The organism is Saprospiraceae bacterium (genome assembly GCA_016712145.1).
Taxonomy (GTDB): Bacteria; Bacteroidota; Bacteroidia; order Chitinophagales; family Saprospiraceae; genus Vicinibacter.
In genome coordinates this window covers 461,372-519,042 of record JADJRO010000001.1, presented here as the reverse complement: position 1 = coordinate 519,042, position 57,671 = coordinate 461,372, and the positions used below count along the sequence as shown (strand labels likewise).

37 protein-coding genes and 2 pseudogenes (2 of these 39 running past the window's edge) are annotated in these 57,671 nt (G+C 36.0%); 17 read left to right on the top strand and 22 right to left on the bottom strand.

Annotation, left to right across the window (positions count from 1 at the left end; translation table 11 throughout):
• The 3 genes from IPK91_02170 to IPK91_02160 form a co-directional block, all read left to right on the top strand.
• Positions 1 to 12,280 carry the 3' portion of an HYR domain-containing protein gene (locus tag IPK91_02170; protein ID MBK8296097.1) on the top strand. Its footprint begins 1,286 nt before the window's first position, so the window shows 12,280 of its 13,566 coding nt (coding positions 1,287-13,566); the start codon falls outside the window, past its left edge; its stop codon occupies positions 12,278 to 12,280.
• A gap of 85 nt (positions 12,281 to 12,365) precedes the next feature.
• Positions 12,366 to 12,707, top strand: coding sequence for a hypothetical protein (locus tag IPK91_02165; protein MBK8296096.1), 342 nt, complete (start codon positions 12,366 to 12,368; stop codon positions 12,705 to 12,707).
• Entirely contained in the window at positions 12,704 to 12,883 is a 180-nt protein-coding gene (locus IPK91_02160; protein MBK8296095.1) for a hypothetical protein, read from the top strand. Before IPK91_02165 ends, IPK91_02160 begins: the two co-directional genes overlap by 4 nt.
• Here IPK91_02160 and IPK91_02155 read toward each other — a convergent pair.
• Positions 12,873 to 14,159, bottom strand: coding sequence for an NAD(P)/FAD-dependent oxidoreductase (locus IPK91_02155; GenBank protein ID MBK8296094.1), 1,287 nt, complete (start codon positions 14,157 to 14,159; stop codon positions 12,873 to 12,875). The genes IPK91_02160 and IPK91_02155 overlap by 11 nt on opposite strands.
• A 67-nt stretch (positions 14,160 to 14,226) precedes the next feature.
• On the opposite strand from IPK91_02155, the gene pepT reads away from it, so the two are divergent.
• Positions 14,227 to 15,474 (top strand): peptidase T, encoded by a 1,248-nt coding sequence (pepT, locus tag IPK91_02150; protein ID MBK8296093.1) that lies wholly within the window; start codon positions 14,227 to 14,229, stop codon positions 15,472 to 15,474.
• Positions 15,467 to 16,120, top strand: a complete 654-nt coding sequence (locus IPK91_02145; protein MBK8296092.1) for an LON peptidase substrate-binding domain-containing protein — start codon at positions 15,467 to 15,469, stop codon at positions 16,118 to 16,120. The genes pepT and IPK91_02145 overlap by 8 nt, the downstream gene beginning before the upstream one ends.
• A 63-nt stretch (positions 16,121 to 16,183) precedes the next feature.
• Here IPK91_02145 and IPK91_02140 read toward each other — a convergent pair whose 3' ends face one another.
• The 6 genes from IPK91_02140 to holA all read right to left on the bottom strand — a co-directional run bounded on the left by IPK91_02140 (position 16,184) and on the right by holA (position 26,255).
• The gene (locus tag IPK91_02140; protein MBK8296091.1) at positions 16,184 to 17,251 is read right to left on the bottom strand and encodes a PorV/PorQ family protein; all 1,068 of its coding nucleotides are present in this window, start codon (positions 17,249 to 17,251) and stop codon (positions 16,184 to 16,186) included.
• Between the two features lie 93 nt (positions 17,252 to 17,344).
• Positions 17,345 to 19,708 carry a penicillin-binding protein 1C gene (pbpC, locus tag IPK91_02135; protein ID MBK8296090.1) on the bottom strand — a complete coding sequence of 788 codons (2,364 nt, stop codon included), beginning with the start codon at positions 19,706 to 19,708 and terminating at the stop codon, positions 17,345 to 17,347.
• 6 nt (positions 19,709 to 19,714) lie between these two features.
• Positions 19,715 to 22,933, bottom strand: a complete 3,219-nt coding sequence (locus IPK91_02130) for a hypothetical protein (protein MBK8296089.1) — start codon at positions 22,931 to 22,933, stop codon at positions 19,715 to 19,717.
• A gap of 169 nt (positions 22,934 to 23,102) precedes the next feature.
• Entirely contained in the window at positions 23,103 to 24,143 is a 1,041-nt protein-coding gene (locus IPK91_02125) for a hypothetical protein (GenBank protein MBK8296088.1), read from the bottom strand.
• Between the two features lie 123 nt (positions 24,144 to 24,266).
• A complete protein-coding gene (locus IPK91_02120; GenBank protein MBK8296087.1) occupies positions 24,267 to 25,247 on the bottom strand; it encodes a hypothetical protein in 981 nt (326 codons plus the stop codon).
• 3 nt (positions 25,248 to 25,250) lie between these two features.
• Positions 25,251 to 26,255, bottom strand: a complete 1,005-nt coding sequence (holA, locus tag IPK91_02115) for a DNA polymerase III subunit delta (protein ID MBK8296086.1) — start codon at positions 26,253 to 26,255, stop codon at positions 25,251 to 25,253.
• 122 nt (positions 26,256 to 26,377) lie between these two features.
• Between holA and surE the strand changes: the two genes are divergently transcribed.
• Genes surE through IPK91_02095 form a run of 4 tightly spaced genes read left to right on the top strand, consistent with a single transcriptional unit; the run spans position 26,378 to position 29,270 of the window.
• A complete protein-coding gene (surE, locus tag IPK91_02110; protein MBK8296085.1) occupies positions 26,378 to 27,151 on the top strand; it encodes a 5'/3'-nucleotidase SurE in 774 nt (257 codons plus the stop codon).
• Between the two features lie 43 nt (positions 27,152 to 27,194).
• The gene (locus IPK91_02105) at positions 27,195 to 27,506 is read left to right on the top strand and encodes a hypothetical protein (GenBank protein ID MBK8296084.1); all 312 of its coding nucleotides are present in this window, start codon (positions 27,195 to 27,197) and stop codon (positions 27,504 to 27,506) included.
• On the top strand, positions 27,503 to 28,645 hold the full coding sequence (gene lpxB / locus IPK91_02100; GenBank protein ID MBK8296083.1) for a lipid-A-disaccharide synthase: 1,143 nt from the start codon (positions 27,503 to 27,505) through the stop codon (positions 28,643 to 28,645). Before IPK91_02105 ends, lpxB begins: the two co-directional genes overlap by 4 nt.
• Positions 28,629 to 29,270, top strand: coding sequence for a hypothetical protein (locus tag IPK91_02095; GenBank protein ID MBK8296082.1), 642 nt, complete (start codon positions 28,629 to 28,631; stop codon positions 29,268 to 29,270). The genes lpxB and IPK91_02095 overlap by 17 nt, the downstream gene beginning before the upstream one ends.
• A gap of 18 nt (positions 29,271 to 29,288) precedes the next feature.
• Here the strand turns inward: IPK91_02095 and IPK91_02090 are convergent, their stop codons facing one another.
• Together IPK91_02090 and IPK91_02085 are read right to left on the bottom strand one after the other, a co-directional pair.
• Complete coding sequence (locus tag IPK91_02090; GenBank protein ID MBK8296081.1) at positions 29,289 to 29,813, bottom strand: TrmH family RNA methyltransferase; 525 nt, start codon at positions 29,811 to 29,813, stop codon at positions 29,289 to 29,291.
• A gap of 4 nt (positions 29,814 to 29,817) precedes the next feature.
• Positions 29,818 to 31,428 (bottom strand): annotated as a pseudogene (locus IPK91_02085) (CTP synthase).
• A gap of 58 nt (positions 31,429 to 31,486) precedes the next feature.
• Here IPK91_02085 and IPK91_02080 point away from each other — a divergent pair.
• On the top strand, positions 31,487 to 32,260 hold the full coding sequence (locus IPK91_02080) for an MOSC N-terminal beta barrel domain-containing protein (GenBank protein ID MBK8296080.1): 774 nt from the start codon (positions 31,487 to 31,489) through the stop codon (positions 32,258 to 32,260).
• Here IPK91_02080 and IPK91_02075 read toward each other — a convergent pair.
• The 9 genes from IPK91_02075 to IPK91_02035 all read right to left on the bottom strand — a co-directional run bounded on the left by IPK91_02075 (position 32,250) and on the right by IPK91_02035 (position 46,855).
• Positions 32,250 to 32,864, bottom strand: a complete 615-nt coding sequence (locus IPK91_02075) for a T9SS type A sorting domain-containing protein (GenBank protein ID MBK8296079.1) — start codon at positions 32,862 to 32,864, stop codon at positions 32,250 to 32,252. The genes IPK91_02080 and IPK91_02075 overlap by 11 nt on opposite strands.
• Entirely contained in the window at positions 32,840 to 35,362 is a 2,523-nt protein-coding gene (locus IPK91_02070; GenBank protein ID MBK8296078.1) for a M4 family metallopeptidase, read from the bottom strand. Before IPK91_02070 ends, IPK91_02075 begins: the two co-directional genes overlap by 25 nt.
• A gap of 10 nt (positions 35,363 to 35,372) precedes the next feature.
• On the bottom strand, positions 35,373 to 37,985 hold the full coding sequence (locus IPK91_02065) for a T9SS type A sorting domain-containing protein (protein ID MBK8296077.1): 2,613 nt from the start codon (positions 37,983 to 37,985) through the stop codon (positions 35,373 to 35,375).
• A gap of 8 nt (positions 37,986 to 37,993) precedes the next feature.
• Positions 37,994 to 38,278 (bottom strand): hypothetical protein, encoded by a 285-nt coding sequence (locus tag IPK91_02060; protein ID MBK8296076.1) that lies wholly within the window; start codon positions 38,276 to 38,278, stop codon positions 37,994 to 37,996.
• A 12-nt stretch (positions 38,279 to 38,290) separates the two neighbouring features.
• Complete coding sequence (locus IPK91_02055; protein MBK8296075.1) at positions 38,291 to 39,979, bottom strand: DUF1501 domain-containing protein; 1,689 nt, start codon at positions 39,977 to 39,979, stop codon at positions 38,291 to 38,293.
• Positions 39,980 to 39,996: 17 nt separating this feature from the next.
• Positions 39,997 to 41,649 (bottom strand): DUF1800 domain-containing protein, encoded by a 1,653-nt coding sequence (locus IPK91_02050; GenBank protein ID MBK8296074.1) that lies wholly within the window; start codon positions 41,647 to 41,649, stop codon positions 39,997 to 39,999.
• 233 nt (positions 41,650 to 41,882) lie between these two features.
• On the bottom strand, positions 41,883 to 43,283 hold the full coding sequence (gene ltrA / locus IPK91_02045; GenBank protein MBK8296073.1) for a group II intron reverse transcriptase/maturase: 1,401 nt from the start codon (positions 43,281 to 43,283) through the stop codon (positions 41,883 to 41,885).
• A gap of 530 nt (positions 43,284 to 43,813) precedes the next feature.
• Entirely contained in the window at positions 43,814 to 45,718 is a 1,905-nt protein-coding gene (dnaK, locus tag IPK91_02040; GenBank protein ID MBK8296072.1) for a molecular chaperone DnaK, read from the bottom strand.
• A gap of 132 nt (positions 45,719 to 45,850) precedes the next feature.
• Complete coding sequence (locus IPK91_02035; protein ID MBK8296071.1) at positions 45,851 to 46,855, bottom strand: hypothetical protein; 1,005 nt, start codon at positions 46,853 to 46,855, stop codon at positions 45,851 to 45,853.
• A gap of 229 nt (positions 46,856 to 47,084) precedes the next feature.
• Between IPK91_02035 and panB the strand changes: the two genes are divergently transcribed.
• Together panB and mltG are read left to right on the top strand one after the other, a co-directional pair.
• Positions 47,085 to 47,900, top strand: a complete 816-nt coding sequence (gene panB, locus IPK91_02030) for a 3-methyl-2-oxobutanoate hydroxymethyltransferase (GenBank protein MBK8296070.1) — start codon at positions 47,085 to 47,087, stop codon at positions 47,898 to 47,900.
• Positions 47,900 to 48,922 carry an endolytic transglycosylase MltG gene (gene mltG / locus IPK91_02025; protein MBK8296069.1) on the top strand — a complete coding sequence of 341 codons (1,023 nt, stop codon included), beginning with the start codon at positions 47,900 to 47,902 and terminating at the stop codon, positions 48,920 to 48,922. Before panB ends, mltG begins: the two co-directional genes overlap by 1 nt.
• Positions 48,923 to 48,945: 23 nt before the next feature.
• On the opposite strand, the gene IPK91_02020 is transcribed toward mltG, so the two are convergent.
• Positions 48,946 to 49,467, bottom strand: coding sequence for a hypothetical protein (locus tag IPK91_02020; GenBank protein ID MBK8296068.1), 522 nt, complete (start codon positions 49,465 to 49,467; stop codon positions 48,946 to 48,948).
• A gap of 14 nt (positions 49,468 to 49,481) precedes the next feature.
• On the opposite strand from IPK91_02020, the gene tilS reads away from it, so the two are divergent.
• The gene (gene tilS / locus IPK91_02015; protein ID MBK8296067.1) at positions 49,482 to 50,792 is read left to right on the top strand and encodes a tRNA lysidine(34) synthetase TilS; all 1,311 of its coding nucleotides are present in this window, start codon (positions 49,482 to 49,484) and stop codon (positions 50,790 to 50,792) included.
• Between the two features lie 6 nt (positions 50,793 to 50,798).
• Here tilS and IPK91_02010 read toward each other — a convergent pair whose 3' ends face one another.
• Genes IPK91_02010 through mdh form a run of 3 tightly spaced genes read right to left on the bottom strand, consistent with a single transcriptional unit; the run spans position 50,799 to position 53,210 of the window.
• Entirely contained in the window at positions 50,799 to 51,683 is an 885-nt protein-coding gene (locus tag IPK91_02010; protein MBK8296066.1) for a hypothetical protein, read from the bottom strand.
• 27 nt (positions 51,684 to 51,710) lie between these two features.
• The gene (locus IPK91_02005; GenBank protein ID MBK8296065.1) at positions 51,711 to 52,238 is read right to left on the bottom strand and encodes a redoxin domain-containing protein; all 528 of its coding nucleotides are present in this window, start codon (positions 52,236 to 52,238) and stop codon (positions 51,711 to 51,713) included.
• 30 nt (positions 52,239 to 52,268) lie between these two features.
• Positions 52,269 to 53,210 (bottom strand): malate dehydrogenase, encoded by a 942-nt coding sequence (gene mdh / locus IPK91_02000; GenBank protein MBK8296064.1) that lies wholly within the window; start codon positions 53,208 to 53,210, stop codon positions 52,269 to 52,271.
• Positions 53,211 to 53,970: 760 nt separating this feature from the next.
• Here mdh and IPK91_01995 point away from each other — a divergent pair.
• The 4 genes and pseudogenes from IPK91_01995 to xseA all read left to right on the top strand — a co-directional run.
• Positions 53,971 to 54,837, top strand: a complete 867-nt coding sequence (locus IPK91_01995) for a T9SS type A sorting domain-containing protein (GenBank protein ID MBK8296063.1) — start codon at positions 53,971 to 53,973, stop codon at positions 54,835 to 54,837.
• An 11-nt stretch (positions 54,838 to 54,848) separates the two neighbouring features.
• Complete coding sequence (locus IPK91_01990; GenBank protein ID MBK8296062.1) at positions 54,849 to 56,312, top strand: hypothetical protein; 1,464 nt, start codon at positions 54,849 to 54,851, stop codon at positions 56,310 to 56,312.
• Positions 56,313 to 57,393, top strand: a pseudogene (sucC, locus tag IPK91_01985) (ADP-forming succinate--CoA ligase subunit beta). It begins immediately after the preceding gene.
• Positions 57,394 to 57,671, top strand: the beginning of a protein-coding gene (gene xseA, locus IPK91_01980) for an exodeoxyribonuclease VII large subunit (protein MBK8296061.1). 970 nt of this gene lie beyond the right edge of the window; only the first 278 of its 1,248 coding nucleotides appear in the window; its start codon is at positions 57,394 to 57,396; the stop codon falls past the right edge of the window. It begins immediately after the preceding pseudogene.

Below are 57,671 nucleotides of genomic sequence, written 5' to 3'. Positions count from 1 at the left end.
TAAATTCAATGCTTGGTTAGGCACTGCAAGTTTCACAGGTGGATGCAACGGTGTGTTGACTAATAATAATAGTGGTGCACCGGATCATTGCGGAGGAACTGCAAGTGTAACGTTTACAGTAACATCAGATTGTGAAGCACCAAAAACATGCGTTGCAACATTTACTGTTATCGATGATACCCCAATTGTATTGACTTGTCCGACAAATGCAACCGAGAATGCATGTCAATCACAAACAGATATCAACAATAAATTCAATGCCTGGTTAGGTACTGCAAGTTTCACGGGTGGTTGTAATGGTGTGTTGACGAATAGCGGAGGCGCTGCACCAGATCATTGTGGTGGAACTACAAGTGTAACATTTACGGTTACATCCGATTGTGAAGCACCAAAAACATGTGTAGCAACATTTACCGTAACCAATGCACCGGTTGTTGTATTAACCTGTCCAACAAATGCAACAGAAAATGCATGTCAATCACAAACTGACATCAACAATAAATTCAATGCATGGTTAGGTACTGCAAGTTTCAGCGGCGGATGCAATGGAATTTTAACCAATAATGCCGGCGCCGCTCCAGATCATTGCGGTGGAACTGCAAGTGTAACGTTTACCGTGACATCCGATTGCGAAGCACCGAAAACCTGTGTAGCAACATTCACCGTAACGAATGCACCAGTGGTGGTATTAACCTGTCCTACAAATGCAACAGAGAATGCATGTCAATCACAAACGGACATCAACAATAAATTCAATGCCTGGTTAGGTACTGCAAGTTTCACGGGCGGATGCAATGGCGTTCTTACAAACAATGCCGGTGCCGCTCCAAATCATTGTGGAGGAACTGCAAGTGTAACTTTTACCGTAACATCGGATTGTGAAGCACCGAAAACCTGTGTAGCAACATTCACCGTTACGAATGCACCTGCAGTGGTATTAAACTGTCCAGCAAACGTAACTGAGAATGCATGTCAATCACAAACTGACATCAATACCAAATTCAACAACTGGGTAGCTACAGCAAACTTTACAGGTGGATGCAATGGCGTATTGACCAATAGTGGAGGTACAGCACCGCTAGCTTGTGGTGGATCAACCAGTGTAACATTTACCGTAACCTCAGATTGTGAAGCACCAAAAACATGCGTTGCAACATTCACCGTTACCAATGCACCTGCAGTTGTTTTGACTTGTCCAAGTAATGTAACGGAAGCTGCATGTCAAACACAAACAGCAATCAATACCAAGTTTACGAATTGGTTAGCCACAACTATGCACAGTGGTGGCTGCAACAGTATTCGTACAAATAACAATACAGGTGCTCCCCCAGCCTGCGGAGGAACAGCGAGTGTAACATTTACTGTTACTTCAGATTGTGAAGCACCAAAAACCTGTGTAGCAACATTTACTGTACAGAGTTCACCGGTAGTATTGACTTGTGCAAATAATGTAACAGAAAATGCATGTCAAACACAAACAGACATTAATACCAAATTCAATAACTGGTTAGCTACTGCTAGTTTCAGTGGTGGTTGTAATGGAATTTTAACAAATAATGCTGGAGCCGCACCAGATCATTGCGGTGGAACTACGAATGTAACCTTTACTGTTACCTCAGATTGTGAGGCTCCAAAAACTTGTATTGCAAGTTTTGCAGTCACAGCAGCGCCAGGCGTAACGATAACTTGTCCGAATAATGTAACTGAAGCAGCCTGTCAAACGCAGGCTCAAATTGATAATAAATTTACAACATGGTTAGCTACGGCAACTTTTGGTGGCGGCTGTAACGGTGTGTTAACAAATAGCGGTGGTACAGCTCCTGATCATTGTGGAGGAACCTCTTCAGTTACATTTACAGTAACTTCTGATTGTGAAGCACCAAAAACATGCGTTGCAACATTTACAGTTACGAATGCACCAGCAGTTGTTTTGACTTGTCCAACGAATGCAACTGAAGTCGCATGCCAAACACAAACTCAGATCAATAATAAATTCAATGCTTGGTTAGCAACTGGAAGTTTCACGGGTGGTTGTAATGGAGTTTTGACTAATAGCGGAGGCGCTGCACCAGATCATTGTGGTGGAACTACAAATGTAACATTTACGGTTACATCAGATTGTGAAACTCCGAAAACATGCGTAGCAACATTTACAGTTTTAGATGATGTTCCTATTGTTTTAAATTGTCCAGCAAATGTTACAGAGGCAGCTTGTCAAACCCAGGCGCAGATTAATTCTAAGTTCAATACGTGGTTAGGTACTGCAAGTTTTACAGGAGGCTGTAATGGAATTTTAACCAATAATGCCGGTGCGGCTCCAGATCATTGTGGTGGAACTGCAAGTGTGACATTTACCGTTACATCAGACTGCGAAGCACCCAAAACCTGTGTAGCAACATTTACCGTAACTGCAGCAACACCAATTGTTTTAACCTGTCCAAATAATGTGACGGAAGTTGCTTGTCAAACACAAGCAGATATTAATACCAAATTTAATAACTGGATTAATTCAGTTACAACAAGTGGTGGTTGCAATCCTGTTTTAACAAATAATGGAACAGGCGCTCCTAATCATTGTGGAGGTGGCACTACAATTACTTTTACTGTTACTTCTGACTGTGATGTTCCAAAAACATGTACAGCATCTTTTGTAGTAAACGATGCTCCACCAGTTGTATTAACTTGTCCTAACAATGTTACAGAAGCTCCATGCCAAACTCAAGGCCAAATCGATACTAAATTCAATAATTGGTTAAACACAGTTAGTTTTTCCGGTGGTTGTAATTCAACTATTAATAATAACAATACAGGAGCTCCGCTTGCATGTGGTGGTTCTACTTCAGTTACTTTTACGGTTACATCTGATTGCGAACCAAATAAAACTTGTGTAGCTACATTTACCGTTACTGCTGCACCTTTGGTTGTTTTAACTTGCCCAACGAACGCAACGGAGTTAGCTTGCCAATCGCAAACAACAATTAATAATAAATTTAATACATGGATTTCAACTGCAACTGCAACCGGCGGTTGCAACAGTGTATTTACAAACAATAGTACAGGTGCACCTCCTGCTTGTGGTGGTACAGCAAGTGTAACGTTTACGGTTACATCAGATTGTGAAGCTCCTAAAACATGTGTAGCAACATTTACAGTTCAGAGTTCACCCGTTGTATTGACTTGTGCAAATAATGTAACGGAAACTGCTTGTCAAACACAAGCTGATATCAATACGAAATTTAATAATTGGATTTCAACAACAACGTTTACAGGCGGATGCAATGGGGTTTTGACTAATAGTGGCGGTTCTGCACCAGATCATTGTGGTGGTTCAACAACAGTAACTTTTACAGTTACCTCAGATTGCGAAGCACCTAAAACATGTGTTGCAACATTTGCTGTTACAGCAGCACCGGGCGTTTCAATTACATGTCCTAATAATGTGACTGAAGCAGCTTGTCAAACACAGGCTCAAATAGATTCTAAATTTTCAAACTGGTTAACAACTGCAAGTTTTGGAGGTGGTTGCAATGCCGTACTTACTAATAGTGGTGGAAGCGCACCGAATCATTGTGGAGGCTCTGCATCTGTTACTTTTACGGTTACTTCAGATTGTGAATCTCCTAAAACCTGTGTTGCTACATTTACTGTTTCAAATGCAACTGCGGTCGTATTAAATTGTCCAGCAAATACTACTGAAGCCGCTTGCCAAACACAGACTTCTATTAATACTAAATTTACTAATTGGTTAGCAACTGCAACTTTTAGTGGTGGTTGTAATGGTGTATTGACAAACAGTGGAGGTTCAGCACCTGATCATTGTGGAGGTTCAACATCAGTGACATTTACGGTTACATCAGATTGCGAAGCACCTAAAACTTGTGTAGCTACATTTACAGTAAGCAATGCAACAGCCGTTGTGCTTACTTGCCCAACAAATGCAACAGAAAATGCATGTCAAACACAAAGTCAAATTAATTCTAAATTCAATGCATGGCTAGCTACTGTTTCGACAAGCGGTGGTTGCAATCCAATGTTTACCAATAATAATACAGGCGCACCGAATGCATGTGGTGGTTCAACTACAGTTACATTTACAGTGACCTCCGATTGCGAAGCACCAAAGACGTGTGCAGCAAGCTTTACAGTTACTGCGGCTCCTACTGTAGTGTTGACTTGTCCAAACAATGTTACGGAGGGTCCATGTCAGACCCAATCACAAATTAATTCCAAATTCAATGCATGGTTGGCTACTGTGTCAACAAGCGGAGGCTGCAATCCTGTTTTTACCAATAATAATACAGGAGCACCAAATGCTTGTGGAGGTTCAGCGACTGTTACATTTACCGTAACATCAGATTGTGAAGCTCCTAAAACATGTACTGCTTCATTTGCTGTGACTGCAGCGCCGGCAGTAGTATTGACTTGTCCTAATAATGTAACGGAAGGTCCATGTCAAACACAAGGACAAATAGATACTAAATTTACAAACTGGCTTGCTACCGTTTCATTTAGCGGTGGTTGTAATGCAAGCATTGCAAATAATAATACTGGAGCTCCATTGGCATGTGGTGGATCGAAAACTGTAACATTTACAGTAACTTCTGATTGTGAAGCGCCAAAGACTTGTACTGCAACGTTTACTGTAACAGCAGCACCTGGGGTTATATTAACGTGTCCAAATAATGTTACCGAACCGGCTTGTCAAACTCAAAGTCAAATCAATACAAGTTTTACGAATTGGTTGGCTACCGTGAGTTTCAGTGGTGGTTGCAATGCAACAATATCTAATAATAATGTAGGGGCACCGCCTGCATGTGGTGGTGTTGCAAATGTGGTGTTTACTGTTACTTCAGATTGTGAAGCACCCAAATCCTGTACAGCAACGTTTACAGTTTCTGCTGCGACTGCAGTTGTGTTAACCTGTGCTAACAATGTAACTGAAAATGCATGTCAAACGCAAGCTCAAATTGATTCGAAGTTTACAGCTTGGTTAAATACTACAAACTTTACTGGTGGATGTAATGGCGTTTTGAATAATAATAATGCCGGTGCTCCAAATGCATGTGGTGGATCTACAACGGTGACCTTTACAGTGACATCGGATTGTGAAGCTTCTAAAACATGCACTGCATCATTTACAGTTCAAAGTTCACCGGTTGTTTTAACCTGTCCAAATAATGTAACTGAAAATGCATGTCAAACACAAAGTCAGATAGATTCAAAGTTTGCAGCATGGTTAGGAACTGTGAGTACTTCTGGTGGTTGTAATTCTGTGTTGACAAATAATAACAATGGAGCACCAAATCATTGCGGAGGTTCTGCATCCGTCACATTTACAGTTACGTCAGATTGTGAATCACCAAAAACCTGTGTTGCTACATTTACCGTTTCAAATGCAACTGCAGTGGTTATAAATTGTCCTACCAATGTTACAGAAGCAGCTTGCCAAACACAGAGTGCCATTAATACGAAATTTAATAATTGGTTAGCAACTGCAACTTTTAGCGGTGGTTGTAACGGTGTATTGACAAACAGTGGCGGAACAGCTCCAGATCATTGTGGTGGATCAACTTCAGTTACATTTACCGTTACCTCTGATTGTGAATCGCCAAGAACCTGTGTAGCCACGTTTACTGTGAGTAATGCTACATCCGTTACATTAACATGCCCAACCAATGTTACTGAAAATGAATGTCAGACACCCGCTCAAATCAATTCAAAATGTAATGCATGGTTAGCTACGGTTTCACCAAGCGGAGGTTGTAATTCTGTATTAACAAATAATAATACAGGAGCTCCCCAAGCCTGTGGTGGATCAACAACGGTAACGTTTACCGTAACATCCGATTGTGAAGCACCAAAAACATGCAGCGCTTCATTTACAGTAACAGCGGCGTCTCCTGTAGTATTAACTTGTCCAAGTAACGTAACAGAGGGTCCATGTCAAACCCAATCACAAATTAATTCCAAATTCAATGCTTGGTTGGCTACCGTGTCAACGAGTGGTGGCTGTAATCCTGTATTTACTAATAACAATACAGGGGCACCAAACGCATGTGGTGGTTCTACAACAGTTACATTTACTGTTACTTCAGATTGTGAAGCACCAAAAACATGTACTGCTTCTTTTGCTGTAACTTCAGCACCAGCAGTAGTCTTGACATGTCCAAATAATGTGACTGAAGCAGCTTGTCAAACTCAGTCTCAAATAGATTCTAAATTTACAAGCTGGCTTGCTACCGTATCATTTAGTGGTGGTTGTAATGCAAGTATTGCGAATAATAATACCGGTGCACCTTTGGCTTGTGGAGGATCGAAGACTGTGACATTTACCGTTACATCAGATTGTGAAGCTCCAAAGACTTGTACTGCAACGTTTGCAGTTACAACAGCACCAGTAGTTGTATTAACTTGTCCAAATAATGTAACTGAAGCTGCTTGCCAAACACAAAGTCAAATAGATACAAAATTCACAAATTGGTTAGCAACTGTTAGTTTCAGTGGTGGTTGTAATGCCAGTATTGCTAACAACAATACAGGTGCTCCTCTTGCTTGTGGTGGCTCTAAAACAGTCACATTTACAGTAACTTCAGATTGTGAAGCTCCTAAATCTTGTACTGCAACATTTACTGTCACTTCCGCTTCATCAGTTGTCTTAACTTGTGCAAATAATGTAACAGAAATAGCTTGTCAAACTCAAGCCCAAATTGATTCTAAATTTGCCAATTGGTTAAATACGGCTTCGTTTTCAGGAGGATGTAATGGTGTTTTAACAAATACCAATACAGGAGCTCCAAATGCATGTGGTGGTTCAACTACTGTAACATTTACGGTGACTTCGGATTGTGAAGCTCCTAAAACATGCACTGCATCATTTACTGTTCAGAGTTCACCGGTGGTATTAACCTGTCCGAATAATGTAACTGAAAATGCTTGTCAAACACAAAGTCAAATTGATTCGAAGTTTAATGCATGGTTGGCAACTGTTACAAGTTCTGGAGGTTGTAATTCCGTTTTAACTAACAACAATACCGGTGCTCCGAATAAATGTGGAGGAATTGCTACAGTCATCTTTACGGTTACTTCATCCTGCGAAGCTCCTAAAACATGTTCAGCGACATTTACCGTATCCAATGCAACTGCAGTTGTATTGAATTGTCCAAATAACGTGACAGAAGCTGCTTGCCAAACTCAATCACAAATAAATACGAAATTCAATAATTGGTTAGCAACTGTAACCACTTCAGGTGGTTGCAATCCTGTTTTAACTAATAATAATACGGGCGCTCCTCTTGCATGCGGTGGTACGACTTCCGTTACGTTTTCCGTAACTTCTGATTGTGAAACAACTAAAACTTGTGTTGCAAGCTTTACCGTAACTGCTGCTCCATCAGTTGTTTTAACTTGTCCTACCAATGTAACAGAAACTGCTTGTCAGACTCAAGCACAAATCAATACCAAATTCAATAATTGGTTGGCTACAGTTTCCACATCAGGTGGTTGCAACCCTGTATTTACAAATAACAATACAGGTGCTCCAAATCATTGCGGTGGTTCAACAACCGTGACGTTTACAGTAACTTCAGATTGTGAGTCCCCAAGAACATGCGCTGCTACATTTACCGTATCGGCTGCTCCAACTGTGATTTTGACTTGTCCAGCAAATGTTACCGAAACAAATTGTCAAACACAGGCTACTATTAATTCAAAGTTCAACGCATGGCTGGCAACCGTTTCTACAAGTGGTGGATGTAATCCTGTATTTACAAATAACAATACAGGTGCACCGAATGCATGTGGTGGATCTACAACGGTGACCTTTACAGTTACATCAGATTGCGAAGCTCCAAAATCTTGTACTGCAAGCTTTACAGTGACAGCAGCTCCAGCGGTTGTTTTAACTTGTCCAAATAATATAACCGAAGCAGCTTGTCAAACACAAGCACAGATAGACGGTAAGTTTACAAATTGGTTAAACTCCGTTTCATTTAGTGGTGGATGCAATGCAAGTATCTCTAATAATAATAATGGAGCACCTCCAGCTTGTGGTGGAAGTAAAACGGTAACTTTTACGGTGACATCTGATTGTGAAGCTCCAAAATCTTGTACGGCTAGCTTTACTGTAACTGCTGCTCCTGCAGTGGTATTGACGTGTCCAAACAATGTGACTGAAGCAGCTTGTCAAACACAAGCACAGATCAATTCTCAATTTAATACTTGGTTGGCAACAGTAAGTTTCAGTGGTGGATGTAATGCCAGCATTTCAAATAACAATACAGGTGCACCTAATGCTTGTGGTGGTTCAACCACTGTAACATTTACAGTGACCAGCAGCTGCGAAGCACCAAAAACGTGTACAGCAACATTTGCAGTTACTGCAGCACCAGCAGTTGTATTAAATTGTGCAAGTAATGTTACAGAAATTGCCTGTCAATCTCAAGCTACAATTGATGCTAAATTTGCAACTTGGTTGGCGACAGCTACCAGTTCGGGTGGTTGCAACAGATCACTTTCTAATAACAATACCGGAGCACCTAATGCATGTGGTGGTTCAACTACTGTAACATTTACGGTGACGTCTGATTGTGAAGCTCCAAAATCATGTACGGCTTCCTTTGTAGTTTCAAATTCACCGGTGGTATTAACCTGTCCGAACAATGTTACAGAAGCTTCCTGTCAAACGCAGACAAGTATCAATACCAAATTTAATACCTGGTTGAATACGGTTACTTTCAGTGGTGGATGCAATGCAAGTATTTCAAACAATAATGTGGGCGCACCCCAAGCTTGTGGAGGCAGTACTACTGTGACCTTTACAGTTACTTCTACTTGTGAAGCTCCTAAATCATGTACAGCCACATTTACGGTAACAACTGCGCCTGCTGTTGTATTAACATGTCCAAATAACGTGACTGAAAATGCTTGTCAAACACAATCGCAAATCAATACTAAATTTAATAATTGGTTGGCAACGGTTTCAACTTCAGGAGGATGCAATCCTGTATTGACAAACAATAATGTTGGTGCTCCACAAGCATGCGGAGGATCTACAACTGTAACATTTACAGTAACGTCAGATTGCGAATCTGCTAAAACATGTTCTGCAATATTTACAGTAACCAATGCACCTCAGGTTATTTTAACTTGTCCTGACAATCAAACTGAAGCAGCTTGTCAAACAACGGCACAAATAAATCAAAAGTTTGCTGCCTGGTTGGCAACGGCATCTGTTACGGGTGGTTGCAATAGTGTACTTTCTAATAACAACAATGGGGCTCCAAGTGCTTGCGGTGGTTCAGTAACAGTAACATTTACCGTCACCTCTGATTGCCAATCTACTGTAACATGCACTTCCGTATTCACAGTTACAACTGCCCCAGCAGTTTCCATGAGTTGTCCTGTCAACGTAACAGAAGCAGCTTGTCAAACACAAGCTAGCATCAATCAGAAATTTTCAGACTGGTTGGCAACATTAAGTGTTTCTGGTGGCTGCAATACCAACGTTTCAAATAATAATAATGGTGCACCTGCAGCATGTGGTGGTTCAAAAACTGTTATATTTACTGCTACCAGCTCATGTGAAAATCCTGTGACTTGCAGCGCAACATTTACTGTCACAGCACCATCCCCTTTGTCGGTAACTTGTCCAATTGATGTAAACTTAAATGGTTGTAGAACACAATTTGATGTAGATACTGCTTTTGTGAATTGGCTTAACAGCATTAAAACTACTGGAGGATGTAATGTGACCATTGCAAATAATAACAACGGCGCACCGAATGTTTGTGGAGGAAGTAAAACAGTTCAATTCACAGTGACCAGTAGTTGTGAATCACCTAAAACATGTTCTGCCACATTTGCGGTAATTCCATTAGCAACGCCACAGATTACTTGTCCAAATAATATTACAATCAATTGTGATGAATCAACATTGCCTTCCAGAACTGGAAATCCAACTGGCTTGGATGGTTGTGGCGATAATGGAACCATCACATATCAAGATCAAGTAGTTCCAGGTATTTGTTCAGGTAATTATATTATCAACAGAACCTGGACGATTACAGATCGCTGCGGAGGTACTGATGACTGCGTGCAAACTATTACCTTAATTGATAATAAGGCTCCTACATTTACAATGCCTAATGATATTATCATCTATACAAAACGAACAAATGCAGGAACACAAACATTAGTTAATTACGATTTCAATTTTGGAAATTCGTATGTTTCATTAGCTCCAAAATTATATAGTGGAATTACTTCGGTTATGACAAACTCGGTCAATCCGTTTATGCGTACAAATGGTACTCCATCTGCTGGCTTGGCTTTTGCAAATAATCCAGTTGCTGGAAAAGCATTAACTGTTGCAAATTCCTTCTCTTCTGGGGGTAATTGGCAGTTTAATATTTCAGGACGAAATCTTGCAGCCTTTACTAATTTTAAAGTATATGTTCAGGCATTCCGTAAAGGCACCGGCAGCGCAACCAATTTAATTATGGAAGTGAGTACCGATGCAGCAAATTGGACTACGTTTAGCAACACCGCGTTGACTACAGGTTCCTGGGTTGAATGCACCGCTACCGTACCTGGAATTTCGTATCCAACTCAATTCTATATAAGGATTCGTTATTCAGGTGGTTCAAATACAGATCCAAAAGATCTTCATATTGACAATTTCCAAATCCAGGGATATCGCGATGCTAAACTTTGTGATTTTGATGATGTACCGGATATTACAGGTTATCCTACCAATATCAGCGATGCCTGTGATCAAAATCCAACCGCTACTTATAGAGATTCTGCAGCAATTGCCGATTGTGTTTCAAAAGTTTATAGAACCTGGATAGTAACTGATGAATGTGGAAATTCGACCGTTGGAAATACCAAACAAGTGATTACGATTGAAGATACTTTAGGCCCTGTGGTTATCTGTCCTTCTGGTAGTTCATTGTCTAGAAAAGCGGATACGACTAAATGTCATTATACAGTTATCAACAACGAATTGGATGCTACTGCAACAGACGACTGTTTTGATCCATCGACTGTGAGCAATAATTGGAACAACAACAGCACATTGTCTGGAGTTCAACTTCCAGTAGGCGTTCATACGATCATTTGGACCGCTACAGATAATTGTGGCAATACATCAACTTGTTCTTTTTCCATAACGATCTTTGAAATTGAACCGCCGGTTGCGCGTTGCAAAGGAGATTCTATTCTATTGGATTCAACTGGAAATTATACAATTACAGTTAACAATATCAATGCAGGCTCTACAGATAACTGCGGAATTAAATCGATGAAATTAAATCGCTACGTGTATGGTTGCGATGATATTCCATCCAGAAAAGTAATTCTCACTGTAACTGACTCTACCGGATTATCTGATACCTGTGAGGCTGATTTAAAAATCAGAGATGGTCTGGCTCCTAAATTGACTTGTAAGAATATAAGTATCGTCTTGCCTTCAAGTGGTACCAAAACAATTACAGCTGACAGTGTTATTTCTTTTGCAAAGGATAATTGTGGTATAACTAAGAAAACTGTAACTCCAAATACTTTCACATGTTCAAGTAGTAAAGTAACCACAGTAACGGTTGAAGTAAGAGATGTCACAGGAAATACAAGTACCTGCACTGCGACTGTAACGATATCGAATACTCAGGATGCCGACTGCGATGGGGTTTGGGATGTATGCGATGTCTGTCCTGGTGGTGACGATAAAGTGGATAACGACGGGGATGGAAAGCCTGACTGTAAATTCCCACCGATCTTTCCTAAAGTCAAGAGTACCTGGAAATGTGGTACCAATCCAAATCGTGTATACATAGCTAAAATTGGTACAAATGGAAAATGTACCACGACCTGTGTAAACTATTTAACCTGGATTAATAATCCGGGACCTAATGAGTATTTGGGGCCATGTAAGACCTGTCCGGAAGGTTTACAAGGATATACCGATATTTATAAAGGACTGATTGGAGATCCGGATGATCCAGAACGGAATGCCAACGATCCTGAAAATGGTCTGCCATTCCGCATCGTACCAAATCCAAATTACGGAGTATTTGAATTAGTTTTTGATGCAATAGTAGAAGATGGCACGCTTGAAATTTATAATTTAATGGGAGAAAAAGTCTGGATGCAGCGTATAACTGAAATCACTGAACGCTTAACTATGAATTCCAATGAATTTAAAAATGGTGCTGCCGGTGTCTATCGTATTGTATTGAAAAATAATACAGGAAAGTCAGTTCAGACTTTGTTGATAATGAAGTAATCAATGAACTCAAATCTTAAGTTCTGTATGGACTTAAGATTTGAGTTCTGATTTATAATTTGATTTTATATAATTACTTTTTGAAATGATCTTAATATATATTTTAAGACAATTTCTTATTTCAATGCTAGTGGTGCTTATTTTTTATGGCATTAATACCTTATTTGTAGAATCATCCAATTCAAATAATTTCTATGGGATATTTATTAATGCTGGATTTTTAACTTTGTTTGTCACAGCATTTAAGTATTTTAATTATCGGGCAACTGGTTTAAAATTTGATTCATCAGATTTAAGTTTTACTTTAATTCCAGAGTATCAAAAAAATATTAATAGCAGACTTGATAGTGTGCGATTATTAAATAGAATAAAAACGATTATAAATTTCTTGAAAGCGTTGTTTATTCTTATCAAAATACAATCGTGATTGATTTAAAGGAAGACATTTGGAGAACAGAAAAAATTGAAATTCAATTTAATTCTATTCAGGATGGAAGCACGGAATATTGGCTTAAATCAAAGTCCAGGTATTTGAATTTGTTTGGTGATTTTGGACAAAACAAAAACAATGTAAATTACTTAGAGAAACTTATTAAAACTTAGGGGTTCCTGGCATTTTAGGTTTAATATTTAAGCGCAGTGCTTGATCATAAATAATATAATTCCAAAGCCAATTTATAAATACAATAAGTTTATTTCGCACACCAATCAGGTAATAAATATGAACAAAAAGCCAGCCAATCCATGCAATGAATCCACTTAAAAACAATTGTTTGTATTGCAGCACTGCCTTTGAACGCCCAATGGTGGCCATACTTCCCTTGTCCCAATAATTAAAAACTCGATTACCTTTTAATTTAGATTTATTTAATCTTTTGGCTAAATAACTAGCTTGTTGCAAAGCAACTGGTGCCAATCCTGGTAGTCCTGCAGGATATTTAGATGTTTCCATATACGCAATGTCACCAAGCGCATATACATCCTTCCATATTGGGACTTCACAATATGGATTTACTGTTATTTTTCTACCGGGAGCATTATGTGCAGCTTCAAGTCCTTTGATGGGAGTTCCGACAACACCGGCAGCCCAAATGATTTTTTGACTATTTAAAAACATACCATTTGAAAGCTCAAGCTGTTCATGGTGAATATTCGTAACTTTCGTATTCAAATGAATGGATACCCCCATTTTATCTAATTCTTCATATGCTTTTAAGGATGCTTTTTGAGACATTGAATCAAGTAATCTGGAAGTTGCCTGGATTAAATGGATCTGCATTTTAGAAGCGTCAAGATCAGGGTAATCCTTTGGCAAGATATGTTTTTTCATTTCAGAAAGCGCCCCTGCCAATTCTACACCGGTTGGACCTCCCCCAATAATTATGATATTCATCAAACGTTCTTGAGCTTTGGCATCATTACTTAAAACAGCTTGTTCTAAATCATTTAGAATGCAATTTCTCAAGTACAATGCTTCTGACACCGATTTTAAAGGAATTGTATACTTTTCAAAATTCAGATTTCCGTAATAGTTTGTTTGAGAGCCCGTAGCAATTATTAATACATCATATCTCAAGGATCCTGTGTCAGTATAAATAACTTTATTAGCTGGATCAACTTCAGTAATATCCAATGTACGAATGAACATATCCTTCTTATTTCTGAAATTTTTCCTCAGTGGAAAACAGATTGAGCTTGGTTCAATTCCAGACATAGCTACCTGATAAAACAGGGGTTGAAATTGAAAATAATTATTTTTATCAATAAGTACTATTTGATAAGTGCGGCTATCAATTCGATTTGCAAATTTAAAACCGGCAAAGCCACCTCCAATTATTACAATTCTAGGTTTATTAGATATTGGAATGTTAAAGGGCATTGTTAAAGTTTGATTATTTTTACGGCTTAATACCAGTTTCACTTAAAATAACAATTAATACGCATTTATGTTTTTTACTGAATTCGTGCACACTGCTGAACGTTTTATTAGATATGCAAAACTTGATACACAATCGGATCCCACCTCATCGGAGTATCCTTCTACAAAAAAGCAATTTGATTTATTGAGGCTACTTTATAATGAACTAAAAGAAGCTGGAATTGACCAGGTTGAGCTAGATGCTTACGGATATGTTTTTGCTATGATTCCTTCAAATAGTGACAAAAAGCTACCTACCATTTGTTTTTGTGCTCATGTTGATACTGCACCTGATTGCAGTGGCAGTAATGTAAAACCTTTGTTACATAAAAACTACGCAGGCCAAAATATGGTCCTTCCAGATGATCCTTCAATTGTAATTAGCCCAAATGACTACCCTGCTTTAAATTCTAAGTCAGGTGAAAACATTATAACCGCTAGTGGACTCACCTTATTGGGATCAGATGATAAAGCAGGCGTTACCGCCATTATGGAAGCAGCCTTGTATCTAAAAAATCATCCTGAGATCAAACACGGACCGATAAGAATACTTTTTACACCTGATGAAGAAATTGGAAAAGGTGTGGCTTACCTCGATATGAAAAAATTAAATGCTGATTTTGGCTATACCTTAGATGGTGGCCCACTCGGAGATTTAGAAGATGAAACATTTTCTGCTGATGCAGTTCATATAACGATTGAAGGAGTTTCTACACATCCAGGTTACGCTAAAGGCAAAATGGAAAATGCAATAAAAATAGCATCTGAATTTATAGCATCCCTGCCCAAAGAATTTTTAGCTCCAGAGGTTACAGAAGGGAGACAAGGTTTTGTACACCCTGTTAAATTGGAAGCCGAATTGGAAAAAGCTAAAATCTATTTGATTGTTAGAGATTTTGATACGAAGAAACTTAAAGAACACGAAGATGTTTTGGAACAATTAGTAAAGCAGGTTTTATTAACATATCCTGGTAGTAGTTATACTTTTTCAGTTACAGAACAATATAGAAACATGAAAGAGATATTAATTGACCACCCTCAGGTTACACAATATGCTGAATTAGCAATGATCGAGGCTGGCATTAAGCCAAACAAAGGTTTAATTCGAGGCGGTACTGATGGAAGTAAATTAAGTTTTATGGGGCTTCCTTGTCCAAATTTATTTGCAGGTGAACAAGCGATCCACTCAAAAAAAGAATGGGTTAGTGAACAAGACATGCAAAAAGCAGCTGAAGTAATTGTAAGAATTTGTCAAATTTGGGAACGCAATGGATAAGGTTCATAAAATTCCAGTGTTTCCGCTTCCTGTAGTGGTATTTCCAGATGAAGAAATCAGACTTCATATTTTTGAACAACGCTATAAGCAATTAATTCAAGATTGCTCTGATACGGGGCTAGTTTTTGCTATCCTGCCAATAATTGATGACAGAATTCAGGAATACGGGACGCTGGTAAGACTTCAAGAAATTGTAAAAACCTATGAGGATGGCCGATTGGATATTCGTCTGGAAGCTATTGGTCAAGTTAAAAATATTGCGCTACACAATCGTTGGTCTGGAAAACTCTATGGAGCTATTGAAGCCGAAGCAATAGCTGATATCAGTATGGGTGACCAAGAATTATTGGATAAAATAAAACAACAATTTGGGGTTCTTTGTGAAATCAATCAAGCACAACCCTATCATTCCATTCTTTGGGAACAATTTAGAAGTTATAAATTAGGACATTACGTTGGGTTCACTTTAAAGGAGGAATATCAATTTAGTGCTCTTAAAACTGAAAACGAACGACTTCAAAAATTATTAAATCAATTGGAACTCATGATTGCTCAAAGCACAACGCGAAAAGAATGGCTAAAAAACATGAATATGAATGGAGAGTTTCGCAATTTTGGAAAAGAATCTATAATAGGAATCATTTGAATTTGCTAAACTATTATTAAATAAATTCCCCGCTTAAAAACATAGATCATTGATTACTCAAATCTAGAAATCAAGATTTAATGAAAAAAAATGTGAATACAATCCAATACCTGCATTACCAATATTAGTCATCGCATAATCAATTGTAATTTTTGCAATTTTAATGCCTAATCCGGCTGTAGGATAAAATGATAATTCTTTGGAACCACTTCCGTCAACTGCTAAAGTTCTTTGGAAATTTCCTGCTCCTAGACGCAAGAACATGCGCTTATTATAATCCAACTCAATTCCAAGTTTTGGATCTATATTAAAATGATTAGATGAAATTAAAGATGCTTCAATACCATTTGTTGACCATTCCAAATCAACTGCGGTCAACAATCCGATTTTATCAATCAACTTAAAATTATACGCAATGCCACTTACGATTTTCGGTAAGGTATATTCCACAGAATTAGATGGAATTGAATTATTCGTCTGCTGAAGAACCGCTTTTTCTTCTGTACTAAAAGAAAATGAATAGGCATTGAAGCTTGTTGTAATATCTCTTCCCATTAAAGCAAAGCTCCATTTGTTTTTCTTAAACTGAACGCCTGCATCAAATCCAAATCCCCAGGATTTTGCAAACGAGCCAAATCCTCTATGAATTATTTTAGTGTTGATCCCAACAGACCATGGACTATTATTCAATTTTCGTCCATAAGAAACCAAAAGTGCATAATCTGCTACACTGAATTCTTCAATCCGACTATAATCAATACTTCCGTCTGGTCCTCGCAATCGAAGTGTATTCGGAATTTGATCAATAGACATTCTGATTAAACTAATACTCCCATAACTTAAAGACTGATCGTCTAATGTTTTTCCAAAACCTACGTAATCATAATTTCCAATACCAGAAAACCATTCAGCATGTTGGGCGCTTACTTGAAATTTTGAATTGATATTAATTAATCCAGCTGGATTCCAATAGGCTGCTTGTACTGAATTTAAAGAAGCTGAAACTGCCCCTGACAATGCCATTCCACGGGCTCCTACCCCAATATTCAGAAAATCATTGCTAAATTTAGGCGCTTGAGCGCAAATTGAAAGCGGAAACAAAATCAGCCAAATGACACTTTTTAAAGTCATAGTATGAATTTCAATGCAAATATATAACAAATATTTATAATATATTAATAGCTACAATTTAAACGCAAAAAACGTGTACAAATTGTATAGTTTTTACCGCTTGTGGCAGTTGATCGTTACCGTTGCAGACTCACCAGTATCGTCCATTATGTAAATCTGATGTTTTCCGATTTTCGGATCTATAGCCCATTCATGCGGATTGGCATCCGTTGAGCCCAAATAGACTCCATCAATAAACCAGTGAATATGCGCTTGATTGTCCTTATGAGTTGCCTTTAAAACAATTTTTTGTGTATTGTCTGTTAAATCAACTGGGATAAATACTTCGGTGCCTTTATCCGGATAAACAAATTCCATTTTGTTGATGCGTTGGTCCTGGAATGATCTACAATCATTTCGAACAGGTGGAATAGATACATATCCAGGATTATTTATTTTATAATATGATTCCATAACTGGTGGAAGTACAAAATAATTTTTCAAATGACCCTTCAAATCGCAATCATAAAAAATTCTGTATTTCTCAGATTCATCAACATAATACGAATGATGATAAGGACAAACATCCAGTTCATTTATTTTAATTGGATTCCATATAGTATCTATTTCTTCACAATCAGGAGAAGGAAGATATCCACTGGTTTTACAAACAGCAATAGGATGCATTTCACCATAAGGAATCGGCCATGTAGCTGAACAATTTAGTTGTCCAATTAATTCAAACATAAGCGGTGCGGCTGTATGCAGCCCAATTAATCCGGGTCTTCCCAATCCACTGGAATTTCCTACCCAAACCACTGCGGTGTATTCAGGACATAATCCAACGCACCAGGCATCTTTAAACCCAAAAGAAGTGCCTGTCTTCCATGCAATTTTATTGGTTTTTGAATTATAAAAATTTGCACTTTGATCATTTGACATCTCTGTCCCCATCATTGTTTGAATCATCAATGAAATTGCACCCAAAGAAAGTACCGATGCTAAAGATTTAGAAATTGAATTAGCAAAAGTTTCCGATTTCATAGCATCTGAATCGTGTGAGAGTATATGCATGTTCCAATTTCGAACAGATAATGCTTTTGAATTTTGGAAAACTATCAATTGATTCGCCAAATTTCCATACACATTTGCTAAATCCCAAAGTTTTATTTCTGCCCCGCCGAGAATCAATGCTAATCCATAATCACTGGAAGGCCTAAAAAGACTTGTAAAACCTAAGGCTTTTAATTTATCATAAAATAATGGAACGCCATATTGCTGAAGCAATCGTACAGCGGGAACGTTTAAAGATTGTTGAATGCATTGGTCTGCAGGTACGCAACCCTGAAACATCCGAGAATAATTTTCTGGTCTAAAGCCTGAAATCAAGGTAGGAATATCAGGTAGAAGCTGCTTCGTGCTAATGATTCCTCTATCTAATGCAGCGGCAAACAATAAGGGTTTCAATACACTACCTGAACTCCTTAAGGAATGAATATTATTAACTTTGGTATTTCGAAGCGTTTTTGAAGTATCCGAACTATTGGCCAAATAACTTAACACTTCTCCCGTTTGATTCGAAACTAATAAAATAGCCAGATTATGGATTTCATTTTGCTTAAATGCTTTTGTATACTTTATACTTATGTCTGAAAACTTAGTTTGAATTGAGGCATCGATCGTAGTATTGAATTGATGTTTTTGAGGATATTTTGAAATTAAATACGACAATAACAAATTTGAAACCTGAGGCATATTAAAAATTTTATCAGGTATCTCCTCTAATATAGATAACTCATAAAGTGATTTGTCAATGATACCTTTTGAAAAAAGCAAGTTGAGCAACCGGTTACGTTTTAAATACAATAATTTTCTGTTTTTTTCTAGATGAATGTAGGATGGCTGATTGGGCAATACACTTAATAAAGCAGCTTCTGCCCAACTCAATTCGATCTCATCTCTTTGGAAATATCGCCAAAGTGCAGCATTTAATCCTACTACATTTCCACCGTAAGGTGCTAATGAAGTATACCAATTCAAAATTTCGCTTTTGTTTAAATTAAATTCAATGCCAACAGCAAGCAACGACTCTTTAATCTTATTAAAAATACTTCTTTTTGGATTGCCTAACAGCAATCGAGCCAATTGCATGGTAATGGTTGAACCTCCTGATTTTATTTCTCCGGTTTTGTAATTTTGATAAATTGCACGTAAGACTGAAAGAGGGTCAATGCCAATATGAGCATAAAATCGCTTATCCTCATAATTTACTATACATTGAGCATAGTTTTCAGGAACCGATTTCGTGGCCGGAAATCTCCATTGCCCATCCTTACTGATTTTGGCACCAAGTAATTTATTCTCTCGACTGTATAATACCTTTGAAAATTCCAAATCCTTAAAAAAATAAGGAGCGGAGATCACAATTGCTATAAACAATCCAAATAGAGCCGTCAATACACCATAACCAATTCTCAATACAAATTATTTTCGAGGAACAATTGTATAATTCCCTGCTCTGAATTTTGAATAAATTGAAGGATCATACATGGCTTCGCAATAGAAAGATGGGGCAATGTATTTTCCAGGATAGGCTGCCGTTAAATGGAAACGCAATTCAATGCTCTGATTAGAATTCAGATCAAAATAACTCAAAACCCTGTCGTCACGGATATCCTGATACTCCACTTGGCTTTTCGTGTCATTCAATCCTGCAACCCTTCTGTTTTCAATTTCAAAGCCAGAAGGAAACACCGTTGTTAATGCAATATTTGAAATACGGCCCACAAGCGAGGTGTTCGTTATGGTCACACTCAATTCCAATTCGTCACCAATTTGTAAAACATTGCCTTTGGCAGGTAATACAACATTCATTTTTATACCTTTGGAGCTATTTTGATCAGTTACCTCAATATCTTTACCATACTGAATAATTTTAACCGACACCGGTCGTGTTGAATTGTTTTTGAATGAAAATACTTGCTTTGCTGCTGGTTCAAATTTGACATCATATAGCTCTTTTTCAGATTGAATCAGAGCTTTAGCAGCATTCCAACTGTATTCAAAATCCATTTTACCCAACTTGCTTTTACCGCTTAATGCAGCAATTGCTATTAGCATCATGGATTGCTCCTGGGTCGAGTAATAATCACTTTTTGTACGCTTAATTAACTTATTTAAAAGCGTTAAGGCTTCTTGATTTTTATCTAAAATAGCTAAAACTTGTGCAATCATCGCTTCATCCCGAATATCGGAACCGTAATTGTAATAATCGTCCCGATATGCTTTAAGCTCATAGGAACCCTGGTTCAATAAGGTCTCTGCAATGTCTCTTTTACCCGAAACGGCATAAGCACCTGCAAGTAATATTTTTGAAAAATAATTGTCTGTTTTTGCTGTATATAACTGATTCATGCCACTCCAATCAGGTTTACCTACTAAAGCCATTGTATACAAACGATACGCAAAATTCGTAGGATACCAATACTCTGTATTTTTTTGAATTTTTAAAGATTGATTTGATTTTGATTTTTGAAATTTATACCAATTCTGTAATAGATCTTCTGGCACTCTGAATCCTGCTTTTTTAGCTTCCAACATAAAATGTCCCGTATATGAAGTACCCCAATCCGAATAACTTGGTGAGCCTGGCCAATAGCTAAATGATCCATCTGCAAGTTGAAACAATCTCAATTTTTCAATCGCTTTTTGCACATTGAAATTTGCTTCTTCTTTTTGCTTGGGACTTAAATCAAATAAATTATTAAGTAGAATTTGAGGAAACGCAGCTGAAATGGTTTGCTCAATGCACCCATGTGGATAGTTTAACAATTTATCAATCATATTTCTAATAGACAATCCAGGAATTCCGGATACTTCCAATTTAACATCGCGCGTGCCATTCATTCCAAATGGAGGAATTTGCTCCTGAATACTTTTTCCCGCTTCAACCCAGAATTCTTTTACTTCATGGCTAACAGGGTTTGGATTGTCAACATATAAAGAAACCTGTGATTTAGAAATGTATTTGCCTGAACTTGCAGTAACAGCAATCGAGGCATTTCCAATTTCACCAATTCCTTTAATTGTAAAATAAACTGTTTGATCTCCCGTAGATTTAAATTGCATTGATTTTATAGCAGGTGACTTCAAGCTAGCCTTGCCATTTATTTCAAATTTAAGACTAACATCTTTAATTGCTGCATCCCGAGCAAAAACGGTCACTGGAATTTCAAGTTCATCATTAAATGCAAACACTCTGGGTGCTGTTAATTGAACCATTAACTCATTCTTAACCTGAACAGATTTATCTGTTGAACCAAAAGCTGTATTTGAATTACAAAGCACCATAACCCGAACAGCACCAAAGTAGTTGGATATTGTATACGTATGTTTTTGCTTTCCCCCTTTTGCCAAATAACTTGGAGCACTCCGCAATATGATTGGTTTAAATCGTTTGTTTTTATCTTCTTCAGGAACTTTTTGCAATGCTTCATCCCCACCAACACTAAATATTTTCAACAATTCCCCGTCCATTGCGCCAATGACTTCATTAAAATTATCCCATGTCAAAATAGACAATGCTTCTTTTGACATAATATCATTATATGGATTAGGTGTTTTAAAACGAGTCAGATTCAATAAGCCTTCATCAACTATAAACAATTGATAAGCCATATCTTTATTGTTTTGCTCTGATACTTCAATAGTAAACGGTTCATCCGTACGAAGCGTTTCATTCATTTTAATTACCGGGTTCAATTTTTTATCTGAATCTTCAATTTTTACCGGTATCACGCCATACATCCTTAATGGTAAATCATTCTTTTTGGAGGTTCTGCCTTGAACATAACTTATATCCACATAAACATTTGGGGCCATTTCACTAGTAATGTCAAAGCTATAATTGGTTTTAACTTTTGTAGCATTTACCGATTTGCAGCTTAGGATTTTAGAGCCTCTTAATAAACTAATAATATAATATCCTTGATTTGCACCTGGTAAATCCAGGTTCACTTTTTCCCCAGTTTGATATTGTTCCTTATCTGTTTTAAAAGAAAGAATATTGACAAATTCTTTCTGATCTGCATTATACCCATAGCCTGTATAAAAATAATCACCGGTTAAATAACCGCTTGACATGTTTTTTGCACGGATATAATAGCGATCATAATCATCCAATTTTAATTTCAAGCTAGCCAGTCCGTTATTATCGGTTGTCAATGTAGATTGTAAAACACGTTCTTTGAAGTTGCTATTTTGATATTCACCGGTACTTCCATTTCTTAATTCATACCACCATTGATACTCGACCTTAAATAATTCAATATTAATCTTTCGATTGGCAATTGGTTTTCCATCAGAATCAACTGCAACCAATCGAACCTCTTGCTCCGTACCAATTTCCAAATGTTTAAACTGTCCATCTGAAGGGAGTTTAATTCCAACCAATTCCTTGAAAGGAGAAACATTGGTCTCATAATAATCTGTACTGATTTCACCAGTGTTATCACTAATTTTAGAAATTAAGTTAATTTTTAGCTTACCAGTATTGCTACTAAATTTCCAATTCGGTATTTTAATTTCAGCTAAACCGCTCTCATTTAAGGTTGAATTGAAAAGCTCCAATTCACCTGAAATACGTGAAGATACCGGATCAATAAATTCATATTCTTTATATTTTGAAAAGGCAGGAGCTATCAATTGATACTTCCATTTAATATTAGCTAAAGCTCCGTTTGCAGGTGCCCCATGCAGCCAGGATGCCCGAATTGTAGTTTTATCAGATAAATTTTCCAGGCCTTTTGATTCGATCCCAGGCCATTCTACTTTATATCGATTTGGTTTAATCGTTTCAATTAATAGATTTTTTTCAAAAAATTGAAGGACCCGCCTTTATAGTAGCAGCATACAAGCCCGTAATCGCATTGGATTGAATGGGTATTACAAACGCATAAAGACCCATTAAATGATTTGATTTTGTCTCAGTATATACTTTTTGTCCGTTTGGATTTCTGATTGTAAGCTCTATAGGAAATTGCTCTGGTAATCCCATTTGGATATTATGAAGAACTGCATTCAAATACACCGTATCTCCAGGTCGCCATACTCCTCTTTCTGTATAGAGGGAAGCTTTTAATCCTTCCTGAACACTGGTGCCACTTATATCAAATTCACTTTGAGATAACGATTTGCTTTCATTGATTTTTAAATACGCATAGTGGTCTTTGTATTTAGCCATTACAAAAGATGGAAGACTATTAATGGTAGAGATTGCTAAACCATTTCCATCAGTATTCATATGACTGATTTCTTGAAGTTGGGCGTCAAAATATTGAATTTCTGCACCTTTAACAGGAGTCCCATCAATGACATCAAAGACGAAAGCTGAAGTCTGCCCGGGGTCATTTCCAGCCTTTACTGAAAGCGCAATATTTGATGCAAAAAATGAAGTGTTTGCAAAGTGTTCTTTGCTATAATATTCAATATTGCATGGGTTGTTTACATCATAGGCATTTTCTTCTTCATCAGCACTGTAGTGCCAATAAGGATAGTCTCGCCATAAGGATTTAATATTTGGATCTCCAGTTTCGGTTTGGTAAAAATCCTCAGGAATTTCCGGCTTTTCTTTTTCACAAGTATAATTACTATAAGAGGGCTTAAATGTAATTCGAACTTGATAATAGGCCCCGGGTTCACTTTCAATTAATTCACTCAAATCCAAACCATATCGTTTCCAGTCTTTTTCATTGCTCCCTGGCGCCAGGCTAGCAAGATTAAACGCCTTTTGCTTAATTACTTTGCCAAGTCTTACCAGGTTATACGAACTATACTCATTATCAATTCCAAGGTGAAAACTGTATAATACATTATTTGTAAATGTTTTAAATACTTCAACTTCAATTGTGTGCAAATTAATAGCTTCAAATGGCAAAATAATATTTTTTGTGTAGGGTAAAATAGTTCCCTTTGAAACAAATCGGACCTGTGGTGCATTTGGTTTAACCAGAAAATGATATTCAAAGTCAGATTTTAATTATTTATTATTGTCAGATTTAACCACCCGATTAACTACTACAACGCCTTCAGTTTTTTGCCAAATATCTGGATAACGAATTTGAATAAAATCCTTTTCTTTGTTTATTTCTAGGTTGACAGAATCGTCTTTAAAACGCACCAAACCTCGAACGTCTTGAGTTGCATTTAATATATTAGAAAAATAGATCGTCAATAAATTGTCATCAATTAAAGATTCGTCAACTCCTGTAACTTCAAAATCATCAATACCTGGAATTCTCATTATAGTGCTCTTATTGGATGAATTTCCCTGGACAAATGATTCATCCCACTCTAAATTCAATTCAGTTGATCGGCTTGATCTAGGAATATGCCTAATTATAATGTCGTATTTTAAAGGATTGGATGGATTGATAGAAATTTCAGGTTTTAATTCTAGATGATCCGGTCCAACATGAGCTTTGACAGCTTCTAAAAGCTTTGAAGGATCAATATTGTCATTGGTTTCTATGGTGCCAGACAGATACATCGTATTATTTTCTACGAGTTCTGGCCTTGGAAATAACCAGGAATAGTTTAGACTTACGGGGACATAGCTAAATTCAATTGATATATTTTTAATTGATTTGTCAATCTCCGGAAACAGATAACTTAAATCCAGATTAAACTCGTAATCCTGATTGGATTTAAGTTCTGATTTGTCAGGAAAAAACTCTAATGAATTTATGGAAGTCCAACTACAAGTTCCTTTTAACGCCGGGGTAATATTAAACCATGAAGGATCGACTGCTTGATTTACTTTATCAATTGCAATAATAGGTTTTGTAAATTCAATTCTAAACTGTTCATTTCGTTTTAACAATCCTGATGAATATGCTAAAATGTAATTTTTATAAGCCTCCGGATTATTCTGTATTGAAAGAGATGATTTCTTTGCGCATTGTGAAGTCAAGAAAAATGTTAAAATTAAAAGACTCCATTTAATATTAAATCTCATCATAAATTAATTAAGTTGGTTAAAATTTAGTGCAATTTCTATGTACAAATCTTTTTCAGTTGTAGAATGGTTGTATAATCCCTTAGATTTTAGGTCATATTCATTTAAAAAATCGATAACCTCCTCTATTTGAGCCAACGAATACTTTGAGGCTGCTTCTCTGTAATCTTTTACAAAATTCTTAAATGGAAGTTTTAACAATTTGCTTAATTCATCATCAGATTTATTAAAATTTAATTTAGTAAGCCAAATTCGATTAAAATGATTAAATAGAGAAGCAATTGTAGCAATAATTGGATTTGACTTTGAATGGATAGCCAAGTTATGAAAAATTCGAAAACTTTTAGTATGATCCTTTGCGTTTAATGATTTCTGTAATTCAAATACATTAAATTCCTTACTAACACCAATATACTTTTCGATCTCTAATTTTCCAATTGTTGTACCTTTTGTAACATTTAATTTTAGTTTTTCCAATTCATTTGCCAAGGTCGATAAATCATTTCCAACATATTCCAGCAAAAGGGCCAATGCCTGCTCCTCGAATTTTAATTGCATGTCTTTAGACAATTCTAATAAAAATGAAGGCAGTTGGTAATCAGATAAAGATTTCCATTCATGCCAATAACCTGTTTCTTTTGCGGTTTTTACCCAAGACGCTCTCCCATCAGGTTTTTTAGTAAATAATGCAAATAGAATTGTTGATGGATTGGGATTCTTTAAATAGGCAGCTAATAAATCCCAATCCTTTATGTCCTGAGCATCTCTTACTAAAATGATTTTCCGTTCACCTAAAAACGGAAACTCCCGGGCAAGATCTAATATATTTTTAATATTCGTTTCCTTGCCATATAAGGAAGCCAAGTTAAAATCTTGTTGTTCCTTTGGCAACAAATTATTTGTGACCCAATGTATGAGTTTGTCCATAAAGTATAGCTCTTCGGAACTTACCAAATACACAGGTTTTAATTGATTTACAGCTAATTCCTTTAATACTTCTTTGAATTCCATTACTATAATTCTATCTGTAAAGTTAATGGACGGTAGCATTAAATTGGCCTTAAAAGGTGTAATTTTCTAAATTCTGAAATGCTTTAAAAGCACTTCTTATCTTTAAGCCTGATACACGCGTTATGAAAACTAAAAAATTGATCCTGGTAACCAATGATGATGGTATTTTTGCACCTGGCCTGGTCTCACTGGCCAAATCAGCTTCCAAATTTGGCGAAGTGGTCATTGTAGCTCCCAACAGTCCTCAATCGGGCATGGGACATGCAATTACTATAAATCAACCAATCCGATTGCATAAAATACATACATTTCAAGATATGGATGCTTACGAGTGTTCAGGTACACCGGTGGATTGTGTTAAATTGGCTAAGAATGTAATTCTAAAAGATAGACCAATTGCTATTTGTTTATCAGGAATAAATCATGGGTCAAATGCTTCAATTAATATAATTTATTCTGGAACTATGTCCGCAGCTATGGAAGCATCTTTGGAAAATATTCCCTCAATTGGCTTTTCATTATTGGATTATTCATTTGAAGCTGATTTTGAAGCCTCTTCAGAATATGTGTGTGCTATTATAGAACGAGCATTATCGGAGGGAATTCAAAATTGTAATTTGCTTAATATAAATATACCCAAATTAAAAAAGGAAGAAATCAAAGGAATCAAAGTTTGCAAACAAGCAGAAGGCAGGTGGGATGAAGAATTTAAAGAAGCAAAAGATCCAAGAAACGAGCCCTATTATTGGTTAACTGGTAAATTTGTATCTTCGGATTTAGGTACAGATTCTGATATCTGGGCTCTTGAAAATGGGTACATAAGCATGGTCCCTTCTGGACATGATTTGACTGTTTATAAAGCAATTGAAGCTAATAAATCGTTTGAGAACATCTAATTAACATAGATTAATAAATTTGAGATCGAATTATTTAAAAACTATGACAATTAATAGAAAATACGATAAGGTAATCTTTGGAATTATCATCGGACTGTGTGTTCCTTTTGCATCTTATGGAATTTTATTAGTAATTTATGATCAATTGGATCATTGGGGAATTTTTAATCCTCTAGGAATGAGTTCTAATTTTAGAGAACGTACCATTGCATTGATCGCCATTATTTGCAATGTGATTCCACTTCAACTATTTAATCGCAACCTGTTTCTTGAGGCCATGCGGGGCATTGTCTTCCCCACTCTCATTTATGTAATATTATGGATGTACTTCTATGGTTTTGATTTGTTGCAATGATCCGAAATTTTAAAATTTATATTATAGCAGGCGAAGCATCCGGTGATTTGCATGGAGCTGAATTGGTCAAAAGATTTAAAGAATTAAATCCTGATATTTCAGTTAGAGGTTGGGGAGGAGATCGATTGGTTGATGCGGGTGCACACATTGATATACGATATGAAAAAACCAACTTCATGGGATTTTCAGAAGTACTCAAAAACATAGTTAAAATACTTGGGTTTTTTAGGACTACTAAAAAAATTATACTTGATTGGAAACCTGATTGCCTGCTTTTAATAGATTATCCAGGTTTTAATTTAAGAATGGCTTCATGGGCTTTTGATCATAACATTCCAGTCTATTATTACATTGCCCCACAAGTATGGGCATGGAAAGAAAGCAGAGTTAAGAAATTAAAAAGAAATTTGAGAAATCTTTATGTAATTCTTCCTTTTGAACAAGAATATTTTAAAAAACATGGAATGAATGTACATTATTATGGACATCCCTTAGTTGAAAGAATCAAGAACTTTAAATTCAACCCTAACTTCAGACTTAAAAACAATTTAAGCAATCAATCCATTGTTGCTTTGTTGCCCGGAAGCAGAAAACAAGAAATTAATTCAATGTTACCAGTATTTCTTGAATCGCTAAAAGATGAATCCAGTTTTCAAATCGTGATTGCGGGTCTTAAACAACATAAATTAATGTATGAATCCCATCTAGAAAAATCTAAGATTAAAGCCACTGTTGTTTATGATGATGCATACAATTTATTGCACCAAAGTCATCATGCACTCGTAACATCAGGTACCGCTACCCTGGAAACTGCATTGTTTAATGTGCCTGAAATTGTCTGTTATAAGGGAAATCAATTTTCATACTACCTTGCTAAAAAACTTATAAAAGTGAATTATATCAGCTTGGCAAACCTTATCGTTAATCGTAAGATAGTCCCAGAAATGATTCAGCAAAATTGCAACGCACAAAGTATTAGAAAAGAACTCAATTTTTTGAAAGATCCCAAAGTGAGGCTTGAAATGAAAGCAGACTTAAAGCAACTTGCTGGATTATTGGATGGTAAAGATTGTTACAACCAGGTGGCTCAGCATATTTTAACTGACCTAGAAGAATTTAAATATGGGCCTCCTCAATAAGCTATTTGGCAATGAAAAACAACGAAGTGCTTCTTTTCAAGTGCTGGCAAATCAATTAAATTTAAAATACGAACCCCAAAATGAATTTGGATTAATCAAACAATTAAGCGATTTTGGACTCTTTAAAATTGGAAGTTCGCAAAAAATTTCAAATGTACTTATTGAAAAGACATTTGATTCTGAAAATTATTTATTTGATTATCAATATGTCGTATCAACAGGAAAATCTGCGGTACGGTTTGAACAAACTGTTTTTTTTGTAAATTCAAAGCAGCTGTCCCTGCCCCAATTTGTACAGAAACCTGAAACATTCTTTACGAAATTAATGGCTTATTTAGGTTTTGATGATATTGATTTTGTGAAATTCCCTGAATATTCTGATAAATTTCATTTAAAAGGTGAATACGAAGAAGTTATTCGGTTTTACTTTTCTGAAGAATTATTACAACTGCTTTCAGATCAAAAATCTTTTAATATGGAGGCTATGAATTATTATTTTATATTATACCATCAAAACAAATTAATTCATACATCTGAATTAAAAGCTTTTAGAAATTTAGGAATGATGCTGTATAATTTATTTTTAATTCAAAGTAAAAAAAGTGATAATTTTCTTCTACCCTAATCTTTGAATCCATTTGATTTAATGAATTCCTAAAAAGTGCCAGACTACAATTCCAGCTGCTACACTTACATTTAAGCTATGTTTAGTCCCAAATTGAGGAATTTCAATACATGCATCTACTGTATTTAAAATAGGTTGACTTATTCCATTTACTTCATTTCCAAATATCAAAACATATTTAGCATTTAAATCAACTTTAAATTTTTCAAGCGATTGGCTCTGATCCGTTTGTTCGATTCCAATTATTTGATACCCTTTATTTTGTAAATCTTTCAGACAGTTTACAGAATCAGCAACAGCTTCCCATGCTACACTATTTGTGCTTCCTATAGCAGACTTTTCAATTTCAGGGTGCGGAGGTTTGACGCAATATTCACTTAAATAAATGGATTCCAATAAAAAGGAATCTGCAATTCGGAATAGTGAACCGATGTTATGACCCGATCGTATTTGATCCGCAAAGAGAATGATCGGGCGTTTAGGAATTGCACGAAAATCCTGTAACTCCAATCTGTTTAGGTCGAGCAGTGATTTTTTCTTCAAAACATTAATTACGGCCTGTTTTATATTGGATGCACGCTTTAATAAATCCAACAAATAATGGGTGTGGAAGCTCTACTCTGCTTTTTAATTCTGGATGAAATTGAACACCTACAAACCAAGGATGTTCTTTCAGTTCAATTATTTCAGTCAACTGATTGTCTGGATTAATTCCTGTTGCGATCATGCCATTTTTTTGCAGCACATCAAGGTATTTATTATTAAATTCATAACGATGCCTGTGGCGCTCTGAAATAAATTCTGTTTTATAGCACTTTCGGGCTAATGATTTCTCTTTTAACATACAAGGATATGCTCCCAATCGCATAGTTCCGCCTTTGGTTTTAATTTTTCGCTGATCTTCCATCAGATCAATTACTGGATTTTTTGTATTGGGGTTTACTTCTGTGGATGAAGCATCTTTTAATTTTAATACATTTCTACAAAACTCTACTACAGCACACTGCATACCAAGGCAGATTCCAAAAAAGGGTAAATTTTTAGTTCGAGCAAATTCAATTGCGCGAATTTTTCCATTTATTCCACGTTCTCCAAAGCCTGGAGCGACCAAAATTCCGTCCAGATCTTTTAATAATTTGCGGACATCCGTTTCTTCTTCAATATCTTCAGCATGTATTGGAACAACTTCTACATCGCATTCATTTGCTGCACCCCCATGAACAAATGCTTCATGTATTGATTTATAAGCATCTGGTAATTCGTTGTATTTACCGATTAAGCCAATTCGAACAGATTCACTTGGATTTTTAAGGTGTCCTAAAACTTCTTCCAGTTTTTAAATCAGGTTCCATTTTAGTATGAATCCCCAATTTTTCAAGCACCCGAATGTCTAATCGCTCTTTAAGCATTAATAGAGGTACATCGTAAATTGTATCTGCATCCAATGCTTCAATAACATTTTCTGCTTTTAAGTTACAAAACAAGGCCAATTTAGCTTTAATTTCATCTGTTACAGGCCTTTCTGTGCGGCAAACAAGAATGTCCGGTTGAATCCCGGCTTCTAGCAATTCTTTTACCGAATGCTGTGTAGGCTTGGTTTTGAGCTCCTTTGCTGCAGACAAATAAGGCAATAGCGTCAAGTGAATGGTTACGACATTTTCTGGCCCAATATCCATCCTAAATTGACGTAAAGCTTCCAAATAAGGCAAAGACTCGATATCTCCAACTGTACCGCCTAATTCAGTGATTATCATATCAAAACCCAAGTCCCCTAACAATGAAATGCGTCGCTTGATTTCATCAGTAATGTGTGGGATGACCTGGACTGTTTTACCTAAGTAATCACCGGCACGTTCTTTATTAATAACGGTTTGGTATATTTTTCCAGTAGTAATGTTATTAGCCTGGGAGGTGGGTTTATTCAAAAACGCTCATAATGTCCAAGGTCTAAATCCGTTTCTGCGCCATCATCTGTTACATAGCACTCCCCGTGTTCATAAGGATTCAAAGTTCCGGGATCCACATTGATGTAAGGGTCAAATTTTTGGATGGTAGCATTAAATCCACGTGCTTGAAGCAATTTAGCCAATGAAGCAGAAATAATTCCCTTCCCTAAGGATGATGTTACACCTCCCGTAACAAAAATGTATTTTGCCATAAGATTGTATTTAGTTTACTTTGTTACGGGTCGTAAAATTAGGCTATTTTTTCAATTTATGGTAGAATACTTCTCTAATCAATTATACATCTACCCGATCAAATCCATTGCAGGAATACCAGTCAGGGCTTTAAATATAACCGATCAAGGTCTTGAATTTGATAGATTTTGGATGTTGGTAAATGAAAACTATCAAATGTTAAGCCAGAGAGATTTTCCAAAACTCAATTTGTTAAAGATATTTGAAGATGAAAATTCCTTTAAAATCCAGAACCCTTCAAAGCCTGATAATTACATTGAAATATCAAAAAATATAAATACAATCAGAAATGTTGAGGCTTCTATTTGGGATCAACGCGTACAGGCAACTCTGGTAGATTTTAAAGTATCTGACTGGTTCTCAGAGTTTTTAAATGCGAAAGTGTTGCTCTTAGCAAATGCCCTTAGGTTAAAAACCAAACGAATAAATGACAAAAATTACGAGCTTCAATTGAATTTTCAAGATGGTTATCCGATACATTTAGTCAATTTAAAATCTGTTACAGATTTAAGCAAAATGTGTAATTTAAATATTGAACCTGAACGTTTCCGTGCTAATATTTATATAGACTTACCTGAGCCTTACGTTGAAGACCAAATGAAATACATCCGAATTAATGGCATTGAATTTGAGTTTTTAAAACCTTGCGAAAGGTGCATTATGATCAATTTAAAGTCAAGGAGTTCTTTTTTTACGAAAGAACCATTAAAAACCCTTTCAACATATCGCAAGCATTCAAATAAAATTCAATTTGGAAGTTATATTAAACCAATCCAAATGCTCAATTTTTAATGAGTTTCGAATAAAACAATCTTCCTTTAGAATTTATACATTTTAATATATAACTACCCGAACTTAAATCTTTACCCAACAACTCATTCCATCCAGAATTCAGATTGCCCATAGCTACCACTTTGCCCACAGAATTTACAAGCAAATAATGTAATGCTCCATAAGTTGGGTCAACATAAACTTTAAATGACTCGTGAAATGGATTCGGTTCAACAAACAATGTTGTGTTTTGCTCCTCTTTCGTCTTTACAGTTTCTTTGAAAATTTTTATGTTATCGAGAATAACCAAATCAGAACTCGTATCAATTTGTGAGTTTAAACTATCAATAACACCATTTAATGCAATGCTTGTTACTTCAATAGAAATCGCTCCTCCATTTATTGGAATATCTTGCTCATAATAGTGATTTAAAGCTTCACGAGAAGCTGTTTGAATATAATTTGGCATTCCAATCAATCCACCAGTTTCGTTTCTGAATTGAACTCTGGTACCTGCCGCAAAACTTTGGCTGTTTAACATAGAATCATACGGAAAAGATCCCAGTTTTTGAATATAATCAAATGATAATTTTGCTTTGCTTAAATCTTTCGTATCAACACACAAATAAAGCGTACTTGTAAATTTTGGATACTCGTAATAAAATCTGCTAAATTCGCACCATTTGTTGGAATAAATTTATTTGCATTAAAGATATTGCCCCCAGTAAAAACGATTGATTCTGAATTAATAAAATCGGATTGAATTTTAACATTTTGAAATGAATCAATTTTCAATCCCAATAAAGTAGAATCAAATTGATTACCGGAAAACGATTCTAAATAACCAAAACCAACATTATTAATGTAAACTGCACTGAAATAAGCCGCATTATTGGTATCAACAGTATCTTTTGCATAATCCAATTCACCCAATATTCTCTTATATCCGCTAAATACACGATCCAAATTAAAAAACGGAGATTGATATTGATTTCCGGGGAAAATAGTGGTTGCTGTATTAAATGTTTTGGTTATTACTTGATTGTCATACTTTAAATTTAACTGCAATTCTGTCCCTTTGGGAACTGGCGAACAACCGGTGTAATTTGAGGTAACCCGTGCCCTTAAGAACCCATTCTCACATGAAGATCCATTTATTTGGATTTGTACGGATCTAAAATCATGATCACTATTTGCATTTTTTGTGATAGCCATAGTGATTCGATTATTTGAAGTATCTGCATCATTTGCAACGGATGCTTCCACTGTGATGCTTACGTTTCTGTCAATTCTAGCAGGATTGATAAATGCATATACAAATGAGCCGCCAGGTAAAATATCTTCGGTTGTAGTATAATTTTCAATAATCTTATTTTTTTGAGGTACGCTGATTGTAAACACCATATCTGTACCCTTAGGAATACTACTATTACAACTTAAATTTACTATTCTGATTTCAACTGGAAACAGTCCTTCCTTGCAAGCAATTTGAGGTATCTTATTATTAACAAGTTGTAGGTCGTTTTCAATGAGACCTTTTCCTACTCCAACAGCCTTCCAGGCTTCAGTGATGTTTAGGTATTCTTTGGAGCATTTACCATAATTCTTTTCTGCTATTAAAAGTGTTGCTTCACGAACATCAAAATAATAACTTGTAGATGTAAGGTAGTTATCCATCGCATCATACAAGATTTTAAGGGTTGGAATCATTCCTAGCTTTTCTACAACATAGGTTTGACCTGCTTCATTAGTGCCTGTTTCTCCTACAGATAAAATATAAAACCAATAATTAATTACACCGCTGTTTGTATGAACCCCTCCATTATCTGAAGAATTACTGATCCAGAATTTACCCTTATATAATTTTGGATTTCGATAATGATTTGGATTTGCCATGTTTCTAAAAGCAGTATCTTTTTTTACAAACGGTCTGCCTCCTAATAACCAATTAAATCCGGCTGGATCGTATTCTTGCTCAATAGCCTTTCCAAAAATATCGCTTAATCCTTCATTAAGTGCACCGGATTCGTATAAGTATTCCAATCCGCATGTAAATTGAGTTACACCATGTGTTAATTCATGTCCAACTATATCAATTGAGGTTATTGGCCCTGTGTTTATGGAATCACCGATTCCAAACAAAGTACCGGTACTATTCCAATATGCATTCACTAAATAGACACTATCCCGAAGCTTGTTTACTAATTTAAGATTTTTACCATCCACTCCATCCCTATCAAAATACTTTTTGTAAAAGTCAATGGTCTTTTGGGATCCGAATTGAATGTCCAAGGCGCCTTTTCGTTGTGCAAAAGATCCTTTTTCCCAATAATTATCCTGGTCTTTATATGTTCTGCCAGATTCTGAAATAGTTTGAATCCCATTCCCTCGTGAATTGTCTGTAAGTTGATACACAGAATCAATTAATTCCAATTCCATTTCCTGATCTCCATGATACAATGTTTGGGCGATTCCCTTTCCACCAACACAACTTTGGATTAAATCATAGCTTAATATCATTTCACCGGAAATAGCGTCAATATAAAATCTTCTATTCACAAATAAATCATGGTTATCATAATCTAATTTAAATGCTAATTTAAATTCACCGGATCTATTTGGATACTGTGTATCCATAATAATTAATTCTGCATTTGTGAAATGGTGCTTAGGTTCTGGATCCTGAACAAAATATTGTGGAAATTTTTGCAAACAAATCAAGGACAATTCTGAAATTTCTATAGTTGGAATTGTATTTAAATCTCTTATGTCTTCTCTGCGACCATTTAAACTCTTAACTTGACCTTCAAATTCATGTACTAAAAAAGTTGCTCCAAGTACTTTTACACCATTATAATATTGCTGAAACTTAAAATGAATCCATTGATCTTTTGCAATTTTACTTGACAACACTTGAAATGAATTGCTTTCTGATAAATTTAAATAACTATTGAAATTACTTATAAGTTGATCTATACTTAACTTGCTTTCAGAAATTGCAGGAACATACCAATTTTGATTTGCATCAGGCCTTGGCAATTCAATTGCAACAACCGATTTTATTTGAGAATATATATTTACACAAAACAAGAAAGCAACACACGCTGCAATTACTTTATACATAGAGTTTAAATTAGATTTTAATAAATCGAATTATATCAAAAAATGAATTTCCGATCAGTTTAATGTAAATTACTCCAGATGGAAAATCCTTAATATTTAAATCAAAATTCTGGGAAGAATTCAGAATCCCATTCCTCAATAAATTACCATTGGAATCAAAAATTGAAAAATTAAGATCCTTAGGAAGTTGCTTTTTAAAATAAATGGTAACTCGATCATTGGCCGGATTTGGAACTAAAATAAGTCCATTTAAATTATCTTGACTACCAGTTGAAACAGGCAGGCAATCTATTTCACCAGATTTTGAAATACTGCACCCAAATGAATCTACCATTTGAACGGCATATAAATCCAGATGTCGCAACGTGTCTCCATCCTGATTCCCTAGGATTTTTATACCTCCTGCATAGCTTGTAGAGTTCACATGCAATACAGCTTGACCACTTCGATTCCCATTGGAATCAACTACACATTCGTAATTAACTAGTAAATTAGGTCTTGCATAGGCGCAAGAATCAAAATTACATTTGATTTCACCTTCTACCTTGACACTACATCCAGCTTCATCCTCGGCTTGAACAGAATATTTTTCTCCCTGGCTCAATTGATCACCCGTACGATTGCCAGTCAAACTTAATGCACCTAAATTTCCTGTGGCTGAAATGGTTAATATCGCTTTTAATAAGGTGTCTACACAAGTATAATCCGCTGCAATACTTAATTTGGATTGCGAACAATCAAAAGGTGGACAATTAATACGACCTTCTTCAATCACATAACAACTGTCGCTATCTATAATAATAATTTGATAAGTATCTCCATGGCTCAATTTACTTCCATTTGGAGTTCCGTATAAGTAATAAGCTCCGGAACCTCCTTTGCCATTTATATGTAATATTACTTCCCCAGTTTGCCTTCCAATTTGGTCTATTAAGCACTCAGAAACAATTTCCAAATCGAGGGTAGAATTCTTGCAGTGGGCAGGAGCTTGACAATCCACAGAAGTTTTAACAAAATCTCTACATCCGGATTCATCTTCAACAAATGCTTCTATCTGGGTTCCAGGATACAAAATTTCATTTGCTCCTGGACCGGTATACGTATGATTGCCTTTTCCTCCACTGACAGTATAATTTACTTGTCCTAATACACCATGCAAACAATCAATTTGCAAATTTAAATCAATAGGTATAAATGGAATGGCTTTGCTTAGCTCATCGATTCGCACACAAATATCTCCTTCAATAGCTTTTAAAGGATTTACAGCTGCCAATATTTGTAAATAATATGTTTTTCCAGCTTCCAAACCATTGATAACAATTGGACCAGCACAAGGATCAGGTGTTTTACCACAAACTATCTCAGTTAAGTTAGAACAACTTCCGGAATAGATACCATAATGAAATAGAAACCCTGCTTGGATATCCAATGAAATGCTTTTTTCTGAAGGAGCTACAAAACTATACCAAACATCGGGTGAATTATAAACTATACAACTTGGTTTAATGGTACTCTTCGCACTATTGATCGTGGAACTACTTTGACATGCTGCATTTAATGTTATTGCTTTTGAAGTAATACAATCTTCATTTGTTGGTTTATTTGTCGAATGATCTTTTACTTCCATACACAAATGTCCTTCAATACTAGAGAAGTATCCTGATACTTGAATAAAATAGTCAGTATTTAAAGTCGGACTTTCTAATAATAATTTACCACCCAAATCCTCACATTTAACTTCTACAAGTTGAGTACAGGTGCCTTTAAATACAGTCAAAACATCTGCAAAATCTGCGTGAGAAATAATTTCTAAATCCTTAGTTGAACTTGTTCTAAAATAATACCAAACATCAGCTCTTGATTTATTATTTAAACTGGGAACCGGATTATCAAATTCAGCAGCGATATTTGTTTCAGAAATACAATTTGAATTTATTGAAATTAATTTTTTAGAATCACACAAATCATGAGGCGGATAAACAGGATCTTGTTTCTTAATGCTAACACATAATTCTCCAATGTCTTCTCTACCATAAAAACCAATTTGCTTAGCTACCCGAATAAAGTAAGTCTTTCCATTTTCAACATCTATAAAATTGGTTTCACCCTCAAAACCATATTCATCTTTATTGAAACATTTAAGATCCTTTAGATTCAAGCAAGAACCTTCAAAAACGCTAACAGCATCGTTGTAACTTGCCTTTGTTTCAATTTTTAATTTTCCAGAAAATGCACTTTGATATTTATACCAAAGTCCTTGAGTAAAATTACCTGAACATTGTACAGTTGGTCCAGTTATAAAAGCTCCGGTACTATTACCTCCCAAACAATTCTTATCCAATTCGATTGTTACTGCTCTGGCACAATCATCATTATCAGGCCCGGCTAAACTCAAATTATCAATAATAACCAGTGAATTAAAATCTATTCCTGATGTCTGATATTCAAAAGTAAATTTTGCTTTTTTACTGGCATTTGTTGAATTAAAATTAACTGCCTGATTTACAACGACCAAACCATTTTGAACGATATCTTTTGTATATGTTTGAACAACTTGTTGATTTCCATCAATTATTGCATAAACAGTTAATTTATTGTTTGTATTTGTATTGATAAGCCGCAATCCATAGTTTAAAACATATTGGTCATATGCAAATAAATCAAACTCTTTTGTTGTAATTGAAAATTTTTTATCTCCTCCATTTGTTGAAGATGTTTGATTGTAAACAATACTGCAGGTAGCATCCGAAGAAGGAAACAGATTGCTTTTAACAATGGAAAACCACTTGTTCCTTTTTCAATTAATAAATTCCAATTAGCTGGAAGACTGCAGGCACTGAATTGCTCATAAGCTATTTGATTTTGAGCACTTATAAATTGAATACTTACAAATACGAAAAATATAATTTTTTTCATAGCCTTCCTAGTTTAAAAAATATTAAATCTTCTTGACAAAGTCTTTCCTGCACTGTCGAGTTGATAAATATACTCTCCTGGCGGAATTTTATATTTTACTGGGTCAAATGGAATTGCATAAGACCCTTTTGTTGTAAACCCTTCATGCAACACAGCAAGTGTTTTTCCATTTATTGATTTGATCTGCAATTTAACTTCATTAGATTGCAACTGCGAAAATTTAACTTCAATGATTTTATTATTAAATTCATTTGGATTGTGTCCTAAAAGCAAGGTATTAAAATTAGAGCCGTAGCTTTTTCCATTACAAGGATTATCAAATAGATTTAAACGAGGATAAGATTTTCCTAAAGAATAATTTACCAGTTCGGTGTCAAGGCATAAATATTGTTCCATTACACTGGAATACATGGATCTAAAATCAATGCAACTTTGATTTTCGAAATAAACCCTTGTGTCCCCAGCCTTTAAAGTTGCATCATTTAAATTCATTGGATTGCCAGTAAAGCCACCTTTTACAGCATCTCCAAACAACATCATCGGAGACATGTTACCATGATCGGTACCAGCAGAACCATTTTCGCGAATTGTTCTACCAAATTCAGAAAAACTCATCAAACACACATTCTTATCAAAATTGTCTGCTTGTAAATCCGCAAAAAAAGCAGATACTGAATCAGCAATATGACCAAGTAACGTGGCATGGTATGTTTTTTGGTCGGCATGCGTATCAAAACCATCCATATAAACCATAAAAATCCGAGTACCTAATTTTCCTTTTATAAGTCTGGATACAATTTTTAATTGCTCTGCCAATCTGGATGTAGTATTTGCCGGATAGCTAACTTTATTTAATGTTGAATTGTATGCTTGAGTAACGGATTGAGAATATCGCAATGAGTTATTTGTCAATTGTCTTAAGAACTCAATTTCCTGACCTTGTGGACAATCACTTAATCCATCTGTAGGGTATAATTTACCATATTGGGCCAGCCTGTAAAATTCATTTGGATCATTAAAGACCAATTCATACTGTTGATTATTAGCAGACTTAAATACTAAATCAGCACTGTAGCCAATTCGCAATGCAGGTGGAACCGTGGGAGGTGTTTCACTAAACGACGGAAAATCCTGTTCAAGAAATCGACCCATATACCCTGAATTGTATCGTTTATCATAAACGTTATCAGCTGCACTAGACCAATTGTCAATAGACGAAAAATGCGAATAATCCTGATTTGGATAACCCACATTATGAATAATATTCATTTTTCCTGATTGCCACATCGGCATTAAGGACTGCATCGTTGATGGCAACGCAAAATCTGAACCACCAAATCCTGACAAAACCGTGTTGTCATTATAATCTGTACCAAATTTATGGCTCAAACCAGGTCTTAAATTAATATATTCAGCTTTTCCAGCATTGTCTGAATGAGGAAATACCATATTCAGTCCATCATTTCCTCCAAACAATTTGAGCAAAACGAGTATTGAATCGCCACCAGCTGCAAGCGGTGCAGCAAAAGCGTTTGATAAAATTGGATTTACCGGAATCCCACTCAATAACATGGTACCTAATCCTGCAATCCCTCCGGTCATTAAAAATTGCCTCCGATTCCAGGTTAAGTGATCTTCATTGTGTTTTTCTCCAAGATCTGAGCGAAACAGGTTTTTGTCAAAATTTTGATCGTTGCACATATAATAGATTTTGGAGTTTACAATAATTGATATCCAGGTAATGTTACTAGATAGTTCATCAGGTTAATCAATTGATTAGGAACTGTAACATAATCAAGACTCCATGTACCATCCAGATAATAATTAGAAGGTACAGAGGCTTTAAAAATTCCGATGGCTGTTTGAATGTATTGTTCATCCAAATCAACTGTCATAAAATAATTAATTACATTTCTAACAATTAAATCCGGATCTTTTGAATTATTACTAATATCTTTTAAAAAATTTCGATATTTAGTTTTTGTTGAATCATATTGTAAATAATAACTCATTTGATCCCTATTATATTTCCAACGGTTTACAAGAGTAAATTCATTCAACCAGGATCTATAACCAGGCCATCCTGCAACGTTTATGGGATTAAATAAAGTTTGACCAAGATTATTATTTGCATAATAAAGAAAACTTAAAGTATCTCTGTTTAAAGTATTCGGAAAATTAACAGGATCTGTGACTTCAGCTTGAAACGAATTATTTATCCATTTGTATTTAAAATAATCTTTTCCAGGCTCTAAATCCAAACTTCGACAATAATGAATTTGATTATCTATATGACTTTTTATAATCAGTCCCATTGCTTCGTCTTCATAGAAATGCTCGCTTTTAAACAAGGTCTTTAAAACGGAAGCTATATTAAAATTGCTATTAATAAAAACAGTAGCTAATCCATCAATTATATCCTGAGGAGGATCATTATATAAATAATATTTATATAATTTTTTACAAATGAATTTTGCAACTTCGTTTTTCTTTGCTTTAAATATTACCTCATCATGTAATTTGTCATATTCGTTTTTTGCTTTTGTCAGCGCTTCTGCATCAGTAGATGGCACTACCCCTCCATTGTTTCCAACCTGTTGACCAAAAATTACTTTACCTTTCCAATCATGATTATACCTATAAAAAACAAATTCATTCTCTCTGAGTGGACCGATATAGTACTGTCCACTTCCTGCAGGCGATTCATAATAAGAAATATTCCAACCGGTTAATGCACGTGCTACTTCTGCTACATCTTTCTGCGTATAATTTCCAACACCCATTGTGAATAATTCCAATAACTCCCGTGCATAATTTTCATTTGGCCGACCATTTACATTAGCATTTCCATTTAAATACAAGATCATTGCCGGAGTTAATCCAATAGCTTTCACAAATTCCCGAAAATCACCTAAAGCATATTTGTGAAGTAAATAATAATACTGAAAAACCCAGGTTGGTCTGTTTCCAGTGACATCCGCAGTGGCAACAAAATGGTTTGACCAAAAAAGTACCAATTTATGACGCACTCCTTCTGTAACCATTCCATTAAACCACATATGGACCAACTCGAGGTATTTGTAATATGCATTTGGATCCTCAGCTATGGATTGCTCTTTCCAGGCATACGTATAGTCATACGTTTTAACACCCACTTTCTTTTCTCCTGGAAGAGGATGGGAAATGGCTGTGCTGATTAGATAATCTACCAGAACAGAGGGTTTATTGGCTTTCGCTGCTTGGATCAGGTATAAAGGAGCGCCATTACTAATTTTATTGTACAAATGATGAATGCGCTTTTCATTCCAAGGTTTGGACGGGCTGGGTACATATTCCTGCAGACCTCCCGTAAAGCATTTATTATCGGGCATAATTTGAAATTTAACCGTTGTAAAATTACATGTTTACACGTTTAATCCAAATTTAAAGCTCGATTTTAATTAGATGGCAAAATAATTTTCGAGCAATACCTGCTTGTCATACCTCTGATGTCGTTTCAATACGAATTGTCCAATTATTAAAGTAGGAGGTAAAGATAAACTATAAGTCTAAGCTTTACCGTCCTCTCACACCACCGTATGTACTTACGTGTACGGCGGTTTCCTTAAAGTATCTTACGGTGAAGCTTTTCATGGTGTAATGCAAGACTGTAATAGCCATGAACTGCGAACCAATCGTTGTTCATTCCAATGTTAAGGGCAGGACTGTTGCTTAAACGCCACCATCCTTTACCACTGAGAGCTGTTCTCCAGCATAATGTTTCCTCAACTCCCAGTTTCCTTAGCCATCGTACGATTCCTATGCAGCGTTTGCATTGCCTCAATCGAAAGCATTTCAAGCGCCTTCGCAACCAACCATCGATTACTTTGAGCTTCTTTTGCATACTTGCGTATTTGAAGTAGTTAAGCCACCCTTGTAATACTGGTCTAAGTTCGTGTAAAACGCGATCGAATGACACTCCACGGTTACGTCGTGTTATTTTCTTCACTTTTGATTTTAGCTTTGCTTCGCTTTCTCTGCTTAATCCAACTCTGCCTTGATTTAAAATACTATGTCCCAGAAAGTTTGTTTCATAATATTTTCTAATTGCACTCTTACTGCGATTTACCTTCAGTTTCATTCTTCCCTCTATGAACTTTGTAATGCTTCTCATTACTCGTTCTGCACTAGTTTTGCTGCCTACAAATATTTGCATATCGTCGGCATATCTTACATAGCTTATCTCTCGTCGATTTAGTTCTTGATCTAATTCATCGAGTACTATGTTCGATAACAACGGACTTAGTGGACTCCCTTGTGGTGTACCTTTTGTCCGTTGTTGCATTAGACCATCCTGTAGTATCCCTGATTTTAGAAATTCTTTGATTATCCACAACACTCGTTTATCACTAATTCGTGTGCTTAGTAACCACATTAATCGGTGATGATTTACTTCATCGAAAAATTTTTCCAAATCTATGTCAACTACATGACGCTTTCCTTCTGTTACATACTTCGCTGCTTTACTTAATGCCTGATGTGCATTTCGTTTTGGCCGGAATCCGTAACTGTTCTCACTGAAACTTGGGTCATACCACTTTTGCAATTGTTGCGCAATGGCCTGTTGTACTAATCGGTCTCGTACCGTTGGAATTCCCAACTGACGATAGCCTGTCCCTTTGGGTTTGCGAATTTGTACACCTCGCACTGCTTCCGCTTTGTATTTACAGTCAAGTAGCTCATCTTGTATTGTTTGCAAATTTTCTTGCAAACATTTTCTTAGTTCTCCTACTTGCATTCCATCTACTCCGCCTTTGCCTGCATTGCGTACTACTCGCTTGCACGCTTCTTCTAAATTTAATGGATCTACTATTGCTTCCATTAAATCTTTCGTCTGATGTCGTTGTTCTTCACACGCAGATAGCCATTGAGGACTTACCTTTCCGCTGCTTTCGTACCATACGGGTATGGCCACAGCGAAAAGGCTGTCGCTTATATCACATTCTTTCTGTCTCGCAGACTTCATCTGGATATTCGACATTTTCCTGTCCATTTAATCTTTCGATTTTAGCTTTTACTACCTAAAAAAAAAAACCTTCATCAACTTTAAGGATTCAGTCCTTCCCTCCATTCCATTACAGAAACTTCTTTGGTACTATGACCTCTGCTGACTTCTGTTTAGATGCTTTGCTATTCCAGTTCGCTCGTCTTCGCCTCCGCTTTTCTTCACAGATCTCCTATGGTAAACTCATTACTCTTTCCTTGTAATCCACAGAATTTACTACTGCTGTTTACGTCCAACTATTTGGCTTCGCAGTCTAATGCCCACTTACCATCAGCATAAGCCTTGTATTCTGTTTCTGTTCGTTGGATCACAATTTTATCCGCCACTTCCTTCAGATTCTGTCTCACGACAAACACCCTTGTTTTGGATTAACGATTCCCGTTGGATGGCTCGTTCGGGACTTTCACCCTAAAGATTAATGGTATGCATAGCGCACAATAAAAAAGCCTGAACTTTTTGAGTTCAGGCTTTTAATTTCATTGTTAGTTTAATTAACTTTTATTGACTTCCTCAAATTCTACATCCGTAACTTTTTCATCTGTTTTTTGAGAATTCGATGAACCCGACTCTTGATCATTCGCTTGTTGAGCATTCTGACTGGCCTGATAAATATCCTGACTGGCAGCCTGCCATGCTGTATTAAGCACCTCTAGTTGTTTAGTTATCTGTTCTAAATCCTGGGCTTTATGCGCATTTTTAAGATTTTCTAAGGCAGTTTCAATTGCTTGCTTTTTATCGGCTGGAATTTTATCTCCGTATTCTTTCAATTGCTTTTCTGTTTGGAAGATAACTCCATCTGCTTCATTGATTTTATCTACTCGTTCCCGGGTAAGTCGATCTGCATCTGCATTTACAGCTGCTTCATTTTTCATTTTTTCGATTTCCTCTTTCGACAATCCGGTTGAAGCTTCAATTCGGATGTTTTGCTTTTTACCAGTTCCTTTATCTTGTGCACTGACACTTAAAATTCCATTCGCATCAATATCAAAGGAAACTTCTACTTGCGGAATTCCTCTAGGTGCTGGTGGAATTCCATCTAAAATGAACCGGCCTACAGAACGGTTATCTTTTGCCATAGGTCGCTCTCCTTGAAGAATATGAATTTCAACTGATGGCTGATTATCTGCTGCTGTGGAGTAAACCTTGGATTTTTTAGTTGGAATTGTTGAATTGGCTTCTATTACAACATCGTAAACACCTCCTAAGGTTTCAATCCCAAATGAAAGGGGCGTTACATCCAATAATAGCACGTCTTTTACTTCTCCCGTTAAAACACCTCCTTGAATTGATGCACCAATAGCAACCACTTCATCGGGATTCACCCCTTTATTCGGCTTTTTCCCAAAAAATTCCTCAACTACTTGTTGAATTCTTGGAATTCGGGTTGAACCACCCACTAATATGATTTCATCAATATCTTGATTGGTCATTCCAGCATCTTTAAGCGCATCAGCACATGGTTTTAATGTTCGTTGAACCAAATTATCAGCTAATTGCTCAAATTTTGACCGACTTAACTTTAAAACTAAATGCTTAGGCACACCATCCATTGCGGTGATATAAGGCAAGTTAATCTCAGTTTCAGACGAACTGGATAATTCAATTTTTGCCTTTTCAGATGCTTCTTTTAAACGTTGCAAAGCCATAGGGTCTTTTCTAAGGTCAATGTTTTCCTGGCTTTTAAATTGATCTGCTAAATAATCAATGATTACCTGATCAAAATCATCACCACCTAAGTGTGTATCCCCATTAGTTGATTTAACCTCAAAAACTCCATCACCCAATTCCAGAATGGAAATATCAAATGTACCACCCCCTAAGTCATAAACCGCGATGGTCATGTCTTTGGTTTTCTTATCCATTCCATAAGCCAAAGCCGCTGCTGTTGGCTCATTGATAATCCTTTTTACGGTTAGGCCTGCTATTTCTCCAGCTTCCTTGGTTGCTTGTCTTTGCGAATCATTAAAATAGGCAGGAACTGTAATTACAGCTTCCGTAACTTCATGTCCTAAAAAATCTTCAGCTGTTTTCTTCATTTTTTGAAGAATCATGGCTGAAATTTCTTGAGGAGAATAAAGCCTCCCATCAATGTCGACGCGGCATGTGTTGTTATCTCCTTTTTGTACTTTATAAGGCATTCTGCCTGTTTCAAGGTTCATTTCATCAAAACGCCCACCCATGAATCGTTTAATTGACGAAATGGTTTTCTTAGGGTTTGTTATGGCCTGCCTTTTCGCTGGATCTCCAACTTTACGTTCTCCGTTATCTAAAAAAGCTACGACCGACGGGGTTGTTCTACGGCCTTCGTCATTTGCAATGACCACGGGTTCATTCCCTTCCATAACGGCAACACACGAATTTGTGGTTCCTAAATCTATTCCTATTATTTTTCCCATTATGCTGTTTTTAAGAATTGTAGTCAATCCTTATGCCATCCTGAATTATAGGTAAATTTGGCAGTATTCAAATGGATTTACTCCTATTTTGACATAATAAAGCTTCGTAATATGTCAAAGAGTCAGAAAAATTTATTTGAAGTTTAAATCTCTGGTCAGTGCGTTTGATTGAAGGGAATCTACAGTAGGAGGCTCAAGTGTGATCGACTTTTTAATGGAAACTGTCGAACTAAAGACGCCAAACCCTTCAGAAAGATTTGTGTATCTGGGTATTTCCTGCGAAGCCGTAATGCCTGTATTTGCATTCAAAATACTTAAGTAACCCTGAATTTCAGGCCCGCCTCCAGTTAATATAAAGTCTATCTTATTGATAGATCGCTCTATATTGGTGTTAACTACCAATTTATCATGTAAAAAATTGTAAAATGCACTTCCATTAACTTTAGTTGAGGAAATATTATCCACACGATCAATTTTACCTGGTTGACTTTTCGCAAATGGAATTTCTATAATTTTAGTTATTGATTTTTGAGACACCACATCAAATTCAACTATATAAACAAGCGCTTTCAAATCAAATACAGTGGTATTGTTTTTATTCTTCCATTTAAAATCATAGGAACTTCTATAGGCAAAAAACAACTGCCTGGTACCATCATCTGGAAATACAAAACTAAGATCACTCACTAAAATGATTTTTGAATTTACCAAAGCACTGCCATCTCCACGATCGATCTGTAACTTCAATTCCTCGCCTCCTTTAAGATTCAAGGTGCTGGTACGAATTTTATACATATAATTTGGCAAGGTAGCAAATGGTCCAGCTTCCCGGGGATATCCTTCTAATGCGGCATCAACCCGATTTAAAGTATGACTTGTATTTGTTGCAGTTTGAATGAGTTTTACGGTAGCATTTTGGTAGTACAAAGAATCAACAATTTTAGAAATTTGACTCGCTGGGATATTTTCATCCACAAAAGCCTTTTCCAATCGGATGTATTGGGCTGTATCCGTACGTTTGATTAATCCATATACAACTGGAATGTCTTTATAGGGTTCTGTTAATTGAAAATCTTCTGAACATTGTACTGCTAAAAAACCCAATAAACCTAAAAACAAAAAGTGGTGCCATTTCATAGTACGAAGGTAAAGAAAAGACTTGTGGAAGTAATCAGTCATTAGTTAAATTTTTAGGCTCTTCCAAACCGAGGGATCTTTAAATAAAGCCTAAATAGCCTGATTTAGTAGATTACTAAATCCTTTTATCCTGAATTGGTAAGCTTTATTCAATATTAAGAATTAAAGATCTGCCCAACTAATTGATACCATATTATTTGGAAAAGCCAATTTCCTCTAACTTTACGCCATGTCAATTCATAAAGAGCAAAAGCGTATTACGACCAATACCATCCTGGAAATGAAGCAAAATGGTGAGAAAATTGCCATGTTGACCGCTTATGATTATTCCATGGCAAAAATGTTGGATGAAGCAGGTGTCGATGTTTTATTGGTTGGAGACTCTGCATCTAATGTAATGGCCGGACATGAAACCACTTTACCGATTACCCTTGACCAAATGATCTATCATGCACAATCCGTTGTGCGAGCCGCAAAGCGTTCCTTAGTGGTTGTAGATCTTCCTTTCGGGTCTTATCAAGGAAATACCAAACGGGCACTAGATTCTTCGATTCGAATCATGAAAGAAAGTGGAGCCCACGCTGTAAAATTAGAAGGAGGTTCAGAAGTAACAGATTCTATTCGTCGAATTCTTACTGCAGGCATACCTGTAATGGGGCATTTAGGATTAACTCCTCAGTCTATTTATAAATTTGGAACCTATGCCGTTCGGGCAAAAGAAGAAGCCGAAGCAATAAAATTACGCTCAGATGCACTTTTGTTGGAGAAAGCCGGATGTTTTAGTCTGGTTTTGGAAAAAATTCCAGCCATTCTGGCAGAAGAGGTTAGCAAAAGCCTTCATATTCCTACTATTGGTATTGGTGCAGGCAAAGGGACCGATGGACAGGTTCTCGTAAGTCACGATATGCTCGGAATTAATCATGAATTTAATCCACGGTTTTTACGGAGGTATGCAAACTTGCATGAAATCATTCAAGAAGCAGTTCAACATTATACCCGTGATGTAAAAGAAAATAAATTCCCATCTGATACTGAACAATATTGATGCGAATTTCTAAAGCCTTCTACATCAAAGTAAGTGTTACGCTACTGATAGTGGCCGTATTTTGCCTGGCTATTTATCTGAACGCATTTAAGGAAAATGTTAAAAACAATAAAGACCAAGAGCTGTACATAGATAAAGCATACCCTGTTTCAAGCATTGGAATGATTCTGGATAGCATCGTTCAAGATACTTTTTTAATCACGAGGTTGGCAAAATGGATGCAGCTTAAACAAATAAAACCCGGGCATTATAAAATCAAAGCTGGAAGTAATAATCTAAGCCTGGTTAACAAATTAAGAAAGGGAGTACAAGACCCCGTTTCAGTTGTTTTAAATTCTATAAGAGATGTATATCAACTCTCAGGTAAATTGGGCAATTCATTATTGCCTGATTCAATTGAATTTTTAAACATGCTACAAGATTCTGTATTATTGAAAAATAATAATTACACGAAAGATAATATTTTAACAGCTTTTATTGCAAATACATATCAGTTGTATTGGACTTCTACTCCAGAGCGCATTTTACAACGAATGATTCAAGAGAATCATACTTTTTGGAATAAAGAAAACAGAAGCCAAAAATTAATTGAAAAAGCTTTATCTAAAACGGATGCGTATATCATTGCTTCCATTGTTGAAAAAGAAACCAACATTGATATTGAGAAACCTGATATTGCCGGAGTTTATATTAATCGGCTTAAAACCGGCATGAAACTTCAAGCAGATCCTACAGTTGTTTTTGCACTGGGTTTGTTTGGAATTCAACGCGTTTTATTGGAGCACTTAAAAGCAGATTCTCCTTATAACACATACTTTGTTGAAGGGCTTCCTCCTGGACCCATCTGCATGCCTTCGGTAACAAGTTTAGATGCAGTAATAAATGCAACACCCCATGATTATTTGTTTTTTTGCGCGCGTCCTGGGTATGATGGAAGCCATGCATTTGCTAAAACATTATCCGGTCACTATGAAAATGCAAAATTGTATCGAAATTGGCTTAATGCCCAACGAATACGATAAAAAAACCTTTTGAATTCTTAAGTCTATTCCTTTACAGGCAGTGAATCCCTTCTGGATAATTTAATTTGCCAGGGATTGTTTCCATATTTTGAGGTCCCAATTAATATCATATGTGCCGGATCCACCTTCACCTTCCATTCTGAAGAAGTCCCGATAGTTGAACGAAGTTCTAACAAACCTGTTTTTTCATCATAAATGTATTTACCAGATTCAGTGGTTTCAGCATAAAGTCCCTTTTTATAATCTCCTTTGGTCAATAAATCCAACCATTGGCCTTTATAAATATTTTCCTTTGGGGCTTCTTCCTTGATTGACAATGCATACGTATAATGCCAAATCATATTTACCAAATCAGGAGCATCTTTTTGCTTTTCAGCCAGTTGGATAAATTTATCATCTATTTTACCCATAACTGGAGGGGGAATTTTCATCTCTTCAACTTTATTATTTGTTGGCGTTTGAGAAGAAGCTCCAATCGAGGCATTCTCCTTATTTTTGCATTGACTGAATAGCAGTATTAGCGCTAGTACTCGTAATATTTGCATTTTGTTGCTGTTTTATGATAGATAATCCACGCAAAGTTATTCAAAACCAGGAAATGTTTTCTAAAAACGACCTGCTCCTTGTAGCAGTAAGTGGAGGTTTAGACAGCATGGTTCTGTGTGATGTATTACATAAACTTCAATTTAATTTTTCAATCGCTCATTGTAATTATCAATTGAGGATTCCTGATGCCAACTATGATCAGGAAATGATTCGCAAATGGGCAAACGATCGCCAAATTCAATTTTACAGCAAAGAATGTGTTTTACCAAATTCAAGCAATATTCAAGATCAAGCTCGGAAAGCTCGGTATGCATTTTTTGATGAGCTGATAAAGAAGCATCATTTTAAATACTTGTTAACAGCACATCATGCAGATGATCAGGTTGAGTTGTTGTTTTTGCAATTGAGCCGGGGAAGTGGTATTAATGGCCTCAAAGGCATGGTCATGCAATCCGATATACACATTCGACCGTTTTTACCACTTTCAAAATCAGATCTAAGCAGCTATGCACTCGAAAACAATATTCCCTATCGGGAAGACAGCAGTAATGAAGCCAGTTATTATTTAAGAAATTTTTTTAGAAATGAGGTCTTGCCATTAATTGAATCAAGACTCCCGGCATTTAAGCAAATGACCAGAAGAAGTATGGATCATCTCCAGGAGTTAATCCCTTTACTTCAAAATTTATACGAATCCTGGAAAAACCACCATGTTAAAATTTCAGAATCAGAAATCAGCATTGCCGCAACAAATCCATCCTGCTTTTTAAGTTGGTATCTTTCAGATCTAGATTTTCATCCAGAAACAATACAACAAATTAAATTCAACCAAGACAAGAGTGGGAAACTATTTTATAGCCGATCAAATTACGAACTTGCGATCCATCCCGACGGAATTAAAATAAGAAAAATAAATACTTCACATTCAAAAGAAGCAGAACACCTTATTTATACAAGTACAGGAACTTTAGAATTGGATTATGGCATTTTGGAATGGACAATTGGTAATCCTGAATCTGAACTTTTATTTTCAGATTCTAACTTTTGTTATTTTGATAGTGCGCAACTTAAATATCCTCTCAGAGTAAGAAAATGGGAGCCTGGGGATCGCATTCAAGTTTTTGGAATGAATGGAAAACATAAAAAAATCCAGGATGTATTCACTGATTCCAAACTTGGTATCTATGAGAAGGAGAAAATGTATCTATTAACAACTGAAGAAAATATTTTGTGGATTTGCGGGCTTCAACGATCTGACCATGCAAAAATTGATCTGAATACCAGAAATGTCATCCAGTTTAAATTTTCAAAAAAAGAAGTTTGACACAAATCATTTTTGTTTGGTTTCTTTTTTCTTTCCAAAAATATCTTTGCCATCACTGTTTAATATAGGCTTTTCTCTTGGTGGAGTTTGCAAAATTTCACCTTTTTGATATGGGATATAATTCCAATACTCATTTTTAAATTCTAATGCTTCAAATGTTCCGTCGGGTGCTCGTACGACTTCCCCTGATTTTACATCTGTAAATGTTTCAACATGATCAAAAAAGATTATTTGGGATGTCTCATCGTATTTAACAACTACATTGGCTGAAGGGGAATAATTTACCACATGTCTGTAATACCAATCTTCATCTCCTTTTTCATTCAAATGCTTAAACTTTGGAGCTCCTATAATTAATTCATCGTTTTTAATTTCTAACATATCTATAATTCGATATTTAGAGCCATCCTTACCAAAACGATAGCCTAAAATGGTATAGGCATTGTTGATTTTTAGTGGAATTACATGGTAATAAAGAGCACCATACCAATTCTTAGAATTAAAAGCTTCGTAGTTAATACGAGAAATGGTTCGATCTACATCTTTTAAAAAAATAGGTTTAGATTCTGGTCTAAACAATACAGCACTGTAATGAAAATCTTTTGATTTGCGCTCTACCTGCCAACTGATGATGCACAACGTTTTATCAACCGATTCACACTTGACAAAATTGGGGAGAAAACTTAGTTTCGAACTGTCTTCATTGTTAATAACCAGTTCTTTAAGAAGTCTATTAAATCCATGTTCTGCTTCGATTCTAAATTCAGCTTGATTTAGAAAAAACATGGCATCAGCGAAAAAACGAAAACTATCTTGTTTCGTTCTTAAAGCCTGACTGTCACAGGGGTAGGTATAAAATAATACGACAAGGCAACTTATCCAAATCTTCATGATACAACTACGATGAGGGAGGTCGTTTTATTGTGCTTGTGGACAGGCCATTAGTTTTAAATAATCTGGTTTGTCTGAAGGAAACTTGTGTCGGAATTCATTCGTAATTTGACCCTTCTGAATTATAAAAACACCCGGCATTTGAAATCCATCGCCCAATTGGGTGCCAAATCCATGGCCTTTAATTAAACCGGCTTCGATTCCTCTTAGCCATGAACGAAAGCCGAATAATTGATTAAAAGTTCCTTTTAACAGACCAAATTCTTTATAGAAAAGGCAATCAGGATCTGAAACACGAGGCACAGAACTCAAGCCATATCGTTCAAAATATTTGCAAGCAATGTCTTCTGTTGACATGTGTACCAGAATTAAACAATTTTTATCAAATTTATGTCCATTGAATAAATCATGCAATTCCTCAAGGGCTTCCCGGCAAAATGTACATCCAAAATGCCGTAAAAACACAAGAATTACATCTTGTTTAAGTGATTTTTGATAAACGGTCTCTCGATCCGTTGTATACATTTTGCGAATTGCCTCATTGATGGAAGCCATGTTGTCAAAACAAGGCTTTGTGTTAAAAGTTTAAGAGCTCACTGGTGGTAAATTATCATAAACATCCATAGTAGACTTTACTTCCGATGCAGATTGATGCAATAAAGCAGTTTCTTCTGGGCTTAATTTTAGTTCGATTATTTGCTCTACCCCATTTTTGCCTAACTTTACAGGAACCCCAACAAAAACATCTTTCAACCCATATTGGCCAATTAGCTTAACACAGCATGGGAAAATGCGCTTTTCATCTTTAGCGATTGCTTCAACCATTTGAGCTGCAGCGGCACCTGGCGCATACCAGGCAGAAGTGCCCATTAATTTTACCAATTCTCCTCCGCCCTGCTTCGTCCGATCAACAATAGCCTGAAGTTTATCCATAGCCAATAATTCTGTTACAGGAATGCCAGAAACCGTAGTTAATCTGGGCAAAGGCACCATAGAATCTCCATGACCACCCATTAATATTGCCTGGATGTCTTTTGGACTGACATCCAAAGCCTCAGCCAAAAAGGCCCGATAGCGGGCAGTATCTAAAATTCCAGCCATCCCAATGACTTTGTTTTCAGGCAAACCGGCTACTTTATATGCTGCATAGGTCATGACATCCAAAGGATTAGACACTACAATGATTATCGGATTTTTTGAATACTTTAATACAGATGTCGTTACAGAATTAACGATTGCGGCATTTGTACTAATCAAATCATCCCGACTCATCCCCGGTTTACGCGGCAAACCAGCGGTTATAACTACAATTTCAGAATCTGCTGTTAATTGATAATCCTGAGTTCCGATTAATCTACTTGAATAATAATCAACAGGGGCCTGCTGCCAAGTATCCAGGGCTTTTCCAATCGCCATTTCAGCTTTTATGTCCACCAAGACAATTTCACGGATAAAATCCTTATGCGCCAAAACATTGGCCACAGTCGCACCGACATTTCCGGCTCCGATAACGGTAACTTTATTCATTTTGATTCGTTATTAAATAATAGGGCAAAACTATTAACTAAGTATTAATTTTGTGCCCTTAAATGCACATATTTTAAATTTTTATAATGAATAGAGTTTTATTTGTCTTTTTGATAGGACTTTTGATTCCAATCAGTGATTTCGCCCAGGAATTGGGAAAATGTGGAACTGGATTACATGAAAATTTAACAATCCGGGAACGGATGTTTTCAAATCGGGAAACATTTAAAAATCAAATTATTCAAAGGGGCGGTGCACCATTTTATATCCCAGTAACCTATTGGATGGTTGCCAAAGCAGATGGTAGCGGGCGAATTACAATTAAAAATGTTGTTGAAAACCTGTGCGCACTCAATAGAATTTATGAATCATTAAATATTGTCTTTTACCTTAAAGCAGCCAATTCGATTAATAATACATTTATTTATGATGATCCTAGCAGTACTCTTGGAAGGGCTTATATAAATCAATTCATGCAAGCCAATAAAAATGCCATTAATATTTTGTTGGAAATGTTGCAAATGCCAGTGAAACGGGTGTTTTGGCCTTTTATACAGGAGATGGAGACTATATCGTCAGTGGAAAATTACATGTTGGCCCTAATGGCACCACACTTGCCCATGAAATTGGCCATTTCCTTTCATTGCCTCACACATTCATTGGTTGGGAAGAAACGGTATACCTTACCGTATCAAACAATTGCACAACGCCTCCCCCTGTTTCAATTTTCTATCGAGGAAATGAAGTTAAAACAGAATATGTGGATCGAACAAAACAGGGTACCAATGGAAAATTACACTGCAATCAATCAGCTGATGGATTTTGTGATACTCCTGCAGATTACAATCTCGGTTTTGGATTTCAAGGACCGGGTTGCGTTTATTCGGGATGTGCCAAAGACCCTGACAATGCTAAATTAGATCCGAATGAAACTAATTTAATGAGTTATTTTTTAGATTGTATAAAAGAGTTTTCACAGGAACAAAAGGATGCCATTTTAAAAGATTATTTATCTTCCGGTAGAAACTACCTAAGAAACCCAGTATATACGCCAAAGCCTGACATTACAGATGCCGTCAATTATTTAACACCAACCGGAAGCATTCCGCCTTTGGGTTATGATACCGTTCGATTTGATTGGGATGATGTTCCCAATGCAGATAAATATATATTTGAAGTTGCTGAAAACATTGGATTTAATATCAATAATAAATTATTTTTATTGTCTCATTCTGATACGGTTTTGTATAATCTCAAAAAGAATGCAAATCACTATTGGCGTGTAACACCCTATAATACAAACAGTTTTTGTGTTGTTTCTAAAATTACTAATTTCAGAACTCCATCCTGGACTGTAGCAAATGAAAATATTGAACTTTCTGGATTAACTGTTTATTTCAGACAATATGGAGAAAGTAAAATTTCATTAATCATTCATTCAGAAACTGAACAATCACTTCAAATGCAGTTATTTGCAACCGATGGACAAGGTATTATTACTAAAAACTATAAAGTTCAATCCGGTTCAAATTATTTTGAATTAGATAATTTACAAGCTGGCATTTATTTTTATAGAATTTCTGATCATTCTGGAAAATTTAATTCAGGAAAATTCCTAACATTCTAATCGTTACATACATGAGGTTTTATATACTTCTTGCATTTTGCTTATTAAATGTGAGTACAAATGCACAATCTTCTTTTTGTGGAACCGGGATAAAAGATCAGGCGCAATTAATGACGCTTCGTGAAAATTTGCCACATTTTGAAAAAACAGACCATGGACTTATTTATATACCCTTGCAGATTCACAACGTAGCCAATGATAATGCTGTTGGATTTTTTTCTAATTTAATCATATTCGATGCACTGTGCACATTAAATCAGGATTTTCTACCCAGCGGAATTCAATTTTACCTTGAAAATGATATCAACTACATTCGCAATACTTCCTGGAATGACCATGCCGAATATGAAAAAGGCGAAGAGATGATGTTGAAAAATAATTATCCAAATGTTGTGAACTGTTATTTAGTCGCAAATCCAGCAGGAAATTGTGGTTATTATACATACAAAGGAGATGCGGTTGCATTAAGTAAAAACTGTGTCGGTAAAAACAGCCATACCTGGGCACATGAACTTGGACATTACTTTTCATTACCCCATACATTTTACGGCTGGGAAGGAATTAGATACTCAAATGGAAAGCTTACAGAAGATTATCAAAGTCAGGTATTTACCTCCATTGAGAACGTAGAACGTAAAAATTGCAAGTTTCAAGCAGATAACTTTTGTGATACCGATCCTGATTATATTAGCAACCGATGGACTTGTTCGGGTGATGGATTTAGTGGTTCAATTTTACGGGACACGAAAGATTCTACATTTCGTGTTGATGGAACCTTGTTTATGTCTTATTCCAATGATGACTGCATGAAACGTTTTTCAGGAGATCAAATGAAAGCCATGTTGAATTATTACAATGGTCCAAGAGCAAATCTCAAACGTGCGAATGTCAATCCAAAAACACTGGATCAAAATCCAATTGCCTTGAATTTTCCAATTGACAGTGTTGTGATTCCATCTTCTAAAATACTCTTATCATGGCAAGCTGTTCCAAATGCTACATATTACAGCATTCAAATATCAAGAACTGAAAATTTTACGGTGATTGTGAAAAATCTCATGGTTACTACCCCATATGTTGAGTTGGATTCATTAATATCCAATAAAAACTATTGGTGGAAAATCAGAGCTTTTTCTGATTTTGATTTTTGTGGAACCAGTTCAGAAGTTGGATTATTCAGAACGGATCAACTGGTTTCGACTGAAAATAAGTTGTACAACAATAACAAATCAATCCTAATACCCAATCCGGTATCAGGCACACAAAGCTTTATACTAAAAGATGGCAAGCAATTTATGTCTGAATCATTTAGGCTCAGCTCAATTTTTGGTCATCAAATTGAATTGAATGACAAAAGGGAATTTAACGATCATCTATTGTTTTCTATAAAGGATATACCAGATGGCATCTACATCCTTTCAACTAAAAATGTTTCAGCAATTAAGCCTTCAAAACTTGTTATTAAAACCAAATAAATGAATTTACACGAATATCAGGGAAAAGAATTATTGAATCGCTTTAGTATTCGAACACAAAAAGGATATGTCGCATCAAGCCCTGAAGAAGCTTTAGAAAATTATAACAAAATTGTTTTAGAAAGCAATGCAAATTTTGCTGTAGTTAAAGCGCAAATCCATGCAGGGGGACGTGGCAAAGGCGGAGGAGTTAAATTAGCTAAATCAAAGTCCTAAATTTGATCAATGTAAAGAATATTATTTTTCCGTTCTTACAGATCGTAATTCGCAACAAAATGTAATTATTTATTCTCCAATGGGAGGTATGGATATTGAAAAAGTTGCAGAGGAAACTCCAGAACTTGTATTTAAAGAGTTTGTTGATGCTTGTTTGGGTTTACAAGAATTTCAATGTCGAAAAATAGCTTTTAATCTTGGCTTAAGTGGCAAAGCATTTAAAGAGATGTTAGGTTTTACAAAATCACTTTACCAAGCCTTTGTGAATTTAGATTGCAGTTTAATTGAAATAAACCCTACACTCAAAAACGGACATGATGAAATTGTTGCCGTAGATTGCAAATTGGTCATGGATGACAACGCACTGTATCGGCATACCGATATAGAAGCCATGAGAGATGAATCTGAAGAAGATCCTACAGAAATTGAAGCAAAAGCCTTTAATCTGAATTATGTTAAATTAGATGGGAATGTGGGTTGCATGGTCAATGGAGCCGGCTTAGCCATGGCTACGATGGATATCATTAAATTGTCTGGAGGCAATCCTGCAAATTTTCTTGATGTTGGTGGTACTGCAGATGCAAGCCGAGTCGAACAAGCTTTCAGGATTATATTAAAAGATCCAGCGGTTAAAGCCATTCTGGTAAATATATTTGGAGGAATCGTTCGTTGCGATCGGGTTGCGCAAGGTATTGTTGATGCTTATAAAAACATGAAAGACATAAACATTCCTATTATAGTTCGACTTCAGGGAACCAATGCTGAAATCGCAAAAAAAATTATTGACGATTCAGGATTAGAAGTTCATTCAGCCATTCTATTGCAAGAAGCAGCTGATTTAATAAAAAATGTATTAAAAATATAATTGGAGCAATTTAGTTTAAGTAAACTTAATCTTTATATACGGCGAGTCATTGCTGTAAATTTTCAGGATCCAGTTTGGATTAATTGTGAATTACTAAATGTTAAGCAAAAATCAGGGCATATTTATCTTGAACTCATTGAAAAAGATGACAACAATCTAATCATCGCCCAATCTTCTGCGGTAATTTGGAAAACTGCAGTTGCCTCCATTCAAAATAAAAATTCGTTTGATTTATTTCAAATCTTAGTTGAAGGCAATCAGGTATTATTAAATGTTAC

Bases quoted from the DNA above. Each gene is read 5' to 3' on its own strand.
- IPK91_02155 (MBK8296094.1), bottom strand. From the start codon at position 14,159: ATGCCCTTTAACATTCCAATATCTAATAAACCTAGAATTGTAATAATT.
- IPK91_02055 (MBK8296075.1), bottom strand. From the start codon at position 39,979: ATGTGCAACGATCAAAATTTTGACAAAAACCTGTTTCGCTCAGATCTT.
- holA (MBK8296086.1), bottom strand. From the start codon at position 26,255: ATGGAATTCAAAGAAGTATTAAAGGAATTAGCTGTAAATCAATTAAAA.
- IPK91_02145 (MBK8296092.1), top strand. From the start codon at position 15,467: ATGGATAAGGTTCATAAAATTCCAGTGTTTCCGCTTCCTGTAGTGGTA.
- dnaK (MBK8296072.1), bottom strand. From the start codon at position 45,718: ATGGGAAAAATAATAGGAATAGATTTAGGAACCACAAATTCGTGTGTT.
- tilS (MBK8296067.1), top strand. From the start codon at position 49,482: ATGATAGATAATCCACGCAAAGTTATTCAAAACCAGGAAATGTTTTCT.
- mltG (MBK8296069.1), top strand. From the start codon at position 47,900: ATGCGAATTTCTAAAGCCTTCTACATCAAAGTAAGTGTTACGCTACTG.
- IPK91_02140 (MBK8296091.1), bottom strand. From the start codon at position 17,251: ATGACTTTAAAAAGTGTCATTTGGCTGATTTTGTTTCCGCTTTCAATT.
- IPK91_02165 (MBK8296096.1), top strand. From the start codon at position 12,366: ATGATCTTAATATATATTTTAAGACAATTTCTTATTTCAATGCTAGTG.
- IPK91_02105 (MBK8296084.1), top strand. From the start codon at position 27,195: ATGACAATTAATAGAAAATACGATAAGGTAATCTTTGGAATTATCATC.
- IPK91_02120 (MBK8296087.1), bottom strand. From the start codon at position 25,247: ATGATGAGATTTAATATTAAATGGAGTCTTTTAATTTTAACATTTTTC.
- IPK91_02020 (MBK8296068.1), bottom strand. From the start codon at position 49,467: ATGCAAATATTACGAGTACTAGCGCTAATACTGCTATTCAGTCAATGC.
- mdh (MBK8296064.1), bottom strand. From the start codon at position 53,210: ATGAATAAAGTTACCGTTATCGGAGCCGGAAATGTCGGTGCGACTGTG.
- pepT (MBK8296093.1), top strand. From the start codon at position 14,227: ATGTTTTTTACTGAATTCGTGCACACTGCTGAACGTTTTATTAGATAT.
- IPK91_01990 (MBK8296062.1), top strand. From the start codon at position 54,849: ATGAGGTTTTATATACTTCTTGCATTTTGCTTATTAAATGTGAGTACA.
- lpxB (MBK8296083.1), top strand. From the start codon at position 27,503: ATGATCCGAAATTTTAAAATTTATATTATAGCAGGCGAAGCATCCGGT.
- IPK91_02095 (MBK8296082.1), top strand. From the start codon at position 28,629: ATGGGCCTCCTCAATAAGCTATTTGGCAATGAAAAACAACGAAGTGCT.
- IPK91_02070 (MBK8296078.1), bottom strand. From the start codon at position 35,362: ATGTATAAAGTAATTGCAGCGTGTGTTGCTTTCTTGTTTTGTGTAAAT.
- ltrA (MBK8296073.1), bottom strand. From the start codon at position 43,283: ATGAAGTCTGCGAGACAGAAAGAATGTGATATAAGCGACAGCCTTTTC.
- IPK91_02005 (MBK8296065.1), bottom strand. From the start codon at position 52,238: ATGGCTTCCATCAATGAGGCAATTCGCAAAATGTATACAACGGATCGA.
- surE (MBK8296085.1), top strand. From the start codon at position 26,378: ATGAAAACTAAAAAATTGATCCTGGTAACCAATGATGATGGTATTTTT.
- IPK91_02035 (MBK8296071.1), bottom strand. From the start codon at position 46,855: ATGAAATGGCACCACTTTTTGTTTTTAGGTTTATTGGGTTTTTTAGCA.
- IPK91_02080 (MBK8296080.1), top strand. From the start codon at position 31,487: ATGGTAGAATACTTCTCTAATCAATTATACATCTACCCGATCAAATCC.
- panB (MBK8296070.1), top strand. From the start codon at position 47,085: ATGTCAATTCATAAAGAGCAAAAGCGTATTACGACCAATACCATCCTG.
- IPK91_02060 (MBK8296076.1), bottom strand. From the start codon at position 38,278: ATGAAAAAAATTATATTTTTCGTATTTGTAAGTATTCAATTTATAAGT.
- IPK91_02050 (MBK8296074.1), bottom strand. From the start codon at position 41,649: ATGCCCGATAATAAATGCTTTACGGGAGGTCTGCAGGAATATGTACCC.
- IPK91_02010 (MBK8296066.1), bottom strand. From the start codon at position 51,683: ATGAAGATTTGGATAAGTTGCCTTGTCGTATTATTTTATACCTACCCC.